Origin of the sequence: Ramlibacter aquaticus (assembly GCF_015159745.1) — a bacterium.
GTDB lineage: Bacteria > Pseudomonadota > Gammaproteobacteria > Burkholderiales > Burkholderiaceae_C > Ramlibacter > Ramlibacter aquaticus.
The window spans coordinates 52979-108088 of sequence record NZ_JADDOJ010000003.1; the positions used below are offsets into that span (position 1 = coordinate 52979).

A 55110-nucleotide genomic window follows, 5' to 3' on the forward strand; every position below is an offset into this window, starting at 1 on the left:
CGTTGCGCTGCACGTCGTAGGGCGTGCCCTCGGCGATCAGCTTGCCGTAGTCGAGCACGGTGACGCGGTCGCACAGGCCCATCACCAGCTTCACGTCGTGCTCGATCAACAGGATGGTGCGGTTGTCCTTGCGGATGCGGTCGATCAGCTCGCGCAGCATCACCTTCTCGGTGGCGTTCATGCCGGCGGCCGGCTCGTCCAGCGCGATCAGCTGCGGGTCGGTCGCCAGGGCGCGGGCGATCTCCAGGCGGCGCTGGTCGCCGTAGGACAGGGTGCGGGCCTTGTAGTCGGCGTACTTGGCGATGCCCACGTACTCGAGCAGTTCGCGGGCGCGCTCGGTGATCTGCCGCTCTTCCTCCTTGAAGCCGCCGGTGCGGAAGATCGCGCCCAGCAGCCCGGAGTGGGTGCGCACGTGGCGGCCCACCATCACGTTCTCCAGGGCGGTCATCTCGGCGAAGAGGCGGATGTTCTGGAAGGTGCGTGCGATGCCGGCGCGGGCGACCTCGTGCACCGCCGTCGGCTGGTAGGGCTTGCCGGCCAGCTCGAAGCTGCCCGAATCGGGCGTGTACAGGCCGGTGATGACGTTGAAGAAGGTGGTCTTGCCGGCGCCGTTGGGGCCGATCAGGCCGTAGACCTGGCCGCGCTCGATGGTGAGCCCGACGTCGGAGAGGGCCTGCAGGCCGCCGAATCGCTTGGAGATGCCCGCGACCTTGAGGACGATGTCTGCCATGGTGTGCGTCCTTCCTTCAGCGCGCCTGCTGCAGGGACTTGCCGTGCTCACGCGTGGGCCACAGGCCGCGCGGGCGCAGCAGCATGACGATGATCATGGCCAGGGCGATCAGCAGCTGGCGCAGGATGGCGGCGTCCAGGCGGCCGTCGGTGATGGACTGCAGGTCGAACTGGCCGGAGACCCAGCGCAGCACCTCGGGCAGGGCCGACAGCAGCACCGCGCCCAGGATCACGCCCGGCAGGTGGCCGATGCCGCCCAGCACCACCATGGCGACGATCATCACCGACTCCATCAGGCTGAAGGACTCGGGCGAGACGAAGCCCTGGAAGGCCGCGAACATCGCGCCCGACACGCCGCCGAAGGTGGCGCCCATGCCGAAGGCCAGCAGCTTCATGTTGCGGGTGTTGATGCCCATGGCCTTGGCGGCGATCTCGTCCTCGCGGATGGCCATCCAGGCGCGGCCGATGCGGGAGACCTCCAGCCGGTGGCAGATCAGCACCGAGGCCAGCACCAGCAGCAGGAACAGGAAGTAGTAGTTGGTGACCGCGTTGATGGTGAAGCCGAAGAGCTCGTGCGGCTTGCCCAGGTTGAGGTTGAACACGTGGAAGGAATCGATCTGGCCGATGCCCTTGGGGCCGTTGGTGAGGTTCACCGGCGCGTCCAGGTTGTTCATGAACACGCGGATGATCTCGCCGAAGCCCAGGGTGACGATGGCCAGGTAGTCGCCACGCAGCTTCAGCGTGGGCGCGCCCAGCAGGATGCCGAAGAGGCCGGCCAGCGCCGCCGCAGCCGGGATCACGATCCACAGCGGCAGGTGCAGCCCGTCGGGGAAGTAGGCCGCGATCCAGGGGAAGTTGTCGGTCAGGTGCGGCGAGGCCAGCAGCGCGTACATGTAGGCGCCGATGGCGAAGAAGGCCACGTAGCCCAGGTCCAGCAGGCCGGCGAAGCCCACCACGATGTTCAGGCCCAGCGCGAGCAGCACGTACAGCAGCGCGAAGTCGGCGATGCGCACCCAGAAGTTGCCGGCGTCCTGCAGCAGCAGCGGCAGCACGACGAGGGCCACGGCGCCAGCGGCGTAGGCCAGGATCTTTTTCTGCTTGTCCATGGTGGGTTCCTCAGGCGCGGTCGGCCACGCGCTCGCCCAGCAGGCCGGAGGGGCGCAGCGTGAGCATGATGATCAGCACGATGAAGGCGAAGATGTCGGCATAGTTGCTGCCCAGCACGCCACCGGTGAGCGCGCCGATGTAGCCCGAGCCGATGGACTCGATCAGCCCCAGCAGCAGGCCGCCGACCACCGCGCCGGCGAGGTTGCCGATGCCGCCGAACACCGCGGCGGTGAAGGCCTTGAGGCCGGGCAGGAAGCCCATGGTGTGCTGCACCGTGCCGTAGTTGGAGGCGTACATCACGCCGGCGATGGTGGCCAGCACCGCGCCGATGACGAAGGTGGCGGAGATGACCGTGTCGGGCTTCACGCCCATGAGCGCGGCCACGCGCGGGTTCTCGGCGGTGGCCCGCATGGCGCGTCCCAGCCGGGTGTAGTTCACCAGGTACATCAGCGTGGCCAGCGAGACCGCGGTGAAGCCCAGGATCATGATCTGCGTGGCGGTGATCACCGCGCCGCCGACCTGGTAGGGCACCGCGGGCAGCAGCGTCGGGTAAGCCTTGTAGTTCGGCTTGAAGATGATCATCGCCAGCGTCTGCAGCAGGATGGACATGCCGATCGCGGTGATCAGGGGCGCGAGCTTCGGGCTGTTGCGCAGCGGCCGGTAGGCGACCTTCTCGATGACGAAGTTCAGGGTCGCGGCGACCACGCAGGACAGCACCAGCGAGATGGCCAGCACCAGCCAGCCGGGCAGGCCGGGCATCGCCTCCTGCATCTTGGTGATGATCGCCCAGCTGGTGAGCGCGCCCACCATCAGCACCTCGCCATGGGCGAAGTTGATCAGGTTGATGATGCCGTACACCATGGTGTAGCCCAGGGCCACCAAGGCATACATGCTGCCCAGGACCAGACCGTTGATGATCTGTTGCAGCAGAATTTCCATAAGGTCTCTCGCTCCGTGTTCTTGTGGAACATCCAACTAGCAAAAAACCCGCCAGTGAGTACTTCGGCGGGTTTAGCGCCCGGGATTGTAGCCAAGCGTAGCGGGGGCTCTGCCGGGGGGGTCGCCGGGTTTACCCGCGCGCACGGGCATTCGAGCCCGGCCATTAGCCCAGCTTATGACCTGACCTGTTCGTTCAGGCGACGCAATTCGCGCAGGCGTTCGGCGATGCGGATTTCCAGGCCGCGTTCCACCGGGCGGTAGAAGCCGGGCGCGGCCATGCCCTCGGGCAGGTAGCGCTCGCCCGCGGCGAAGCCGCCCTCCTCGTCGTGCGCGTAGCGGTAGCCCTTGCCGTAGTCGAGGTCCTTCATGAGGCGGGTGGGCGCGTTGCGCAGGTGCATGGGCACGGGCCGGGTGCCGTCCTTCTTCACGAAGGCGCGGGCCTCGTTGTAGGCGGCGTACACGGCGTTCGACTTGGGCGCGATGGCCAGGTAGACCGTGCACTCGGCCAGCGCGAGTTCGCCCTCGGGCGAGCCCAGCCGCTCGTAGACCTCGCTCGCGTCCAGCGCCAGGCGCAGCGCGCGTGGGTCGGCCAGGCCGATGTCCTCGGCGGCCATGCGCACCAGGCGGCGCGCCATGTAGCGCGGGTCGGCGCCGCCGTCGAGCATGCGCACCAGCCAGTAGAGCGCGGCGTCGGGGTCCGAGCCGCGCACCGACTTGTGCAGCGCGCTGATGGTGTCGTAGAACTGCTCGCCGCCCTTGTCGTAGCGGCGCATGCGCTCGCCCAGCACCTTGAGCAGCCAGGCGTCGGTGATCGTCGCCACCTGCTCCTTCTCGGCGGCGACGCCCAGGGTCTCCAGCGTGTTGAGCAGGCGGCGCGCATCGCCGTCGGCGTAGGCCACCAGCCGCTCCAGGGCCGCCGCCTCCAGGGGCGGCACCCCGCCCACCGCCTCGGCGCGGGCGGCGATCTGGCGCAGGTCCTCTTCCGACAGCGGCTGCAGCACGTAGACCGCGGCCCGCGAGAGCAGCGCCGAGTTCACCTCGAAGGACGGGTTCTCGGTGGTCGCGCCGATGAAGGTGAAGAGGCCGGACTCCACGTGCGGCAGGAAGGCGTCCTGCTGGCTCTTGTTGAAGCGGTGCACCTCGTCGACGAAGACGATGGTGCGGCGCCCGCCGCCGGCGGCGCGCTCCAGCGGCGTGCCCAGCGCGGCCTGCGCCTGCTCCACCGCCTCGCGGATGTCCTTCACGCCGCCCAGCACCGCGCTGATGGTGATGAACTGCGCGTCGAAGGCGTCCGCCATGAGGCGGGCGATGGTGGTCTTGCCCGTGCCCGGCGGTCCCCAGAGGATGCAGCTGTGCGGTCGCCCCGACTCGAAGGCGATGCGCAGCGGCATGCCCTCGCCAAGAAGGTGCTGCTGGCCGATCACGTCGCCCAGGCTGCGCGGGCGCAGCCGCTCCGCCAGCGGGACGTGCGCGCCGCTCACTGGCGCAGCACCGCGGCGCCCTGCGGCGGCTTGAACTGGAAGCGGGCCGCGGGCACGCCGGCGTTCAGCGCCATGTGCTCGAAGCTGAGCACGGAGCGCTGGCCGAAGCTGTCGTCGATCTCCAGCTGCGCGAGCGCATCGCCCTTGAAGCCGGCGCGCAGGGCGCGCAGCTGGCCGTCGCTGGCGCGCGGGGTGGCGCGCACCCAGTCCAGCCCGTCCTTGCTGCCGTCGTCGCTGAGCTCGAAGTCGCGCTTGAGCGTGGCCAGGTCGGCGGCGGAGGCGATCAGCGCGGCGGGCGTGGAGCCCAGCACCGCGGCCTGCTTGCGGGCGGTGACCTGGTTCAGGTCGGCGTCGTAGAGCCACAGCGTCTCGCCGTCGGCCACGATGCTCTGCTCGAAGGGCTTGCGGTAGTCGAAACGGAAGCGGTTGGGGCGGGAGAACTCGAAGCTGCCGCTGGAGGTCTTGGGGCGCTGGGCCTGGCCGTTGCGCGGGGGCGGCGTCACCACCTGGGTGAACTCGGCGTGGCCGGACTTCGCGGTCTTGACGAAGGCCTCGAGGCTGGACAGGCCGTCGGCGTGCGCCGCCAGCGCGAAGGCGCCCAGAAGCAGCGCCGCCAGGCACGTGGGAATGCGTTTCATGCGGCTATTCTGGCACCGCGGGCGCGGCCGTGGCGCCGCCTCACTCGTTGCGGCTGGGCACCAGGATCTCGCGCTGCCCCTGGCCGTTCATGGCGCTCACCAGGCCGGCGTTCTCCATGTCCTCGACCAGGCGCGCGGCGCGGTTGTAGCCGATCTTCAGGTGCCGCTGGACCAGCGAGATGCTGGCCTTGCGGTTCTTCAGCACCACCTCCACGGCCTGGTCGTACATGGGGTCCTTCTCGCCGGAGGGCCCGCCCTCGCCGGCCGGGCCGCCCTCGTCGTCCACGGTGCCGCCCTCCAGCACGCCCTCGATGTAGTTGGGCTCGCCGCCCTGCTCCTTCAGGTAGGCGACCACGCGGTGCACCTCCTCGTCGGTGACGAAGGCGCCGTGCACGCGCACCGGGAAGCCCGTGCCGCTGGCCATGTAGAGCATGTCGCCCATGCCCAGCAGGGCCTCGGCGCCCATCTGGTCGAGGATGGTGCGGCTGTCGATCTTGCTGGAGACCTGGAAGGCGATGCGGGTCGGGATGTTGGCCTTGATGAGGCCGGTGATCACGTCCACGCTGGGCCGCTGCGTCGCCAGGATGAGGTGGATGCCGGCCGCACGCGCCTTCTGCGCCAGGCGGGCGATCAGCTCCTCGATCTTCTTGCCCACCACCATCATCAGGTCGGCCAGCTCGTCGATCACCACCACGATGTGGGGCAGCCGGTCCAGCGGCTCGGGCTGCTCGGGCGTGAGGCTGAAGGGGTTGTAGATGAACTCGCCCCGGACCTTGGCCTCGTCGATCTTGTGGTTGTAGCCGGCCAGGTTGCGCACGCCCAGCTTGCTCATCAGCTTGTAGCGCCGCTCCATCTCGGCCACGCACCAGTTCAGGCCGTTCGCGGCCTGGCGCATGTCGGTCACCACCGGCGCCAGCAGGTGCGGGATGCCCTCGTAGACCGACATCTCCAGCATCTTGGGGTCGATCATCAGCAGGCGCACGTCGCGCGCCTCGGCCTTGTAGAGCAGCGACAGGATCATCGCGTTGATGCCCACCGACTTGCCCGAGCCGGTGGTGCCGGCCACCAGCACGTGCGGCATCTTGGCCAGGTCGGCGACCACCGGGTTGCCGATGATGTCCTTGCCCAGGCCGATGGTCAGCATGGACTTGGCCTCGTTGTAGACCTGCGAGCCCAGGATCTCGGACAGCCGGATCGACTGCCGCTTGGCGTTGGGCAGCTCCAGCGCCATGTAGTTCTTGCCGGGGATGGTCTCGATCACGCGGATGGAGACCAGCGAGAGCGAGCGCGCCAGGTCCTTGGCGAGGTTGACGACCTGCGAGCCCTTCACGCCGGTGGCCGGCTCGATCTCGTAGCGCGTGATCACCGGGCCCGGCTGGGCCAGCACCACCCGCACCTCGACGCCGAAATCCTTCAGCTTCTTCTCGATCAGGCGGCTGGTCATCTCCAGCGTCTCGGGCGGCACGGTTTCCTGGCGCACCTGGGCGCCGTCCAGCAGGTCGACCTGCGGCAGCTTGGAATCGGGCAGCTCCTTGAAGAGCGGCTTCTGGCGCTCCTTGGCCACGCGTTCGCTGCGCGGCACCTCGGCCAGGGTGGGCTCGATCAGCACCGGCGCCGGGTGGTGCTCGGCGATCTCGATGCGTTCCTCGACCACCACCTCCTCGCGCTCGCGGGCGGCGGCCTGGCCCAGCGCGATGTCCTGCGCGGCCTCGCGCTTCTCGCGGCGGGATTCGAAGAAGGCGTCGATGCGCGCGCCCAGGCGTTCGGCGGCCTGGCCCCAGGAGAAGCGGAAGACCAGCGAGGCGCTGACCACCGCGATCGCGACGGCCAGCAGCCCGGCGCCGTTGAAGCCCAGCCAGCGCACCGAGGCCGGCCCCACCAGCCAGCCCAGCGCACCGCCGGCATGGTCGGGCAGGTGGCCCTCGAAGCGGTACAGGCGCGCCCATTCGAGCGCGCAGCTCGCGGCCAGCAGCAGCAGCAGCCCGAGCCAGAAGGCGGTGCGGCTGTTCAGGAAGCCGGGCTCTCGGGCCGGCAGGTCGGCGCGCATCCAGTGCGCCAGCGCCGTCAGCCAGGCGCGCACGCCGGCGGCCACGCACCACCAGGCCGAGTAGCCGAGCACGAAGTAGCTGGCGTCGGCCAGCCAGGCGCCCAGGCGGCCGCCCCAGTTGCGCGGCGCGAGGCCTGCGCCAGAGGTGGAGAAGGCGGCGTCCTGCTGGGAGTAGCTCAGCAGGGCCAGCATCCAGAACACCAGGGCGGCGGCGCCGAGCACCAGCGCGAATTCCTGGGCATAGCGGGCGGCGCCCTGGCGCGGCGCAGAAGCGCCCCGTGCCGGGGCCGCGTCGGAGAGGGTGTGGAGCGAATACGTCATGCGCCCGCGGAGCTTACCCCAGCGCGCACCGCGCTCCCAGCGGAAAAGCGGGCCGTCAGCCCAGGGTGGAGAGGCGGTCCTTGATCAGCATGGAGCCGTCCTCGCGGGTCTCGATGAAGCCGCGGTCCTCCAGGTCCTTCATGACCCGGCTGACCATCTCGCGCGAAGCGCCCACCATCTTGGCGATGTCCTGGCGCGAGATGCGCTCGCGGATGGCCAGCGCGCCCTCGCGGTCGGGCTGGGCGAACTCGAGCAGGGCGCGCGCCACGCGGCCGTACACGTCCATCAGGGCCAGCGATTCGATCTTTCGGTCGGCGGCGCGCAGGCGCTGCACCAGCCCCTTCATGATGGCGTAGGCCATGGAGCTGTTCTCGGGCAGGCAGCGCGCGAACTCGGCGCGGCCCAGGGCCAGCATGTCGGTCTGGATCTCGGCGCGCACCGTGGCGGAGTGGGCCTCGTTGTCGATCAGGCTCATCTCGCCGATGTAGTCGCCGGGGCTGAGCGTGGCCAGGATGACTTCGCGCCCGCGCTTGTCGGCGGTGACCACGCGCACCCGGCCGGTCAGGATGATGAACAGGGTGTTGGACTTCTCGCCCTGCTCCACCACCGTCTCGCCTCGCTTGAACCGCCGCTTGCTCACCGCGTCGGCGACGGATTCGGCCTGTGACTGCGTGAGCAGCGCGAACAGCGGAACTCGCCGGATCAGCTCAAGGTTGGAGAGCATGGACATCGTTGTTGGATTCCTTACTGCGGCAGCCCGGCCATGGCTTCTTACAATCAAGGCCATAGAACCGGGCAGGCGATGCGGCCGCCTGACCGGGTTGATACTTCACTCCCAAGCCGCCAAATGTACACCGAGCTGTGGTGTTTTCTCCACAGCCGAAAGCACCATGTCCACCGTCCAACACGCCAAAGTCCTCATCCTCGGTTCCGGCCCCGCCGGCTACACCGCCGCGGTCTACGCCGCCCGCGCCAACCTGCAGCCGCTGCTGATCACGGGCATCGCCCAGGGCGGCCAGCTCATGACCACCACCGAGGTGGACAACTGGCCGGCCGACGTGAACGGCGTGCAGGGGCCGGAGCTGATGCAGCGCTTCCTGGCGCATGCGGAACGCTTCAAGACCCAGATCGTGTTCGACCACATCGGCTCGGTCGATTTCAGCCAGCGCCCGTTCCGGCTCAAGGGCGACAGCGGCGAGTACACCTGCGACTCGCTGATCATCGCCACCGGCGCCTCGGCGCGTTACCTGGGGCTGCCCTCCGAGACGGCCTTCATGGGCAAGGGCGTGTCGGCCTGCGCGACCTGCGACGGCTTCTTCTACCGCGGCCAGACCACCTGCGTGATCGGCGGCGGCAACACCGCCGTCGAGGAGGCGCTGTACCTGTCGAACATCGCCTCCAAGGTCTACCTGGTGCACCGCCGCGACAAGTTCCGCGCCGAGCCCATCCTGATCGACAAGGTGATGGAGCGCGTCAAGGAGGGCAAGATCGAGCTCAAGCTCTTCAAGACCCTGGACGAGGTGCTGGGAGACGCCACGGGCGTGACCGGCATCCGCCTGAAGGACACCAACGACGGCAGCACCGAGGACCTGGCGCTGCAGGGCTGCTTCATCGCCATCGGCCACTCGCCCAACACCGAGATCTTCAAGGGCCAGCTGGAGATGAAGGACGGCTACATCATCACGCGCGGCGGCCTGAACGGTTTCGCCACCATGACCAGCATCCCGGGCGTCTTCGCGGCCGGCGACGTGCAGGACCATGTGTACCGGCAGGCGATCACCTCGGCGGGAACGGGGTGCATGGCGGCGCTGGATGCGCAGCGGTTCCTGGAGCAGCAGGGCTGAGGGCCCTTTTCGCCGGCGGGGATGCCCTGCCGGCGGCGCTGCCTTGCAGGCGGCTGGTGCCTCCAAGCCAGCCAGGCTATAATCGCAGGCTTGGCCCTGAAATCCAGGGCAACCATGGGTTACCGCCACCCTTCTGGCGAGGTGAGGCTCCCACGTCAGTGGCGGCCGTTTGTAGAAATCTGGAGTGCTTCCATGGCACGCGTCTGCGACGTCACGGGCAAGGGCCCGATGGTCGGGAACAACGTTTCCCACGCCAACAACAAAACCAAGCGCCGGTTCATGCCGAACCTGCAATACCGCCGTTTCTGGGTCGAGACCGAGAACCGCTGGGTCCGCCTTCGCGTGTCGAGCGCGGCCCTGCGCCTGATCGACAAGAACGGCATCGACAGCGTGCTGGCGGACCTGCGTGCCCGCGGCCAGGCCTAATCAAGGAGCACCGACATGGCTAGCAAAGGCGGACGCGAAAAGATCAAGCTGGAATCCACTGCGGGTACCGGCCACTTCTACACCACCAGCAAGAACAAGAAGACGATGCCTGAAAAGATGTCGATCATGAAGTTCGACCCCAAGGCTCGCAAGCACGTCGAGTACAAGGAAATGAAGCTGAAGTAATTCAGCCTGCTTCCCACGAACAAAGCCCCGCGTCGCGGGGCTTTTTCTTTGGCGGGGTCACGAGCGCCACCGGCAAGCGCTGGCCGCAGGCAAGAGCGCCAGCCGTCGGCGACACCGCTCGCCGACGACCATGGAGCGCCAGACAACGGCGAAACCCCTCGCCGACGCCCATGAAAAAAGCCCCGCACAGCGGGGCTTTTTCGAAGGAGCGGGACGCCTTCGTCAGGCGCGCGCGGCCCGCAGGCGCAGCGAGATCTGCTGCAGCTGGGCGATGCCGCTTTCTTCGGCGCGGCGGCACCAGCCCTGCAGGTCGGCGGCCAGTTGCTCGCGGCTGTGCGAGGTGTTCATCCACATCTGGCGCAGCTCTTCGCGCATGGTGACCATCTTGTCCAGCACCGGGTGCTGGGCACGGGCCTGCGCCAGCTGAGGCACGGCCTCGGCCGGCACGCGGTCGGCGTCACGCGGCAGCCAGCGCTTGGCGGCCTTGAGCAGGGACAGGTCGGCGGGCTTGCCCTGCACCTTCTCGATCTCGGCCTTGCAGGCACGGCGCAGTTCGCGCGCATAGCCGGCCATCACCTCGTAGCGGTTGGCGATGAGCGCCTCCAGCGTCTTCTCGTCGGCCACGGGCTGCACCTCGCCCAGGCGCAGCTTGGGCGGCACCTTGCGCACCTTGGCCCAGCCCAGGCGCTCGAACATGCGGATGTACATCCAGCCGATGTCGAACTCGTACTTCTTGACCGAGAACTTGGCCGAGGTCGGGTAGGTGTGGTGGTTGTTGTGCAGCTCTTCGCCGCCGATGATGATGCCCCAGGGCGACACGTTGGTGCTCGCGTCCGGCGCCTCGAAGTTGCGGTAGCCCCAGTAGTGGCCGATGCCGTTGATGATGCCGGCCGCGGTGATCGGGATCCACAGCATCTGCACCGCCCACACCGTGGCGCCCAGCGCGCCGAAGAGCGCCAGGTCGAGGATGAGCATCAGGCCCACGCCCTGCCACGAGTAGCGGGTGTACAGGTTGCGCTCGATCCAGTCGTTGGGCGTGCCGTGGCCGAATTTGGCCATGGTGTCCTGGTTCTTGGCCTCGGCGCGGTACAGCTCGGCGCCACGCCACAGCACGGTCTCGATGCCGCGCGTCTGCGGGCTGTGCGGATCGTCCGGCGTCTCGCACTTGGCGTGGTGCTTGCGGTGGATCGCGACCCACTCCTTGGTGACCATGCCCGTGCCCAGCCACAGCCAGAAGCGGAAGAAGTGCGAGGGAATGGGGCCCAGGTCCATCGCACGGTGCGCCTGGGTGCGGTGCAGGAAGATCGTGACGGCCGCGATGGTGATGTGGGTGGTCACCAGGGTGTAGAGCACGACCTGCCACCAGCTCAGGTGCCAGAGGCCGTTGGCCAGCCAGGTCACCGCGGCGTCCAGCACAGGCCAGTCAGGAAGCATCATCAGGAAATATCTCTCTTTTCCAATTGCAGAACGGCCGGGACGAGACTCGCCCCAGCCAAACACTGATTTTAGGGCGGGGCCCGTGAAAACCAGCTGTGTTTAAGCACAGCCCAGGCCTTTTCCCTTGATTCGCATCAATTTTTCACCCAGGCGGCGGCGAAAAACCCGTCCGTCGCGTGCCGGTGCGGCCACAGGCGCAGGTACAGCCCGCCCTCCCCGCTGCACAGCGAGGCCGCGTCCTGGACCTTGAGCTGCTCCAGGATCTCCTGCGCAGCCAGGGGCCTGAAGTCCGGGTGCGCGGCCGTGAAGGCCTGGGCGATGGCCTCGTTCTCCTCCGGCATCAGGCTGCAGGTGGCGTAGACCAGACGGCCGCCCGGCTTGGGCAGGCGGGCCGCGCTGGCCAGGATGGCGGCCTGCTTGGCCGTCATCTCGGCCACGGCCTGCGGCGACTGGCGCCACTTCAGGTCGGGGTTGCGGCGCAGGGTGCCCAGGCCCGAGCAGGGCGCGTCCACGATCACGCGGTCGATCTTGCCGGCCAGGCGCTTGATGCGCTCGTCGCGCTCGTGCGCGATGGCCGCGGGGTGCACGTTGGAGAGCTGGCTGCGGGCCAGGCGCGGCTTGAGCGCCTCCAGCCGGTGGGCCGAGGTGTCGAAGGCATAAAGCCGGCCGGTGCTGCGCATGGCCGCGCCGATCGCCAGGGTCTTGCCGCCGGCGCCGGCGCAGAAGTCCACCACCATTTCGCCGCGCTTGGCGTCCAGCAGCAGGGCCAGCAGCTGGGAGCCCTCGTCCTGCACCTCGATGGCGCCGCGGGTGAACACATCCAGCTTCGTCAGCGCCGGCTTGTCGGCCAGGCGCAGGCCCCAGGGCGAATAGGGCGTGGGCGTGGCCGCGATGCCGGCGGCGGCCAGTTCCTTGCGCACCTCCTCGCGCTTGGCGACCTGGGTGTTCACGCGCAGGTCCAGGGGCGCGGTGCGCAGCAGGCTCTCGGCCAGCGGCCAGAACTGCTCGCCCAGCTGCTCGCGCAGCGGCTGCACCAGCCACTCCGGCAGGTTGTGGCGGTGCCGCTCCAGCAGGTCCTGCGGGCGGACGGCGTCGCACTGGTCCAGCCAGGCCTTTTCGGTGTCGGACAGCGCGGCCTTGAGGAAGTCGCGCGGGCCCTCGAAGCCCAGGATGGCCAGGCGGCGCGCCCGGGGCCCGCTGCCCGACGGGGCGAAATGCTCGAACTGCAGCTTGCGGCGCAGCACGTTGTAGACCGTCTCGGCCAGGGTGGCACGTTCGCGCGGGCCCAGCGAGCGGTGCTCGCGGAAGAAGCGGGAGACCACCGCGTCGGCGGGGTGCTCGAAGCGCAGGACCTGCCCGACCAGTTCGGTGCAGGCGTCCAGCAGGGCTTTGGGATGCATGGGGTCAGCCTTCCGTGGCCAGCAGGCCGGCGATGGCCCGCGGATAGATCAGGTGTTCCTGGCTGAGCACGCGCTCGGCCAGGGTCTCGGGGGTGTCGGCGGGCAGGATGGGCACCACCGCCTGCGCCAGGATGGGCCCGTGGTCCAGGTCGGCCGTCACCCGGTGCACCGTGGCGCCGGCGAAGCGGCAGCCGGCCTCGATGGCCCGGCGGTGGGTGTCCAGGCCGGGAAAGGCCGGCAGCAGGGAGGGGTGCACGTTGACCATGCGGCCGGCGAAACGGGCCACGAAGCCGTCGCCCAGGATGCGCATGAACCCGGCCATGGCGACCAGCCAGGGCTGGTGGCGCTCGATCTCCTGCGCCAGCCGGGCGTCGAAGGCCTCACGGCTGGGCTGCTCCCGGTGGTCCACCACCACGGTGGGGATGCCCTCGGCCCGGGCCAGGGCCAGGCCGGCCGCGTCCGGCCGGTTGCTGATGACCGCCGCGACCTGCGCGCCGTACCGTTCCCGCCATCGGCCGTCACGAGCGGCACGCACGATCGCAGCCATGTTGCTGCCGCCGCCCGAAATCAGGATGACAATGTTCTTCATTCGGGCCGGATTATCCCAGCCGCGTCCTGGCCCCCTCCGGCCGGGTGCGCGGGCTGTCGCCGCCCGGACAAGCAAAAAAGCACGGTCGTACGGATAATCGCAAACTCTCTGGAGACACAACCCATGGATTTGGCTTTCACCCCCGAGGAACAGAAGTTCCGAGAAGACATTCGCGCCTGGGTGCACGAGAACCTGCCCAAGGACATCTCGCACAAGGTGCACAACTCGCTGCACCTCAGCCGCGACGACATGCAACGCTGGGCGAAGATCCTCGGCAAGAAGGGCTGGCTGGGCTACGGCTGGCCCAAGGAATTCGGCGGCCCCGGCTGGAACGCCGTGCAGAAGCACCTGTTCGAGGAAGAACTGGCGTTGGCCGGCGCCCCGCGCGTCGTGCCCTTCGGCCCCGTGATGGTGGCGCCCGTGATCATGGCCTTCGGCAATGCCGAACAGCAGAAGCGCTTCCTGCCCGGCATCGCCAGCGGCGAGGTGTGGTGGAGCCAGGGCTACAGCGAGCCGGGTTCGGGCTCCGACCTGGCCAGCCTCAAGACCCGCGCCGAGCGCAAGGGTGACAAGTACATCGTCAACGGCCAGAAGACCTGGACCACGCTGGCCCAGTACGGCGAATGGATCTTCTGCCTGGTGCGCACCAGCACCGAGGGCAAGCCGCAGACCGGCATCTCCTTCCTGCTGATCGACATGAAGTCGCCCGGCGTTACCGTGCGTCCCATCATCATGCTGGACGGCGGCCACGAGGTGAACGAGGTCTTCTTCGACAACGTCGAGGTGCCGGCCGAGAACCTGATCGGCGAGGAGAACAAGGGCTGGACCTACGCCAAGCACCTGCTCTCGCACGAGCGCACCAACATCGCCGACGTGAACCGCGCCAAGCGCGAACTCGAGCGCCTCAAGCGCATCGCCAAGGCCGAAGGCGTCTACGACGACATGCGCTTCCGCGACGAGATCGCCAAGCTGGAAGTGGACGTGGTGGCCCTGGAGATGCTGGTGCTGCGCGTGCTGTCGGCCGAGAAGTCGGGCAAGAACTCGCTGGACATCGCCGGCCTGCTCAAGATCCGCGGCAGCGAGATCCAGCAGCGCTACTCCGAGCTGATGATGCTGGCCTGCGGCCCCTACGCCGTGCCCTTCATCCGCGAGGCCATGGAAGCCGGCTGGCAGGGCGAGTACGTGGGCGCGGCCCACTGCGCGCCCCTGGCCGCCACCTATTTCAACATGCGCAAGACGACGATCTACGGCGGCTCCAACGAGGTGCAGCGGAACATCGTGGCGCAGACCGTGCTGGGCTGAGGAGACAACCATGGATTTCGAATTTTCCGACGACCAGCAGCAGCTGCGCGACGCGGTGCGCAAGTGGGTGGACCGCAGCTATGACTTCGACAAGCGCCGCGCGATCACCCGCGCGGGCGGCTTCGACCGCAACGTGTACACCGAGCTGGCGGGCCTGGGCCTGACGGGCCTGTACGTCTCCGAGGACGACGGCGGCATGGGCATGGGCCCGGTCGAAGGCATGGTGGTGATGGAGGAGCTGGGGCGCGGCATGGTGCACGAGCCCATCGCCCAGAGCCTGATTGCCGGCGGCGTGCTGAGCGGCTACGCCGGCGCCGACCTGAAGGCGGCCTGGCTGCCGCGCATCGCCGGTAACGAGGCGCTGGTCGTGCTGGCCTACGTGGAGCGCAAGGCCCGCTGGAAGCTGGACGTCTGCGAGACGCAGGCCCAGCAGGCCGGCGGCGGCTGGACCGTGTCCGGCGCCAAGAGCGTGGTGACCGCGGGTGACCAGGCCGACGCCTTCCTGGTGCCGGCCATCGCCGGCGGCAAGATGGCCCTGTTCCTGGTCGAGCGCTCCGCCGCGGGCGTGAGCGCCAACGGCTACCTCACCATCGACGGCGGCCGCGCCGCGGAAGTCAAGTTCGCCAACAGCCCGGCCACCCTGGTGACCACCGACGGCCTGGCGGCCCTGCAGCACGCCGTGGACATCGGCATCGCGGCCCTGTGCGCCGAAACGGTGGGCGTGATGGACAAGACGGTGGACCTCACCGTCGAGTACATGAACACGCGCAAGCAGTTCGGCGTCACGCTGTCCACCTTCCAGGCGCTGCGCCACCGCGTCGCCGACATGAAGATGCAGCTGGAGCTGGCCCGCTCCATGAGCTACTACGCCAGCCTCAAGCTCAACGCGCCGGCCGAAGAGCGCCGCCGCGCGATGTCGCGGGCCAAGTACCAGCTGGGCAACTCCGCGCGCTTCATCAGCCAGGCCTCGGTGCAGCTGCACGGTGGCATCGGCGTGACCGAGGAGTACATCGGCAGCCACTACTTCAAGAAGCTGACCCAGGTTGAACTGACCTTCGGCGACACCCTGCACCACCTGGGCGAAGTGTCGGCCCACATGCAGGACACGGCCGGCGTCTTTGCCTGAACAGGCGCCCCCCCTGAGCCCCACAAGCCCGGCACTGCCGGGCTTTTTTCTTGCCCATTCGGCGCCCTTGACATGCAAGTATTTACTTGCATAATGAACCCGCACCCCAGACTGCTTCCCGCTTTGCCATGGCTTCCCGGATCCCTGACACCGACCTGCTCTTCAAGGCCCTGGCCGACCCGGGCCGGCGCAAGCTGCTCGACCTGCTGCATGCCCACGACGGTCAGAGCCTGGGGCAGCTCGCCGGCCACCTGGACATGAGCCGGCAGGGCGTGACGCAGCACCTGGAGGTGCTGGTGGCCGCCAACCTGGTGGCCACCGTGTGGCGCGGCCGTGAAAAGCTGCATTTCCTCAACCCGGTGCCCCTGCAGCAGATCTACGACCGGTGGATCGCGAAGTTCGAGCAACCCCGCCTGCAGGCGCTTCGCAACCTCAAGCAAGGACTGGAGAACAGCGATGGCTAGATCGACCTTCCTCTACGTGAGCTACATCCGCACCACGCCGGACAAGCTCTGGACCGCCCTGACCGACGCGGAATTCATGAAGCGGTACTGGTTCGGCATGCACTGCGAAAGCCAGTGGCGGCCCGGTTCGTCCTGGCAACTGCTGTCGCAGAGCGGCGAGGTCTGGGACGCGGGCGAGATCGTCGAGGCCGACCGGCCGCGCCGGCTGGTGATCCGCTGGTCGCACGTGAAACGGCCAGAGCTCAAGGCCGAGGGGCCTTCGCTGTGCGTGATGGAGATCGAGGCCCTGGGCGAGGCCTGCAAGCTGACCATCACCCACTCCATCGAGCGCGAGGGCTCCATGCTGGTGGAGGCGGTGTCGGGCGGCTGGCCCAAGATCGTGTCCAACCTGAAGTCGCTGCTGGAGACCGGCCAGGTGGCCTTCGAGAGCGCGCCGGCGCAGGCGCAGGCCGCGGCGCAGTGAGCGCAGGCGCCTGCGGCTGTGCCGGGGCGCACCGCGGGGGCGGCTGGGCCCAGGCCGCCGCTACCCGTGCAGCCGGCTGTTCTTCGGCAGGTGCGCCATCAGGAACTCCATCTGGTCCGCCAGGATGCGGCGGTTGCGCAGGATGAAGTCCTCCCAGAGGCTGGGTACGTAGGGCGTGTACAGCAGCGGCATGCGGGCCTGCTCGGGCGTGCGGCTGCTCTTGCGGTGGTTGCAGGCGCGGCAGGCGGTGACCACGTTCATCCAGTGGTCCTTGCCGTTCTGCGCGAAGGGGATGATGTGCTCGCGCGTCAGCTCTTCCTCGTGGAACTCGTCGCCGCAGTAGGCGCAGACGTTGCGGTCGCGGGCGAAGAGCTTGCCGTTGGTCAGGCCGGGCTTGAGGTCGAAGGGGTTGATGTTGGGCACGCCCTTGGTGCCGATGATGCTGGACACCGCGATCTGCGACTGCTCGCCGGTGACCGCGTTGTGCCCGCCACGGAAGAGGGCGACCTGCGCGCCGGCTTCCCAGCGCACTTCACCGGCGGCGTAGTGCAGCACCGCCTGCTCGAGCGAGATCCAGGATTGGGGGAGACCCTGGGCCGACAGCTTCAACACCTTCAAGACACGACTCCTTCCATTCCGAAAGAAACACGTACGGTGCTGCGCGGCGCGACGGCCGCGCTCTGCAGCACAATATACCTTGTTTCAGTGTCCGCACCATGGCAGACACCGCCTTGCCGGTGCGCCGGCGTGGCCGCACGTTTGCTATCAAAACCATAACGCCCGCCGCCCAGGCCATGCAGATCTTCCGAGGCTTCCACCATCCCGGCATCGCACCCGCCAGCGCGGTGACCATCGGAAACTTCGACGGCGTGCACCGGGGCCACCAGGCCATGCTGGCCTTGCTGAACAGCGAGGCCAGGCACCGCGGCGTGCCCAGCTGCGTGCTGACCTTCGAGCCGCACCCGCGCGACTACTTCGCCGGCGTGACCAGGAAGCCCGAACTGGCCCCGGCCCGCATCGCCACCCTGCGCGACAAGCTGACCGAGCTGTCACGCTGCGCGGTCGACCAGTGCGTGGTTCTTCCGTTCGATGCCCGGCTGTCTTCGCAGGTTCCCGAAGACTTCATCCAGCAGGTGCTGGTGCGCGGCCTGGGCGCGCGCTACGTGCTGGTGGGCGACGACTTCCGCTTCGGCGCCCGGCGCGCCGGTGACTACGCCATGCTGGACGCCTCGGGCGCGCGGCTGGGCTTCGACGTCGCCCGCATGAACAGCTACGAGGTGCACGGCCTGCGGGTCTCCAGCTCAGCGGTGCGCGAGGCCCTGGCACGCGGCGACATGGAAGGCGTGGGCGCCCTGCTGGGGCGTCCCTACAGCATCAGCGGCCACGTGGTGCACGGCCGCAAGCTGGGCCGCGAGCTGGGCTTTCGCACCATCAACCTGCGCTTCTCCCACTGGAAACCGGCGGCCAGCGGCATCTTCGCGGTGCTGGTGCACGGCCTGGCCGACGCGCCGCTGCAAGGCGTGGCCAACCTGGGCATACGGCCCTCGCTGGATCCGGGCGACGTCAACGGCGGGCGGGTGCTGCTGGAGACCCACTGCCTGGATTGGCCCGCCGGCCTGGGCGCCGAGGGGGGCTACGGTAAAATCATCCGCGTGGACCTTCTGCACAAGCTGCACGACGAACTGAAGTACGCGAGCCTGGACGCCCTCACCGCCGGCATCCGGCGCGACTGCGACGACGCACGCGCCTTCTTCGCGTCCACCCGTCGCCAGACCACGCGCGACCGAATTTAGACGCGGCCTTCCCGCGCCCCGGGTGCGCCCGGGGGCCAGGCGCCACGCCTGTTCCCGTGGCCGTGCCGGGCACGACCCGGCTCCCCCTTGCCGCATCCGAGGTTTCCATGACCGACAAGACCGATTACCGCGCGACCCTGAACCTGCCCGACACCCCCTTCCCCATGCGCGGCGACCTGCCCAAGCGCGAGCCGGGCTGGGTGAAGGCGTGGGAGGAGCAGGGCCTGTACAAGAAGCTGCGCGCGGCCCGCTGCAACCACGAGAAGTTCGTGCTGCACGACGGCCCGCCCTATGCGAACGGCCAGATCCACATGGGCCACGCGGTCAACAAGATCCTCAAGGACATGATCGTGAAGTCGCGCCAGCTCAAGGGCATGGACGCGGCCTACATCCCGGGCTGGGACTGCCATGGCCTGCCGATCGAGAACGCGATCGAGAAGAAGTACGGCCGCAACCTGCCGCGCGACGAGATGCAGGCCAAGAGCCGCGCCTTCGCCACCGAGCAGATCGCGCTGCAGATGGGCGACTTCAAGCGCCTGGGCGTGCTGGGCGACTGGGACCATCCCTACCGCACCATGGACTTCGTCAACGAGGCCGAGGAGATCCGCGCCTTCAAGCGCGTGATCGAGCGCGGCTTCGTCTACCGCGGCCTCAAGCCCGTGTACTGGTGCTTCGACTGCGGCTCCTCGCTGGCCGAGTTCGAGATCGAGTACGCCGACAAGAAATCGCAGACCCTGGACGTGGGCTTCCTGGCCCACGAACCGGCCAAGGTGCTGTCGGCCTTCGGCCTGCCGGCCGACCACGGCGCCGACATCTTCGCCGTGATCTGGACCACCACCGCCTGGACGCTGCCCGCCAACCAGGCGCTCAACCTCAACCCCGAGATCACGTTCGCGCTGGTGGAGACGCCGCGCGGCCGCCTGATCGTGGCCGAGTCGCTGGTGGGCAAGGTGCTGGAGCGCTACAAGCTGCAGGGCCAGGTGCTGGCCACCACCCCCGGCAAGGCGCTGGGCGGCCTGGCGTTCCGCCATCCGCTCTACCACGTGGACGAGGGCTACAAGCGCCTGTCGCCCGTCTACCTGGCGGAGTACGCCACGGCCGAGGACGGCACCGGCATCGTGCACTCCTCGCCCGCCTACGGCGTGGAAGACTTCAACAGCTGCGTGGCCCACGGCCTGGCCTACGACGACATCCTGAACCCGGTGCAGGGCAACGGCAGCTACGCGCCTGAGCTGCCCCTGTTCGGCGGCATGAACATCTGGAAGGCCTGCCCGGTCATCATCGAGACCATGGACAAGGCCGGCCGCCTGTTCGCCACCGAGACCATCACCCACAGCTACCCGCACTGCTGGCGCCACAAGACGCCGGTGATCTACCGCGCGGCCGCGCAGTGGTTCATCCGCATGGACGAGGGCGAAGGCGTGTTCACCAAGGACAAGGCGCCGCAGACCCTGCGCCAGCTGGCGCTGGCCGCGATCGAGGAGACGCAGTTCTATCCCGAGAACGGCAAGGCCCGCCTGCGCGACATGATCGGCGGCCGCCCCGACTGGTGCATCAGCCGCCAGCGCAGCTGGGGCGTGCCCCTGCCCTTCTTCCTGCACAAGGATTCGGGCGAGCTGCACCCCAGGACCATGGAGATCCTGGACATCGCCGCCGACATGGTCGAGGCCGGCGGCATCGAGGCCTGGAGCAAGGCGAGCACGGAAGAGGTGTTCGCGAAGGCCGGCTGCGCCGGCGACGCGCCGCACTACACCAAGAGCAGCGACATCCTGGAGGTGTGGTTCGACTCCGGCACCACCCACACCACGGTGCTCAGGCACTCGCACGAGGGCGCCGCGCACGAGAGCGGCCCTGAGGCCGACCTGTACCTGGAAGGCCACGACCAGCACCGCGGCTGGTTCCACTCCTCGCTGCTCACGGCCTGCGCCATGTACGGCCGGGCGCCCTACCGCGGCCTGCTGACCCACGGCTTCACCGTGGACTCGCAGGGCCGCAAGATGAGCAAGTCCATGGGCAACGGCGTGGACCCCCAGGAGACCAGCAAGAAGCTGGGCGCGGAGATCATCCGCCTGTGGGTGGCCGCCTCCGACTACTCGGGCGACATCGCCGGCGACGACAAGATCCTGGCCCGCGTGGTGGACGCCTACCGCCGCATCCGCAACACCCTGCGCTTCCTGCTGGCCAACACCAGCGACTTCGACCCGGCCAAGGACGCGGTCTCGGCCGAGGAGATGCTGGAGATCGACCGCTGGGCCCTGTCGCGCGCCGCGCAGTTCCAGCAGGAGGTGCTGGCGCACTACGAGGTGTACGAGTTCCACCCCGTCGTGGCCAAGCTGCAGGTGTTCTGCTCGGAAGACCTGGGCGCCTTCTACCTGGACGTGCTCAAGGACAGGCTCTACACCACGCAGCCCAAGTCGCTGGCGCGGCGCAGCGCGCAGACCGCGCTGTGGAACATCACCCACGCCATGCTGCGCTGGATGGCCCCCTTCCTCAGCTTCACCGCCGAGGAGGCCTGGAAGCTCTACGGCAGCAGCGAGTCCATCTTCCTGGAGGAGTTCTGGCGCTTCGGCGACGTCGACGACGCCCTGCTGCAGAAGTGGGCGCAGGTGCGCGCCGCGCGCGAGATGGTCAACAAGGAGATCGAGTCGCTGCGCGAGGCGGGCCAGGTGGGCTCCTCGCTGCAGGCCAATGTCGCGCTGCACGTGCCCATGGCCAGCCATGGCGAACTGCTGGCCGCGCTGGCCAGCCTGGGCGATGACCTGAAGTTCGTGCTCATCACCTCGGCCGCGGCCGTGGCGCCCGGCGACGACTTCAGCATCCGCGTCGCGCCCTCCACGGCCACCAAGTGCGAGCGCTGCTGGCACTGGCGCGACGACGTGGGCGCCGACCCGGCGCACCCGACGATCTGCGGCCGCTGCGTGAGCAACCTGTTCGGCGCCGGTGAAGACCGGGTGTTCGCCTGATGGCCCGCGGCAAAGCGGGCGGGCGCGGCGGCTGGATGCCCTGGCTGCTGCTGGCGCTGGTGGTGTTCCTCGCCGACCAGTTCACCAAGGTGCTCATCCTGGGCTTCTACAAGTACGGTGACAGCACCTACGTGGCGCCCTTCCTCAACATCGTGCGGGCGCACAACACGGGCGCGGCCTTCTCCTTCCTGGCCGCCGCCTCGGGCTGGCAGCGCTGGGTGTTCACCGCGATCGGGCTCGCGGCGGCGGTGGTGATCGTGCTGCTGCTGCGCTCGCACGCCGGGCAGAGGCTGTTCTCGTTCTCGCTGGCCTGCATCATGGGCGGCGCCATCGGCAACGTGCTGGACCGCCTGGTGCACGGCTACGTGGTGGACTTCATCCAGGTGCACTGGCACGGCTGGTACTTCCCGTCCTTCAACGTCGCCGACAGCGGCATCACCATCGGTGCCATCGGCCTCATCCTGGACGAGTTCCTGCGCGTGCGGCGCACGCGCTGAGGCGCGCCGCGGGCGCGGCCCGCGCCTCAGTGGTCCTGCACGGCCACGCAGTAGTCCACCAGCGCATCGATCTCGGTGGACTTGTCGAAAAAGGCGTCCGCGCCCAGCTGGTGGCAGCGGGTGCGCATGTCGCGGGTCGCGTGGTTGCTGAGCACCACCATGCGCTGCCCGGGCCGGCGCTTGCGGCAGGCCGCGAGGATGCCCAGACCGTTGCCCTCGCGCAGGAACAGGTCGACGATGGCCAGGTCCCACTGGCCATCGTGGCTGGACAGCCACTGCCGTCCTTCCCGCTCGGTGTCGGCCATGCCCACCGGTTCCACGCTCGCCAGTTCCTGCAACGTCTCGATCAGGTTCTCGCGGATGGTGGGACTGTCCTCGACGATATACGCCCGCACGCTCATGTTGACCTCCAGGCAGCCACTCTAGGCGGCCATGGAAGGGCAGCGTGCCGTCCTCGGGGCACGGCGCCTGTAGGAAGGGGCTGGCCCAGCCGTGCCGCCGCGTCCCGGCGAACGGGTCAAACGCCGGCGGCCGCGAGCACGCAGGCGGCCTCCACCGTGAACGCGCCGGCGTCCAGCATGCGCTCCAGCTCATCCGGCGGCAAACAGCGGAAATCCTGCACTTCGCCGTCCATGTTGCGCGGAACGACACCGTCCGGCAGCACGCAGCCGTACCACTCGACCCACTCGACCACGTAGCCGGCCGCGCCCGCGCCGGTCGGGCGGCGCATGAGGAAGCGGCCGCCGTGGTGCAGCGCATGCAGCTGGGTCAGCTGCAGGCCGGCCTCCTCCCAGGTCTCGCGCGCCAGGGCCTGGGCCACGCTGTCGCTGGCCGGCACCATGCCGCCCATCAGCGTGTCCCACAGGCCCGGGTCGTTGGGCTTGGTCAGCGAGCGCTGCTGCACCCAGTGGCGGCCGTCGGGCGCGCGGGCCATCAGGTGCACCGCCAGGGTGGGGATGCCCAGCGGCCGCACCACGCCGCGCTCCACGCTGCCCACGATCTCGCCGGCCTCGCCGGCCACCGCGAGCTGCTCGTCGCGCCAGGCGTGCGACAGGCCGGCCTCGCGCAGCGCGTGCGCCAGCAGGTGCAGGCTGGCGCTGCAGTCGCCGCCCAGCACCCAGCCGTCGCGGCCGGGCCGCAGCACCTCGGGGGCCAGGCCCAGGGGCTCCAGCAGGCCGGGCTCGACCGAGCCGATGCGATGCTGGGCCCACCACAGCGGCACGCGGGGCCGCGCGGGCGGCTGGTCGGCCGCCGCACGCACGCGCGCGCGCCAGTCGCTCACAGGGTGAGGATGGTGCAGCCGGTGGTCTTGCGCGCTTCCAGGTCGCGGTGCGCCTGCTGCACGTCTTCCAGCTTGTAGCGCTGGTCGATGCGGATCTTCACCTTGCCGCTGGTGACCGCGGCGAACAGGTCATCGGCCATCTCCTGGTTCACCTCGCGCGTGGCGATGTGGGTGAACAGGGTCTGGCGGGTGACGTAGATGGAACCCTTGGGGCCCAGGATGCCGGGCGAGAACGGCGGCACCGGCCCGGAGGCGTTGCCGAAGCTGGCCATGAGGCCGAAGGGGGCCAGGCAGTCCAGCGACTTGTCCCAGGTGTCCTTGCCGACGGAGTCGTACACCACCTTGACGCCGCGGCCCCCGGTGATCTCCTTCACGCGGGGCAGGAAGTCTTCCTTCGAGTAGTTGATGACGTGCGCGGCGCCGTGCTCCTTGGCGAGCTGGCACTTGGCGTCCGAGCCGGCCGTGCCGATGAGCTGCAGGCCCAGGGCCTTGGCCCACTGGCAGGCGATCAGGCCGACGCCGCCGGCGGCGGCATGGAAGAGCACGAAGTCGCCTTCCTTCAGGCCGCCCTGCGGCAGCGTGCGCTTGAGCAGGTACTGGGCCGTCAGGCCCTTGAGCATCATGGCCGCGCCGGTGTCGAAGTCGATCGCGTCGGGCAGCTTGACCACGTTGCGCGCGGGCATCACGCGCTCGTCGCTGTACGAGCCGGGGGGGTTGCTGGCATAGGCCGCGCGGTCGCCCGCCTTCAGGTGCGTCACGCCCTCGCCCACCGCCTCGACGATGCCGCTGGCTTCCATGCCCAGCTTGGCCGGCAACTGCATGGGGTACAGGCCGGTGCGCTGGTACACGTCGATGAAGTTCAGGCCGACGGCCTTGTGGCGGATGCGGATCTCGCCGGGGCCGGGCGCGCCGACGGTGACGTCCACCACCTGCAGCTGTTCGGGCCCGCCGTGTTGGGTGATCTGGACGGCTCGGGTCATGTGTCTCTTCCTTGGGTTCTTGTTGCATCCCGGATTCGGGCGGCCACATGGTGCCACGAAACCGCCCGCGCCGCCCGGCGCCGGGACAGGCGCGCCGGACCGGCGCGCACCGCGGGCGCTCGGGTAGAGTGCGGGCTGCCCATGACCCAGCGCCTCACGCCCCGCATCGCCTTCCTGCTGACGCTGCCGCCGCTGCTGTGGGCCGGGAACGCGGTGACCGGCCGGCTGGTGAACGGCCTGGTGCCGCCGGCCACGCTGAACTTCATGCGCTGGGCGCTGGCCTTCCTCATCCTGCTGCCGCTGGCGGGCTGGGTGCTGCGGCCCGGCTCGGGGCTGTGGACGAAGTGGCGGCGCTTCTCCGTGCTGGGGCTGCTGGGCGTGGGCTGCTACAACGCGCTGCAGTACCTGGCGCTCAAGACCTCCACGCCCCTGAACGTGACCCTGGTGGCCGCCAGCATGCCGATCTGGATGCTGGTGGTGGGCGCCCTCTTCTTCGGCCAGCCGGTGCAGGCGCGGCAGTGGGCCGGCGGCCTGCTGTCCATCGTGGGCGTGCTCACGGTGCTCAGCCGCGGCGACCTGGACACCCTGCTGCACGTGCGGCTGGTGCCGGGCGATTTCTACGTGCTGCTGGCCACCGCCGCCTGGGCCTTCTACAGCTGGCTGCTGGTGCGGCCGGGCGATCCGCCGGCGATCCGCGCCGACTGGGCCGCCTTCCTCATGGCACAGATCGCCTACGGCCTGGCCTGGTCGGGGCTGTTCGCGGCCGCCGAATGGCAGTTCAGCGACGCGCAGATCCACTGGGGCTGGCCGCTGGTGGCGGCGCTGGCGTACGTGGCCGTGGGGCCGGCGGTGCTGGCCTACCGCTGCTGGGGCCTGGGCGTTCAGGCCATGGGGCCCAGCGTGGCCGGCTTCTTCGCCAACCTGACGCCGCTGTTCACGGCCGTGATGTCGGCCACCCTGCTGGGCGAGGTGCCGCACCTGTACCACGTGCTGGCCTTCGCGCTGATCGTGGGCGGCATCGTGCTCTCGTCGCGACGCCGCGCCTGAGGCGGGGGCGCGGGAGCAAAAAAAGCGGCCCCTTGGCGCCGTCGGGTCCGGGCCACGCGCCGTACGGCGCGCGCAGCATGGCGCCTCAGGACCCCGGCCGCCACAGCGCCATGGTGTGCGCCAGCGTCTTGAGGTCCTCGTCGCCCAGCGGGTACACCACGTCGGCCATCTGCGCGACCCCGCCGCCGGTGCGCGCACCGGCCTTGTAGTCGCGCAGCGCCTTGAGCAGGTACTCCTCGCGCTGGCCGGCGAGGCGGCCCGCTGCCTGCCCGCCGGAGAAGTCGTCCTTGTGGCAGGCCGCGCAGCGGTTCGCGCGGACCAGCTTCAGCCCGGCCTGGTAGACGGCGTCGCCGTCCACCGCGGCCGAGGACAGCGGCGCGGGCGGCTTCTTGGCGAAGAAGCCGGCCGCCACGCGGATGTCGTCGTCCTTGAGCGCGCCGGCGATGGGTTCCATCACTGGGTTGTGGCGCACGCCGTTGCGGAAGAACACCAGCTGCCACTGCAGGAAGCCCTCGGGCTGGCCGGCCAGCGAAGGCACGCCGGGCATCTGGGAGATGCCCTCCGCGCCGTGGCAGGCCACGCAGGCCTGCACCGCCGCGGGCACCGCCTGCTGCGCGGCCGCGGGCAGCGCCCCGCCGGCCAGGGCCGTCGTGGCCAGGGCCAGTGCCAGCGCGCGAAGGGACTGCCGCACCGTCACTTGCCGTAGCTGATGCGGTAGACCGCGCCGGCCCAGTCGTCGGACACGAGCATGGAGCCGTCCTTGGCCAGCACGACGTCGGCGGGGCGGCCGGTGTAGGACTGGTCGCCGTTGATCCAGCCGGTGGCGAACTCCTCCTGCTTGACCTTCTTGCCCTCCGGATCGGTGATCACGCGCATGATGCGGCCGCCCTGGTACTTGTGGCGGTTCCAGGAGCCGTGCTCGGCGATCAGGATGTTGTTCTTGTACTCGGCCGGGAACTGGCTGCCGGTGTAGAACTTCATGCCCAGCGGCGCCACGTGCGCGCCCAGCTTGGCGACCGGCGGCACGAACTCCGAGCACTTGTGGCCCATGGCGTACTTCGGGTCGGGGATGTCGCCCTGGTGGCAGTACGGGTAGCCGTAGTGCGAGCCGATGCGCGCGACGCGGTTGAGCTTGTCGTTGGGCAGGTCGTCGCTGATCCAGTCGCGCGCGTTCTCGGTGAACCAGTACTGGCCGCTGCGCGGGTCGATGTCCCCACCCACGCTGTTGCGCACGCCCAGGGCCACGATCTCGGCGGTGCCGTCGGCCGGATTGACGCGGCGCACCTGCGACAGGCTGGTGGGCGGCAGGCACTCGTTGCACGGCGGGCCGAAGGGCACGTAGAGCCAGCCGTCCTTGTCGAAGGTCAGGTACTTCCAGCCGTGCGGGATGTACTTGGGCATGTCGTCGTAGACGACCTTGGGCTCGGGCATCTTGTCGAGGTTGGCCTCGGCGTTCTCGTACTTGAGGATGCGGTCGATGTCGGCGACGTAGAGCGCGCCGTCGCGGAAGGCGATGCCGGTGGGCATCTTCATGCCCTTGAGGATGGTCTTGACCTCCTTCTTGCCGCCGTTGTCCACGATGGCGTAGACGCTGGCCGCGGCGAAGGAGCCGACGAACAGGGTGCCCTTGTCGCCCCAGGCCATCTGGCGCGCGCTGGGCACGCCCTGCGCGTAGACCTCGATCTTGAAGCCCTTGGGCAGCTTCACCGCCTGCAGGTTCTTCTGCAGCTCTTCCATCGACGCGGGCAGGGCCGGGCCTGCGGGCGGCGCGAGGCCCTTCTGGGCCTGGGTCTCGTCACCCAGGAACCAGTCGGGTGGCGGGTTCTCCCAGAACTTCTTGTTCGTGGAGTCGTATTGCTTCAACTGCGCATGCGCAGCCACCGAACCGAGCGCGAGGGCGGTGGCCGCCAGCGCCAGGGCGATGGACCTGAGCTTCTTCATGGGGTGTCTCCTCATGGTGGGTGCCTGTGGCACGACATCGCCCGCCAGGCCGTGGCACCGGCGGGTCGAGGCCCATCTTGTCATGCCCAAGCCCGCGGCGCGACCCCTGCGGGCTCAGTAGGTTCCCGGATAGGCCCCGCCATCGATGAGCACGTTCTGCCCGGTGATGTAGCCCGCGTGCTGGCTGCACAGGAAGGCGCAGGTGGCGCCGAATTCGGGCGGCTGGCCGAAGCGCTGCGCCGGGATCGCCTTGCGGCGGCTGTCGGCGATGGTCTCCAGGGGCTGGCCGGTGCGCTTCACCGCGCCGGCCAGCGTAGCCTTGAGGCGGTCGGTGTCGAAGGCGCCGGGCAGCAGGTTGTTGATGGTCACGTTGGCGGCCGCGAGCTTCTGCATGCGGGCCACGCCGGCGACGAAGCCGGTCAGGCCGCTGCGCGCGCCGTTCGACAGGCCCAGGATGTCGATGGGCGCCTTCACCGAGCTGGAGGTGATATTCACGATGCGGCCGAAGCCGCGCGCCGCCATCCCATCGACCGTCGCCTTGATGAGCTCGATCGGCGTGAGCATGTTCGCGTCCACCGCCTGGATCCAGGTGTCACGATCCCAGTCGCGGAAGTCGCCGGGCGGCGGGCCGCCCGCGTTGGTGACCACGATGTCCCAGTCGCGGCGCAGCGCGAAGATCTGCGCCCGCCCCTCGGGCGTGGTGATGTCGCAGGCAACCGAGAGCACCTCGGCCGCGGCGGGCCGCTGCGGGTCCGCCTTCAGCGCCGCCACGGCCTGCGCCAGCGCCTCGGCGCCGCGCGCCACCAGCACCACGTTCACGCCCTCGCGCGACAGCGCCTGTGCGCAACCGAAGCCCAGCCCCTTGCTGGCGCCGCCCACCAGCGCCCACTTGCCCGTGATACCCAGATCCATGGTGTCCTGCCGTCCTTGAAAGAGTTGATTGCAACGCAGGGGCACGCGTTTGCCGCAGTGCCCGAAGCCAAATTCTCGCAGCCTTGCGGGGCCGGCCCCGTCGCGCACCCGCAGCCCTTGAGCTCGAACGCGTCTGCCCTCGCCTCAGGCCGGCCGGGGTGCGCGCGTGAACACGGTGATGCCGGCGATCACCAGCACCGTGCCGGCCGCGATCCAGGCCGTGAAGGGCTCGCCCAGCACCACCACGCCCATGAGGATGGTCGCCAGCGGGCCCACCATGCCGGTCTGGGCGGTGGCGGCGGCCCCCATGCGCTCAATGGCCATCATCACCAGCAGCACCGGCACGGCCGTGCACAGCGTGGCGTTGAGCACCGACAGCCAGACGATGGCCGGCGCCACGGCCAGCGCGCTGGACACAGGCCGCAGCAGCACGAACTGCGCGATGCAGCACAGGCAGGCCACGCTGGTCGCCAGGCCCACCAGGCGCAGCGAGCCCAGGCGCTGCACCATCTCGCCCGAGTACACCAGGTAGATCGCATAGCTGATGGTGCTGAGGAAGACCAGCAGCGCGCCCAGCGCCGCGTCGTGGCCGCCGAAGCCGACCTCGTGGCCGAAGACCAGCATCACCCCGGCATAGCTCAGGGCCATGCCCGCCAGCTGGCGGCGGCTGAAGCGCTTGCCGTGCAGCAGCCAGCCCAGCAGCATCACCAGCGTGGGGTTGAGGTACAGGATGAGCCGCTCCAGCGAGGCGGTGATGTACTGCAGGCCGGCGAAATCCAGGAAGCTCGCCAGGTAGTAGCCCGAGACGCCCAGGCCGACCACGCCCAGCCAGTCGCGCCCGGCCAGGCGCGGGCGGCCCCGGCTGGCCCACCAGGCCATGCCGGCGAACAGCGGCAGCGCGAACAGCATGCGCAGCATGATCAGCGAGACGGCGTCCACGCCGCCCACGCGGTAGGCCAGCTTGACGATGATGGCCTTGCCAGAAAAGGCGATGGCGCCCGCGAGCGCCATCAGGAGACCGGGAAGGGAAGCACGGGCATTCTGGGACATCGGCATGGATTGTCGCCGCCCCCGCGCCCGGCCTGCTCAGTCCTCCACGAAAGCCTCCTGGCGGCGCGCCTTGATGGTGGGCAGGGCCACCATGAGCACCAGGATGCCGGCCGCCACCAGCAGCCCGGCCGAGATCGGCCGCGTCACCAGCACGGTCCAGTCGCCGCGCGAGAGCAGCAGCGCGCGGCGCAGGTTCTCTTCCATCATGGGGCCCAGGATGAAGCCCAGCAGCAGGGGCGCGGGCTCGCAGCCCAGTTGGCTGAACACATAGCCGACGACGCCGAACAGCGCCACCATCCAGACGTCGAAGGTGTTGTTGTTGGTGGCGTAGACACCGATGGCGCAGAACAGCACGATGGCCGGGAACAGGTAGCGGTAGGGCACGCGCAGCAGCCGCACCCACAGGCCGATCAGCGGCAGGTTCAGCACGAGCAGCATCAGGTTGCCCAGCCACATGGAGACGACCAGGCCCCAGAACAGCTCGGGGTTGCTGGCCATCACCTGCGGGCCGGGCTGGATGTTGTGCAGGGTCATCGCGCCAACCATCAGTGCCATCACCGCGTTCGGCGGGATGCCCAGGGTCAGCAGCGGGATGAAGGAGGTCTGCGCCCCCGCGTTGTTGGCCGACTCGGGGGCCGCAACGCCGCGGATGTTGCCGCGCCCGAAGGGCAGTTCGCCCGGGCGGCCGCGCACCCGCTTCTCCAGCGCGTAGGAGGCGAAGGAGGCGAGCAGCGCGCCGCCGCCCGGCAGCACGCCCAGCAGGGCGCCCAGCGCCGTGCCGCGCAGGATTGCGGGCACCATGGTGCGCACGTCCTGCCGCGTGGGCCACAGCGTGGACAGGCCCGCGCCCAGCACCTCGCGCTCGGCCGCGGGCCGGGCCAGGTTGCTGATGATCTCGCCATAGCCGAACACGCCCATGGCCACCACCACGAAGCCGATGCCGTCGGTGAGCTCGGGGATGTCGAAGGAATAGCGGGCCACGCCGGAATTCACGTCCGTGCCGACCAGCCCCAGCAGCAGGCCCAGCACGATCATGGCGATGGCCTTGACCAGCGAGCCCGAGGCCAGCACCACCGCGCCGATCAGGCCCAGGATCATCAGCGAGAAGTACTCGGCCGGGCCGAAGCGGAAGGCCAGCGCCGTCAGCGGCGCGGCGAAGGCCGCCAGCATCAGCGTGCCCACGCAGCCGGCGAAGAAGGAGCCGATGCCCGCCGCCGCCAGCGCGGGCCCGGCGCGGCCCTGGCGCGCCATCTGGTGGCCGTCGATGCAGGTCACCACCGAGGACGACTCGCCCGGCAGGTTGACCAGGATCGCGGTGGTGGAGCCGCCGTACTGCGCGCCGTAGTAGATGCCCGAGAGCATGATGAGCGCGGACACCGGCGGCAGCGCGTAGGTGGCCGGCAGCAGCATGGCGATGGTGGCCACCGGGCCGATGCCGGGCAGCACGCCGATCAGCGTCCCCAGCAGGCAGCCCATGAAGCCGTACAGCAGGTTCGGCGGCGTGGCCGCGGTGGCGAAGCCCAGCGCGAGGTTGTGGAACAGGTCCATGCCGCCGCCCTCAACCCGTCAGGAAGGCCGGCCAGACCTGCAGCTGCAGCTTGAGCACGCCGACGAAGCCGGCCCAGCTGCCGAAGGCCAGCACCGTGGCCAGCAGCAGCACCGGCTTCCAGTGGAAGTTGCCCTTCTGCGCCAGGCTGGCGATGAAGGTGAGCACGTAGATCGCGACGATGAGGCCCATCGCCGGCAGGCCGAACGCTGGCAGGCCACCCACCAGCACGCCGAAAAGCAGGTTGGCCCCGATCACGAAGAGCAGCGGCCGCCAGGCCCAGCGCCCCACCGGTTCGCCGTTCTCGGTCTCGACCACCAGCGAGCCGAACAGGATGAAGGCGCCCAGCGCCGCCAGCAGCAGGCCCAGCACCAGCGGGAAGTAACCCGGGCCCATGTGCGCCCCCTCGCCCAGGGCATAGCGCGTGGCCCCGAAGGCGAAGGCCAGCCCGGCGATGAGGAACATGAGTCCTGAGAAGAAGTCCTGCTCGCTCTTGATCTTCATGCCTTGCGAACCTCGAAATGCAGACGAAGGGGATGGCACGGCCGGCGGGCGCCGGCGCGGGCCACGGCGCTCATTCGAGCGGTGGCGTGGTGCTGAGCACTTCCTCCAGCGTGGTCAGCCCCTCGGCCACGCGCAGCGCGCCGGCGAGCCGCAGCGGCCGCATGCCGTCGGCGACGGCCTGGCGCCTCAGCGTGGCCATGGACGGATCGTGGGCCACCTTCTCCTTGAAGGCCTCGCTCACGCACAGCAGCTCGTACAGGCCCATGCGGCCCCGGAAACCCGTCATGCGGCACTCCACGCAGCCCACCGGCTGGAAGGGCTTGTAGCCGCCGCTCACCTTCCACGGCTTGACCACCTCGTCCAGGTCCTCGCGGCGCGGCGCTGGCACGGCCACGCGGCAGTTGGCGCAGAGCGTGCGCACCAGGCGCTGCGCCAGCACGCCCAGCAAGGTGGCGTTGAGCAGGTAGGGCGGGATGCCCAGCTCCATCAGGCGCGTGACGGCCGAGGGCGCGTCGTTGGTGTGCAGGGTGGAGAAGACCAGGTGGCCGGTGAGCGCGGCCTGCACCGCCATCTCGGCGGTGGCCAGGTCGCGGATCTCGCCGACCATGATGATGTCCGGGTCCTGCCGCATCAGGGCGCGCAGGCCCTCGGTGAAGCCGAAGTCCAGCTGGGCCTGCACCTGGGTCTGGTTGAAGGCCGGCTCGATCATCTCGATCGGGTCTTCCACGGTGCTGACGTTCACCTCTTCCGTGGCCAGGCGCTTGAGCGTGGCGTACAGGGTGGTGGTCTTGCCCGAGCCGGTGGGGCCGGTGACCAGCACGATGCCATGCGGCCGCGCGACCAGCTGCTCCCAGCGCTCGGCGTCATGGGCGGAGAAGCCCAGCGCGTCCAGGTTCTTCACCGTGGCGTCGGGGTCGAAGATGCGCATCACCATCTTCTCGCCGAAGGCCGTGGGCAGGGTCGACAGCCGCATCTCGACCTCGTCGCCGCGCGCGTTGCGCGTCTTGATGCGGCCGTCCTGCGGGCGGCGCTTCTCGACCACGTCCATGCGGCCCAGCAGCTTGATGCGGGCGATCATGGCGTTGAGCACGCCCTGGGGCATCTGGTAGACCGGGTGCAGCACGCCGTCGATGCGGAAGCGGATCACGCCCTGCTCGCGCCGCGGCTCCAGGTGGATGTCGCTGGCCCGCTGGTCGAAGGCGTAGGTCCAGAGCCAGTCCACCACCTGCACCACGCCCTGGTCGTTGGCGTCCAGCTGGCGGTTGCTGCGGCCCAGCTCCACCAGCTGCTCGAAGCTCGCGGGGCCGGTGCCGCCGCCGGACTTCTGCGCCGCGCGCACCGACTTGGCCAGGGCGAAGAATTCGGCGGTGTAGCGCTGGATGTCCTGCGGGCTGGCCAGCACCCGGCGCACCCCGCGGCGCGCCTGACGCTGGACCTCGTCCACCCAGTCGGTGAGGAAGGGCTCGGAGGTGGCCACCACCACTTCGGTGGGCGTCACCTGCACCGGCAGCACGCGATGCCGTTCGGCATAGGCCGCGCTCATGGTGTCCGCCACCTTGCCCACGTCCACCTTGAGCGGGTCGATGCGCAGGTAGTCCAGCCCGGTCCGGGTGGCCAGCCACTGCGTGATGGCCTCGATGTCCAGCGCCTTGCCGTCGGCCGCGCGCTGCATGGCGACCGCGGCCAGCCGCACCAGGGGGTGCTGCGCGCTCTCGGCCTGCGAGCAGCGGCCGATGGTGCGCTGGGCCTCGGCCTGCGAGATCACGCCGTCCTGCGCCAGCCACTCGACCAGGCGGCGCCAGTCCAGGGGGCCCTGCGCCGCGGCCTTGCGGGAACTCGGCGGGGTGGCGGGGAGCGTCATGCGGGAAGTGTCATCGGACGGGCTTGAAGACCCGCAGCCACTTTCGCGCCGGCAGGCCCCATCGAGTTTCAATGATCTCCGCCTGCCGGGCAAGCTCGCCGCGCACCGGGTGGCGCGCCTCGCGCAGGGCCAGCACGATGGTGTTGCCCTCGCGCGTCGGCCGGAAGGCCCAGACGCAGTCCTCGCCGAAGGCCGCCACGATGCGCGCCAGGCTGCGCTCGTAACTGGCATCGCGGCCGAAGAGGTTCACCGTCATGCAGCCGTCGGCCGTGAGCAGGCGCCGGCAGTCGGCGTAGAAGGCCTGGCTGTCCAGCACCGGGGCCGCGGCCTGGTGGTCGTACAGGTCCACCTGCAGGGCGTCGACCTCGCCGCGCCAATGTTCGTGGGCCACCACCTCGCCCGCGTCGCCCAGGACCACCGACAACCGCTCGTCGTCCTCGGGCAGGCGGAACCAGAGGCGGCAGGCCGCCACCACCTGGGGATTGAGCTCGATGGCGGTGGTGCGCATGCGCAGCTTTCGCCAGCAGAACTTGGTCAGCGATGCGGCGCCCAGGCCGAGCTGCATCGCGTGCCGCTCGGCCACCGTGTCGGCGTCCACGAACAGCAGCCAGGCCATCATGCGCTGCACGTACTCCAGGTGCAGGTCGAAGGGCTTGGTGCGACGCATGGAGCCCTGCACCCATTCGGTGCCCAGGTGCAGGTAGCGCGCGTCGCCGTAGTCGGAGAAGTTCACCTCCGGCAGCTCGGCCGGGCGGGTCTTGGCGGCCTTCATGCGGCCACGCCCGCGAGCAGGGGTGCCAGGCGCGGCAGGGCCTCGGCGGCGTTGGCGCGGCTGGCGGCCGCCAGCTCGGCCGTGTCCATGCCGCGCAGGCCGGCCAGCACCGCCGCGATGCGCGGCAGCTCGGCCGGCTCGTTGCGGCCCTGGGGCTGGCCGCCCTCGCGTTCGCCCGCCGTGCGGTAGAGCCAGTGCGGCGGGATGTCGGGCGAATCCGTCTCCAGCACCAGGGCGGACAGCGGCAGCTCGGCCGCCAGTCGGCGCACCTGCAGCGCGCGCTCGAAGGTGAGCGTGCCGCCGAAGCCGAGCTTGAAGCCCAGCCGCACGAACTCGCGCGCCTGGTGCAGGCTGCCGTTGAAGGCATGGGCGATGCCGCGCACCGGAATGCGCCGCAGCTGGCGCAGCAGCCGGTCGGCCGAACGCCGCACGTGCACGATCACGGGCAGGCCGTGGCGACTCGCCAGGCCCAGCTGCTCGGCATAGAAATGCTCCTGGCGCGCGGCGTCCAGGTGCGGCACGAAGTAGTCCAGCCCGATCTCGCCCACGGCCACCAGCCGCGGGTCGTCGCGGGCCTGGGCCAGCGCCCGGTCGAGCTGGTCCAGGTCGGCGTCCCGGGCCTGCGGCGTGAACAAGGGGTGGATGCCCAGCGCATAGCTGTCCCCGTGGCGGTGGGCCAGCTCGCGCACGGCCTGGAAGTTGCCGCAGTCCACGGCCGGCAGGATGCAGTGCGCCACCCCGGCGGCGCGCGCCCGTTCGCGCACGGCGTCCCGGTCGGCGTCGAATTCGGGCGCGTCCAGGTGGCAATGTGTATCAATCCATGCGGCCATGTCGCGATCATGCCCGAAGGCCCGCGGGCACCGTGCAGCCGCCGGCAAACCGTGATACCGTGCGATTTCACTCTTGCAGGTGAGAGCGCATGCGCAGGACGGCCCTCTACAGTTCGAGCCGCACGGAACGCCCCGCGGGCGGCGCCCGCTCCATGGACGGGTCGCCAGCGCCTGCCGGCCCGGCACAGGCCGCCGCAACCGCAGCGGCTCCCGCCGAGCCCGCTGACATCCCCGCCCCCGCCGCGCCCAGCCGTCGCCAGCGGGTCGCGAACACCCTGGCCAGCCCGCGCCTGCTGTGGCTGGCCATCCTGCTGCTGGCGGGCCTGCTGGCCTTCAGCTGGGTGCAGTCGCAGCGCAACGGCATCCACCGCATCACCCAGAAGGACATCAACGCCGCCGTCATGAAGACGCTGGAGACGCAGGTGATGCCCTCCGAGTACGCCCGTGCGTACGAGAAGATCCAGCCCTCCGTGGTGCGCGTGGTCAGCTACGTGAAGCGCAGCCGGGTGGCCGAGGCGCACCGCGAGGCCGCCGGCCCGCACGGCCGGCCGCACGTGCCCAAGCCGCTGGGCCCGGCCACCGACGCCACCGCCGACGGCGGGCCCGACGAGGAGGTCGAGTCCGGCGTGGGCACCGGCGTGGTGATCGTCGACAAGGGCGTGATCCTCACCAACCTGCACGTGGTCTCGGGGGCCGACCATGTCAAGGTCACCTTCGCCGACGGCCTGGAGGCCGACGCCGCGATCACAGGCGTGCAGCCCGAGAACGACCTCGCCGTGCTGCAGGCGCACAAGCTGCCGGACGACCTGATCCCCGCCACCCTGCGCTCCACCGCCGACCTCGCGCCCGGCGACAAGGTGCTGGCGGTGGGCTTTCCCTTCGGCATCGGCCCCTCCGCCTCGGGCGGCGTGGTGTCCGGCCTCAAGCGCGCCTTCCGCTCGCCCGAGGGCAAGCAGGAGATGACCAACCTCATCCAGTTCGACGCCGCCGCCAACCCCGGCAACTCCGGCGGCCCGCTGGTGACCATGGACGGCGAGGTGGTGGGCATCGTCACCGCCATCCTCAACCCGACCAGCGCACGCACCTTCATCGGCATCGGCTTCGCCGTGCCCATCGAGAACGCCGCCCAGGCCGCCGGCCTGCCCCCGTTCTGAACCCCGAGGACCGCCACACCCATGACAGCCACCCGCCAGGACGCAGACACCGCCCAGCTGATGGAGCAGATCCTCTACGAGGTCAAGCGCGTGGTGGTCGGCCAGGACCGCTTCCTGGAGCGCGTGATGGTCGCGCTGCTGGCCCAGGGGCACCTGCTGGTGGAGGGCGTGCCGGGGCTGGCCAAGACGCTGACCGTGAAGACCCTGGCCAACACCATGCGCGGGCAGTTCAAGCGCATCCAGTTCACGCCCGACCTGGTGCCCGCCGACCTGGTGGGCACGCGCATGTACAACCAGAAGAGCGGCGACTTCAGCACCTCGCTGGGCCCGGTGTTCACCAACCTGCTGCTGGCCGACGAGATCAACCGCGCGCCCGCCAAGGTGCAGAGCGCGCTGTTGGAGGTCATGCAGGAGCGGCAGGTCACCATCGCCGGCGAGACGCACAAGGTGCCGCGGCCCTTCGTCGTCATGGCGACCCAGAACCCGATCGAGACCGAGGGCACCTACCCGCTGCCCGAGGCCCAGGTCGACCGCTTCATGATGAAGGTGCTGGTCGACTACCCGACCGACGAGGAGGAGTACGTGATCGTCGAGCGGGTCACCGGCCCGGCGGTCGAGGTGTCCGCGGTGGCCAGCACCGAGCAGCTCGCGGCCCTGCAGCAGGAATGCCGGCGCGTCTATGTCGATCCCTCGCTGGTGCAGTACGCGGTCAAGCTGGTGTCGGCCACGCGCTGGCCCGACCGGCACGGCCTGAAGGAACTCGTGCCCTTCATCACCTTCGGTGCCAGCCCGCGCGGCACCATCAGCCTGGTCGAGGGCGCGCGGGCGCTGGCCATGCTGCGCGGCCGCACCTATGCCCTGCCCGAGGACATGACCGACCTGGTCGCCGACGTGCTGCGCCACCGGCTGGTGCTCTCCTACGAGGCGCTCTCGCAGGGCCTGTCGGCCGACGCCATCGTGGGCAAGGTGATGGCGCGCATCCCCGCCCCTGCCAAACCGCTGGAACATGAAAAGCTGGCTGCGTAAGCTGCGCGGTCCCGCGCCCGCCGAGCCGGCGCCCCAGGCCGCCGCGCCCGTGGCCGGCCAGGCCGAGCAGGTGCTCAGGCGCCTGGAGTGGACCGTGATCCGCCGCCTGGACGGCCTGCTGCAGGGCGACTACCGCACCCTGATGCGCGGCGCCGGGCTGGACCTGGCCGACCTGCGCGAGTACCAGCACCACGACGACGTGCGCCACATCGACTGGAACGTGACCGCCCGGCTGCAGCAGCCGCACGTGCGCGTCTTCACCGAGGACCGCGAGATGGCGGCCTGGTTCCTGGTCGACCTCAGCCCCTCGGTGGACTTCGGCTCGGGCGAGCAGCGCAAGCGCAACGTGTCGGCCGAGTTCGTGGCCGTGCTGGCGCGCATGCTGACGCGGCACGGCAACCGCGTGGGCGCGGTGCTCTACGGCAGCGGCGTGGATCGCTTCATCCCCAGCCGCGCCGGCCGCCGCCACGTGCTGCACATCCTGGACGCGATCCAGCAGCGCCCGGCGACGCAGGCCCAGGGCCCCACCCGCCTGCACGACCTGCTGCAGGCGGCCGCCGCCCTGGTGCGGCGCCGCTCCACGATCTTCGTCGTCTCCGATTTCATCAGCGAACCGGGCTGGGAGCGCGCGCTGGCCCAGCTGGCGCAACGCCACGAGGTGGTCGCGGTGCGCGTGCTGGACCCCATGGAGCTGGACATCCCCGACCTGGGCCTGCTGACGCTGCGCGACGCCGAGACGGGCGAGCAGCTGCTGGTGGACACGCACGACGCGGGCTTCCGACGCCGCTTCGCCCGGGTGGCCGCACAGCGCGAGGCCGAGCTGCGTGCCGCGCTGGCGCAGGCCGGCGTGGACGCGCTGGAGCTGTCCACCGGAGGCGACCTTGCCGAGGCCGTGCTGCGCTTCGCCGAGATGCGCAGGCGCCGCTCGCGCCTGTCCTCCGGCGCCGGGTTCCCGGCCCACCTGCAGGCGGCCGCATGAACTTCCTCTGGCCCCAGAACCTGTGGTTCCTCGCCGCGCTGCCGCTGCTGGTGGTTCTCTACCTCTGGCTGCTGGGCCGCAAGCGCAAGCTGGCGGTGCGCTACGCCTCGCTGGCCATCGTGCGCGAGGCCCTGGGCAGCGGGCCGGGCTGGCGCCGCCACGTGCCGCCGGTGCTGTTCCTGCTGGCCATCGCCACGCTGTGCGTGGCGGCGGCGCGGCCCATGGCGGTGGTGCTGCTGCCCTCCAACCAGCAGACCATCATCCTGGCCATGGACGTCTCCGGCTCCATGCGCGCCACCGACGTGCTGCCCAGCCGGCTGGAAGCGGCGCAGAACGCGGCCAAGGCCTTCCTCAAGCAGCTGCCGCGCCATGTGAAGGTCGGCATCGTCGCCTTCGCCGGCTCGGCCCAGGTGGCGCAGCTGCCCACCACCAACCGCGAGGACCTGGTCACCGCCATCGACCGCTTCCAGCTGCAGCGCGCCACGGCCACGGGCAACGCGATCGTCATCTCGCTGGCCACGCTGTTCCCGGACGCGGGCATCGACCTGGCTTCCCTGCAGTCGGGCCGCGACCGCCAGCGCGGCACCGCCATCGACGCCGAGCGCAAGGAGAAGAAGGACTTCACGCCGGTGGCGCCGGGCTCCTTCTCCTCGGCCGCGATCATCATGCTCACCGACGGCCAGCGCACCACCGGCGTGGACCCGCTGGACGCCGCCAAGGTGGCGGCCGACCGCGGGGTGAAGGTCTACACCGTGGGCATAGGCACGGTGGACGGCGAGACCATCGGCTTCGAGGGCTGGTCCATGCGCGTGCGGCTGGACGAGGAGACGCTCAAGGCCATCGCCAACAAGACCGGCGCCGAGTACTTCTACGCCGGCACCGCGGAAGACCTGCACAAGGTCTACGAGTCGCTCAGCTCCAAGCTCACGCTGGAGAAGAAGGAGACCGAGATCTCGGCCCTGTTCGCGATGGCGGCGGCGGTGCTGGCCCTGCTCTCGGCCGGGCTCTCGCTGTTCTGGTTCAACCGCATCCTCTGAAGGCCCAGCGGCGCAGCCGCTGCCCGGGCCGGTCAGTGCGTCTGCAGAACGCCCGCCACCAGCCGCAGCTGGCGGCCACAGCGCGCGGCCAGCGAATCGTCGTGCGTGACCATGATGAAGGCGGTGCCCACGTCCTGCGCCAGCCGCAGCATCATGGCGAAAACCTCGTCGGCGGTGCCGCGGTCCAGGTTGCCGGTGGGCTCGTCGGCCATCACGCAGGCCGGCCGCGTGACCAGTGCGCGCGCGATCGCCACCCGCTGGCGCTCGCCGCCGGAGAGCTCGGCCGGCCGGTGGTGCAGGCGGTGGCCCAGGCCCACGGCCTCCAGGGTGGCACGTGCCTGCGCCGCGCAATCGGCCGGCGGCAGGCGGCGTATGCGCAGCGGCATGCCCACGTTGTCCAGCGCGCTGAACTCCGGCAGCAGGTGGTGGAACTGGTAGACGAAGCCCAGGTGGCGGTTGCGCAGCTGGCCCTGGGCGGCCGCGTCCAGGCGCGAGAAGGCCTCGCCCACCAGCTCGACCTCGCCGCTGCTGGGCGTGTCCAGGCCGCCCAGCAGGTGCAGCAGGGTGCTCTTGCCCGAGCCCGAGGCGCCCACGATGGCGACGGTCTCGCCCGCGCGCACCTCCATGTCCACCCCGCGCAGCACCTGCACGTCCAGGCCGCCCTCGGCGAAGCGCTTGGACAGGCCCTGCGCGCGCAGCACGAACTCACTCATAGCGCAGCGCCTCCGCCGGGTTGACGCGGCTGGCGCGCCAGCTCGGGTAGAGCGTGGCCAGGAAGGCCAGCACCAGCGAGATGACCGCGATGGGCACGATGTCGCCGCGCTGCGGGTCGCTGGGCATGCGGCTGATGAGGTAGATGTCCTTGGGCAGGAAGCTGGCGTGGAAGAGGTGTTCCAGCGCCGGCACGATGACGTCGATGTTGAAGGCCACCAGCAGGCCCAGGCCCAGGCCGGCCAGGGTGCCGATCACGCCCACCGCCGCGCCCTGCACCACGAAGATGCCCATGATGCTGGACGGGCTCGCGCCCAGGGTGCGCAGGATCGCGATGTCGGCGCGCTTGTCGGTCACGGTCATCACCAGCGTGCTCACCAGGTTGAAGGCCGCCACCGCGACGATCAGCGTGAGGATGATGAACATCATGCGTTTCTCGACCTGCACGGCGGCGAACCAGGTGCGGTTCTGGCGCGTCCAGTCGCTCACGACCACGTCCGGCCCCATCTGCTGCGCCAGCTCCGCCGCCACCTGGGGCGCCTGGTTCAGGTCACGCAGCTTCAGGCGCAGCCCGCTGGGGCCTTCCAGGCGGAAGATCTTCGCCGCGTCCTCCACGTTGATCATCACCAGGCTGCTGTCGAATTCGTAGTGGCCGGAATCGAAGGTGCCGATCACGGTGAGCTGCTTCAGGCGCGGCAGCACGCCGGCCGGCGTGACCTGGCCGCCCGGCGCCACCAGGGTGAGCGGGTCGCCCTCGCGCACCCCCAGCTGGCGCGCCAGCTCGACCCCGACGATGACGCCGAAGCTGCCCGGCACCAGGCGCGCGAGCGCGGGCTTGATGGTGGCGGCCACGTCGGTCACCTCGGGTTCCAGCGCGGGGTCGATGCCGCGCACCAGGGCGCCGCGCATGTCCTCGCCGCGCGCCACCAGGGCCTGCGCGGCAATGAAGGGCGCCGCGCCCACCACCTGCGGATGGCGGCGCACCTGGGCGATGGCACCGGCCAGGTCGGGCAGCGCGCCGCCACCGGCGGCGAACACCTCCACGTGCGCGACCACGCCCAGCATGCGGTCGCGCACCTCCTTCTGGAAGCCGTTCATCACCGACAGCACGATGATGAGCGCGGCCACCCCCAGCGCGATGCCCAGCATGGAGACACCGGAGATGAAGGAGATGAAGCCGTTGCGGCGGGTGGCCCGTCCGGCGCGCGTATAGCGCCAGCCGAGTGCGAGTTCGTACGGGATGCGCAACGTCATGAATGGTCGGGGTCCAGCCCCGGATTGTGGCATCCCGGACAATAAGCCCATGTCGGACACTGTCCAGTTGCTCGTACCGCTCGCCACCGCCAACGGCGAGGCCTGTGCCCGGGCCCGCGCCGGGCTCAGCCTCCCCCACCTCGAAAAGCTGCTCGCGCGGCTGTCGCCCGGCCCGCTGGAGGCCGGTGCCGCGACCGACCTGTGCCTGCCCCACGAGCGGGTGCTGGCGCGCGCCTGCGGCCTGCCGGCCGAGGACGGCCACATCCCCTTCGCCGCCTGGCAGGCGCGCCAGGCCGGGGAGAACCCCGGCGACGCCGCCTGGGCCTGGCTCACGCCCTGCCACTGGCAGGTCGCGCAGGACCACATCGCCATGGGCCATCCCCGGGCGATGGCGCTCACGCCCGCCGAATCGCAGGCCCTGCTGGCCGCCATGCAGCCCTACTTCGCCGAGGACGGGCTGCAGGTGCGCTACGAGGCGCCCACGCAGTGGCTGGCCGAGGGCGAGGTGTTCCGCGGCCTGGCCAGCGCCTCGCTGGACCGCGTCATCGGCAACCGGGTGGACGCCTGGCTGCCGCGCGCGGCCGAGGCACGCACCCTGCGCCGGCTGCAGCAGGAGATGCAGATGCTGCTCTACACGCACCCGGTGAACGAGGAGCGCAGCGCGGGCGGGCAACTGCCGGTGAATTCGTTCTGGGTCAGCGGCGCGGGCGCCCTGCCCCCGGGCTGTGCGCCCCAGGCACCGGCGGGCCTGCGCATCGTGCACACCTTGCGCGACGCCGCCATGCTGGGGGACTGGGAGGCCTGGGCCGCCGCCTGGCGCCAGCTGGACGCGGGCGAGTGCGCCGCGCTGCTCAAGTCGCTGGACGCCGGGCAGCCCGTCACGCTGACGCTGTGCGGGGAGCGCCATGCGCGAAGCTGGCAGGGCGACGGCCGCGGCCTGCTGGGGCGGCTGGCCGCCGCGTGGGGCCGCGGCCGGGTGCAGTCCGCGCTGCAGGCGCTGTGAGGTTCGGGCCTGGCTGACCGCCGCGGGCTCAGCCCGCCAGGGTCACGCCCACCCGCGAGGCCAGGCGCGCCGCGATCTCCTTGAGCGGCAGCACCTCGTTGGCGGCGCCGGCGTTGATCGCCTCGCGCGGCATGCCGAAGACCACGCAGCTGGCCTCGTCCTGCACCAGGTTCCAGGCGCCGGCGTCGCGCAGCACGCGCATGGCCGTGGCGCCGTCGGCCCCCATGCCCGTGAGCATGATGCCCACGGCCTTGGCCCCGGCGTGCTGGGCCACCGAGCGGAACAGCACGTCCACCGAGGGCTTGTGGCGGTTGACGGGCTCGCCGTCGGCGACGCGCGTCACCCAGCCGCCGCCCGCGTGGCGGGCCACCGAGAGGTGGCGTCCACCCGGCGCGATGTAGGCATGGCCCTGCAGCACGGGTTCGCCGTCCACGGCTTCCTTCACGTGCAGTCGCGAGAGGCTGTCGAGACGGGCCGCGAAGCTCGCGGTGAAGCCCGGCGGCATGTGCTGGGTGATGACGATGCCCGGCATGGTCGTCGGCAGCGCCGTGAGGATCTCGCGGATGGCCTCGGTGCCGCCCGTGGAGGCGCCTATGGCCACCAGCTTGTCGGTGGACACCCGGGAGCCGGGCGCCGGCTTGCGCACACCGGCCGGCGCCGCCGGCGGCGGTGCATGCAGGTGGCGGCCGACGCGGGCCCGCGCGGCCACGCGCAGCTTGCCCACGATGTCGCGGGCCATGTCGTCCAGGCCGGCCTTCAGGTTGAAGCTGGGCTTGGGCACGAAGTCCACGGCGCCCAGCTCCAGCGCCCGCAGCGTCACGTCCGCGCCGCGCTGGGTCAGCGTGGAGACCATGACCACCGGCGTGGGCCGCAGCCGCATCAGGCGCTCCAGGAACTCCAGCCCGTCCATGCGCGGCATCTCCACGTCCAGCGTGACCACGTCGGGGTCCAGCTCGCGGATGCGCTCGCGCGCTTCGAACGGGTCGCCCGCGGTGCCCACCACCTGCATGTCCCCGCTGCGGTTGATCAGGTCGGTGAGCACGCTGCGCACCAGGGCGGAATCGTCCACCACCACCACTCGAATCGTCATCAGAACAACTCCACGTCGCCGCTGCGCTCCTGCTTGAGGCGGGCCCGGTAGCGCGCCTCCTGCGCCTCGAATTCACCATGGTGCGTGGCCGGCAGGCGGCGGCACATGACCTTGCCGCTCTTCGGGAACATGCACACCTTGCGCGGGTAGATCTCCAGCACGTCGCTGCCCAGCACCGGGATGTTCTCGGCCGCGAGGAAGCTGCGCACGAACGTCACGTTCTTCTCGCCGATCAGGGTGCCGGCCAGGCTCTTCATCACGCTGCCGCCGCCGAAGATCTTGGCCTGCAGGCCGCTGCGCCGCGCACCGCGCCGCATCAGCTCGTTGATCAGCAGCTCCATCGCGAAGGCGCCGAAACGCCCGCCCGCGGAGGCGTCGCCGCTGTCGGGCAGCATGAAGTGGTTCATGCCGCCCAGGCCGCTGTGCGGGTCGTGCAGGCAGGCCGCGACGCAGGAGCCCAGCGTGGTGCTGACGGCCACGTCCTCGTCGTAGACGAAGAACTCGCCGGGCAGCACCTTCACCGCCGCACGCTCGAAGGCGGGCTCGTAGAAGTAGAAGGAGGCCTCGTGCTCGCGCCGCGGCCGCGCGCGCAGCGCGGCGAGCGCCCGCGCCTGCTCGGCGGGCATGGTCGCGTGCAGCAGGGCGCTCATGGGCCGACCCGTCGGTAGGCGGTCTTGCCGCTCAGCTGGAACAGGTCGCGGTGCTCGGAGAAATTCTCCGAATGGCCGACGTACAGCACGCTGCCGGGCCGCATGGCCGCGTGCAGGCGCTGCAGCACCTGGCGCTGCGTGGGCCGGTCGAAGTAGATCATCACGTTGCGGCAGAAGACCACGTCGTAGGGCTCCAGCTGCCAGTTGCCGCCCAGCAGGTTGAAGGGCTTGAAGTTCACCATGCGGCGCACTTCGGGCCGCACCCGCACCTTGCCCTCGTTGGGCCCCGAGCCGCGCAGGAAGAAGCGGCGCAGCCGCGCCTCGCCCAGGGGCGTGGCGTTCTCCATGGTGTAGGTGGCCTCGCGCGCGGCCTGCAGCACGCGCGTGTCGATGTCGCTGGCGTCTATGGTCACGCTGGCGTTGGCGCCCAGCGCTTCCTGCACCGTGATCGCGATGCTCCAGGGCTCCTCGCCGGTGGAGGCCGCGCAGGACCAGATGCGGCGCACGCCGCCCTTCTTCAGCTCGGCCGCGAGCAGGTCGAAGTGGTGCGACTCGCGGAAGAAGGCCGTGAGGTTGGTGGTCAGGCAGTTGATGAACTCCTGCCATTCAGGGTCGCTCTCGCGCTGCAGCCGGTCCAGGTATTCCTTGAAGCTGCCCAGCCCGACCTCGCGCAGGCGGCGCGACAGCCGGCCATAGACCATGTTCTGCTTGCCGGGGTGCAGGTCGATGCCGGCCTTGGCCCGGATCATCGCGCGCACGCGCTGGAAATCGTCGGCGCCGAAGGCGATGTCGCGGTCGCCCGGCAGGCCGGCCACCACGCCCTGGGGAAGTGCGGCGCCCATCAGACGGTCTCCTCGAGCACGCGGAAGAGCTTGACCGCGTCGCGCAGGCCCTCGGCCTGGGAGGCCAGCTGGCTGGCGGACGCCGAGGTGCGCTGCACCATGGCCGCGTTCTGCTGGGTGGCGGCGTCCAGCTGGGCCACGGCGGCGTTGACCTCGCCGATGCCGGTGGACTGCTCGCTGCTGGCGTGCGAGATGCCTTCCACCAGGCTGCCCACCTCGCGGGCGGCCTGCAGCACCTCGTCCAGTGTCTTGCCGGCGTGGCCGGCGGTGCCCACGCCCTCGCCCACGGCGCGGCGCGTCTCCTCGACCAGGTCGCGGATCTGGCGCGCGGCGTCGGCGCTGCGCTGGGCGAGCCCGCGCACCTCCTGCGCCACCACCGCGAAGCCCCGGCCCTGCTCACCCGCACGGGCCGCTTCCACGGCGGCGTTCAGCGCCAGCAGGTTGGTCTGGAAGGCGATGCCGTCCACCACGCTGTTGATGGAGGCGATGCGGCCGGCGGCGCCTTCGATGCCGCGCATCCCGGCCACCACCTGCCCCACCACGGCGCTGCCGCGCTCGGCGACCTCGCCCGCACGCACCGATTGCTGGGTCGCGCTGGTGGCGCTGTCGGCGTTGCGGCGCACGGTGGCGGCGATCTGGTCGATGGCGGCTGCGGTCTGCTCCAGGCTGGCGGCCTGGGCTTCGGTGCGCACCGAGAGGTCGGCGCTGGCGCGCCCCATCTCGGCGGCCGCCTCGGTGATGTCCGTGGCCGCGGTGCGCACATCGCCCACCATGGCCTGCAGGTTGACGTTCAGCTGCGCCAGCGCGCCCTCGAGTTCGCCGATGCCGTCGCGCCGGCCGCTCACCGCCATCTTGCGCAGTTCGCCGGCCGCCATGCGGTTGGCCATCTGCGTGCAGGCCGCCAGCGGCCGCGTGATCCTGCGGGTCAGCCAGGCCGCGAGGCCGGCCACCGCGCCGGCCTGCGCCGCCAGGCCCAGGCCCATGGCCAGCGGCCCGCGGCCTTCGGTCAGCACGGCCACGCCGGCGCTGGCCACCGCCAGGGCGGCCAGGGCCAGCGTCATGCAGGCGCCCAGGCCGGGCCGCGACAGCGCGGCGAGCCGGCCGCGCCAGCCGGCACGCACCACGTGGCCGCCGCGCAGGGCCAGCCGGACCCGGGCCGCGCGCTGGTCCTCGCGCATGCGGGCATACAGCGCCTCGGCGGCCTCCACCTCGGCCCGCGAGGGGATGGAGCGCACCGACATGTAGCCCACCGGCCGGCCCGCCTCCAGCATGGGCGTGACGTTGGCACGCACCCAGTAGTGGTCGCCGTCCTTGCGCCGGTTCTTGATCAGGCCGGACCAGGGCCGGCCGGCCTTCAGCGTGGCCCACAGGTCGCGGAAGGCCTCCGGCGGCATGTCGGGGTGGCGGATCAGGTTGTGCGGCTGGCCCAGCAGCTCCTCGCTCTCGAAGCCGCTCGCGCGCACGAAAGCCGGGTTGCAGTAGCGGATGTGGCTGTCCAGCGAGGTGGCCGAGACCAGGATGTCCTGGGGGTCGGGCCGGTGCTCGCGGCCGGTGACGGGGAGGTTGGTGCGCATGGAAGGGACCGGGATGTGGGGGTAAGGCCTCAGGCCATGCCGGGCGCCAACCGGAAGGAGCCCACCAGGCGACCCAGGGACTGGGCCTGTTCGCGCAGGCTCTCGGCGGCGGCCGAAGCCTGCTCCACCAGGGCCGCGTTCTGCTGGGTGATGTCGTCGAGCTGGGCGACGGCGCGCGTGACCTCGCCGATGCCGGTGGCCTGGCTGGCCGTGGCGCCGGTGACGCCGGCGATGGCCTGGCTCACGTCCTGCACGCTGTGCTGGATCGCGGCCATGGTGCCGCCCGCGTCCTTGACCAGGCGCGCGCCGGTCTCGGCCTTGCGCACGCTCTCCTCGATCAGGCCGCGGATCTCGCGCGCCGCGTCGGCGCAGCGGCCGGCCAGGCTGCGCACTTCCTGCGCCACCACGGCGAAGCCGCGGCCCTCCTCGCCGGCCCGCGCGGCCTCGACCGCGGCGTTGAGGGCGAGGATGTTGGTCTGGAAGGCGATCGAATCGATCACGCCCGTGATCTCGGAGATGCGGCCCGAGCCGGCATTGATCTCGGCCATGGTGCCCACCACCTGGGACACGATGTCGCCGCCCTGGCGCGCCACCTCGGCGGCGGTAGCGGCGAGTTCGTTGGCGCGGCTGGCCGAGCCGGCCGATTCGCGGATCGCGTCCGACAGCTGGGCCATGGTCGCGGCGGTCTGCTGCAGGTTGCTGGCGGCGCGCTCGGTGCGGGCCGACAGGTCCTGGTTGCCGGAGGCGATCTGGCTGGTCGCGCTGCCCACGCCCTCGGTGCCGCTGCGGATGCCGCCCACCATCTGGCGCAGGCTGTCCTGCATGCCGGCCACCGCCTGCTGCAGCTGCCCGACTTCATCGCTGCGCGTCACGGCCACGGGCTGCGACAGGTCGCCCCCGGCGATGCGGCGCACCGCCTCCTGCACCTCGCGCAGCGGCAGGGCCAGGCCGTTGGCCACGCCGGTCGCCAGCACGGCGCCCAGCAGCAGCGCCGCCAGGGTGAGGCTGGGCAGCAGCCATTGCGCGCGCTGAACGGCGGCCAGCCGCTCGGCGTCCAGGGCCTGCACCTGCGCATCCACGCCGGCGGCGAGCTTGTCCAGTTCGCCCAGGTAGGCGTCCGCCAGTGGCGACAGGCGCGTGTCCACCTCGGCCTGCGCGGCGGCCACGTCCCGGGGGTCGGCCATGCGCTTGAGCAGCGCGGCACGCACGGACAGGTATTCCTTGCGCCGCTCGGCCATGCCGGCCAGCACGTCCTTGTGCTGCGGCAGGTCCAGGGCCACGTCCAGCCGCTTCTGCAAGCCGGTGATGGACGCGGAGGTCTTCTTGATTTCAGCGTCCAGCCACGGGGCGATGGACGGCGGGCTGCCGGCCTTCGCCAGGGTGACGGCGCGGACCACGTTGAGCCGGGTCGCGGCCGCCCAGGCGGCCACGTCGGCACGCGTGGCGTGCAGCGCGGCCTGGCGGGCGTCGATCGCCTGCAGGCTGCGCATCTCCAGGATCGCGATCGCCGCGACCGCGAGCAGCATCAGCAGGACAGCACCGAATGCCGCGGCCAGCCGGGCGCGCAGGCGCAACGATGCCGCCATCTCACTGCACCTCGGGAACCGTACCGAGTGCGGAGCCCAGCAGGGTCTCCATGTCCACCAGCATCAGCATGCGCTCGCCCACGCTGCCGATGCCGGTGATGAATTCGGAGCCCTCGTCGCCGGACAGCTCCGGCGGCGGCTTGATGGCCGAGGCCTCCAGGTCCAGCACGTCGGAGACCGAATCCACCACCACGCCGACCACGCGCTGGCGCACCGCCAGCACGATGACCACGGTGAAGCGGTCGTATTCGGCGGTGGCCGCGCCCAGGCGCAGCCGCAGGTCGACGATGGGCACGATCACGCCGCGCAGGTTGACCACGCCCTTGACGAAGGACGGGGCGCCGGGGATGCGGGTGGGCGCCTCGTAGGAGCGGATCTCCTGCACGCGCTGGATGTCCACGCCGTATTCCTCGTTGCCGAGCCGGTAGGTCAGGTATTCGCCGGCGCGGGCGGCGGCGTTCACGGCGGCCGCCGCGCTGCGGCTGGCGTCCTGGCGGGCGATGATCGCCCCTTCTTTGGTCATGTCCATGGTTGGCTCCTCAATCAGGCGGGGATCGGTTCTGCGGCGTGGGTCCCGGCGGGCTCCAGGCCTCTCTCGTCTCTTCGGCCGCCGGCGGCCGGACTTGAACTTTTGTCGTGCGCGCGGCGCACCAGGGCGCCCACGTCCAGGATCAGGGCGACGCTGCCGTCGCCCATGATGGTGGCGCCGGAGACCCCCTGCACCTTGCGGTAGTTGGTCTCCAGGTTCTTGACCACCACCTGCTGCTGGCCCACCAGGCGCTCGACCTCCAGGGCCACCTGGCGGCCCTCGGCCTGCACCAGCACCAGCATGGGCGCGGCGGCGCCGGCGACGGCTTCCACCGGGCCGTAGCCCATGGCCTCGGCCAGGCTGAGCACGGGGAGGTGGTCCTCGCGGACCTTGACCACCCGGTGCCGGTTGGCCATGGTGCGGATCGCCCCGGGCTGGGGCTGGAAGGACTCGACCACGCTGGACAGTGGCAGCAGGTACAGGTCGTCCTCGATGCCCACGGACATGCCGTCCATGATGGCCAGCGTCAGCGGCAGGCGCACCCGCACGCAGGTGCCGCGGCCCAGCTCGGAATCGAGCTCCACGGTGCCGCCCAGGCCCAGGATGTTGCGCCGGACCACGTCCATGCCCACGCCGCGGCCGGAGATGTCGGTCACGGCCTCGGCGGTGGAGAAGCCGGGGGCGAAGATCAGCTGGTAGACCTCGCCGTCGGTCATGTTGTCGGGCAGTGCCATGCCGTTGCGGCGGGCCTTGTCCAGGATGCGCTCGCGGTCCAGGCCGCGGCCGTCGTCGCGCACCTCGATCACGATGCAGCCGCCCTCGTGGCAGGCGCTCAGGGTGAGCGTGCCCTGCGGCGGCTTGCCCATCTCGATGCGTTCGGCGGGCAGCTCGATGCCGTGGTCCACCGAGTTGCGCACCAGGTGGGTCAGCGGGTCGGTGATCTTCTCGATCAGGCCCTTGTCCATCTCGGTGGCCTCGCCCACCGTCTTGAGCTCCAGCTGCTTGCCCAGCCGCGCGGCCAGGTCGCGCAGCATGCGCGGGAAGCGGTTGAACACGTCCGACATGGGGATCATGCGGATCGACATCACGGATTCCTGCAGGTCGCGCGTGGTGCGCTCCAGGTCGGACAGGCCAGCCATCAGGTGCTCGCGCGACTGGGCGTCCAGGCGGCTGGCCTTCTGCGCCAGCATGGCCTGGGTGATGACCAGTTCGCCCATGAGGTTGATCAGCTGGTCCACCTTCTCCAGCGAGACGCGCAGGGTCTCGCTGGGCGTGGTGCGCGGTGTCGCGCCCCCGCCGGCGGCCTGGGCCGCAACCGGGGCGCTGGCCGGGGCCGCGGCCGGTGCCTGCACGGCGCGCACCTCGGCGGCCGCCACCTCCAGCATGGCAGGCGCGGGCCCGGCTTCCTGCGCTGCGTCTTCCGGCTCACCCTCCCAGGGCGCCAGCGCGATGCTCTCGCGCGGCACGTGGAAGCTGCACAGGTCCAGGATGTCGGCGTCGCTGGAGCTGGTGCGCAGGTGAAAGCGCGCGAATTTCTCGGGCGCGCCGTCCACGCGCTCCAGCGTGCCGCCGCCGGCCACCTCGCCGAACAGCTCCAGGATGTCGTCGGCCAGCGAGGGGTCGGCCAGCGGCCCCACCGTCATGGCCAGCTCGCGCTCGCCGGGCGGCGGGGCCGCCGCGGCCTTCTTCTTCTGCGTGCGCGGCCGGGCCGCCTTCTTGGGCTGGGCGGCTGCGGGGGCGTGGCTGGCGGCGCCGCCGGGCGCCTGGGTGTGCGCGGCCAGGGCCTGCAGCACCTCGCCCGCGTCCGGCGGCACGCCGCCGTGCTGGTGGCAGTGCAGCAGCGCGCGCAGCAGGTCGCCCGACTTCAGCAGCGTGTCCACCATGTCGGTGGTGGCCGGCTGCTCGTGGCGGCGCAGCTGGTCCAGCAGCGTCTCCATCGCGTGGGTGAGCTCGGCCACGTTGGCGAAGCCGAAGGTGGCGGCGCCGCCCTTGACGGAGTGCGCGCAGCGGAAGATCGCGTGCAGCGTCTCCTCGGCCGGCGCCTGCACGTCCAGGCCGAGCAGAAGGCGCTCGAAGTTCTCCAGGTTCTCGGCCGCTTCCTCGAAGAAGACGCCGTAGAACTGGGTCAGGTCGAAATCGGAAGTGCCGTCAGACATGGCCAGGCTCCTGTTCCTGCGGGGCGACCTTGCGGATGGTGGCGATCAGCCGGGCCGGGTCGAAGGGCTTGGCGAGCCAGCCCGTGGCCCCGGCCTCGCGGCCCGCCTGCTTGGTGCGGTCGTCCGAGTCGGTGGTGAGAATGAGGATGGGCAGGCGGCGGAACTTCTCCTGCCCACGCAGGGAGCGGGTCAGCTCCACCCCGTCCATGCGGGGCATGTTGTGGTCGGTGAGGACCACGTCGACCGGGCGCCCCTGCAGCTTCTCGAGCGCGTCGAGGCCGTCCACGGCTTCGACCACGTCGTAGCCGGCCTGCCGCAAGGTGCTGGCAAGCATGGCCCGCATGGAGGCGGAATCGTCAACGGCGAGTACGGATGTCATGGATCGGTCTCCGGAAGTCAGTGCCGGCCGCACGGACCGCGGCCATGCGGAGGATTCTGGGAAGACCCGGGCTTGGACGATGCGGCGGAAAGCGGGCGCAAAGCCCGTCTTTTCGCGCGCTGCAGCCGGCCCCCGGCCGGTATCGTCCCGGCATCAAGGAGTTGTCGCACGTGCGCCTGCTGGTCATCGAGGATTCGGAACTCGACTACGAAATGCTGCTGGTCACGCTGGCGTCGCAGGGCGTGGCGGTGACGGCCGAGCGCGTGGAAAGCGCGGCCCAGCTGCGCGAGGCCCTGCAGCGCGGCTGGGACCTGGTGATCTCGGACCACCGGCTGCCCGGCTTCACCAGCCACCAGGCCCTGCGCATCGTGCGCGAGCTGCCCAGCCCGCCCCCCTTCATCATCGTCTCGGGCGTGATCGGCGAGGACATGGCGGTGCGCGCCATGCAGCGCGGCGCGGACGACTACCTCATCAAGGGCCGCCTGGCCCGCCTGGGCACCGCGGTGCGCAACGCCGTGGAGGCCTCGCGCGCCCGGCGCGAGCGCGCCGAGACCCAGGCCCGGCTGGCCCAGTCGCAGGAGCAGCTGCGCAATCTCTCGCACCGCCTGCAGGCGGCCATCGACGAGGAGCGCTCGGCCATCGCGCGCGAGATCCACGACGACATCGGCGGCACGCTGACGGCGGTGCGCTTCGACCTGGAGAGCCTGGGCCGGCACGTGGACGCGGCCGCGCTGCCCCGGCTGCAGCGCGCCCAGCAGTCCCTGGCCCAGGCGCACGAGACCACCCAGCGCCTGATGCACAACCTGCGCCCGCCCATCCTGGACGCGGGCCTGCCGGCCGCCATCGAATCGCTGGTACGCCAGTTCCGCGAGCGCACCGGCGTGGCCACCGAGTTCGAGCACAACGCGCCGCGCGGCGAGCTGGAGGCGCCCATCGCGCTGGCGCTGTACCGCGCCTGCCAGGAGGCGCTGACCAACATCGCCAAGCATGCGCAGGCGCGCAGCGTGGCCATCGGCCTGCACCACGGCCAGGCGGCCGTGTCGCTGGAGGTGACGGACGACGGCCGCGGCCTGGACCCGGCGGCCCTGCGCAAGCCGGAATCGCTGGGCCTGCGCGGCCTTGCCGAGCGCGCCTTCGCCGTCGGCGGCGCGCTGGACATCTCCAGCCACGAGGGCCGCACCACGCTCATGGTCTGGCTGCCCACGCACCGCCGCGCCCTGCGCGTGCCCCGGCCGCAGGAGGCCGCATGAACCGCCTCTTCCTGGTCGACGACCACGCCCTGATACGCCGCGGCATGCGCGACGCGCTGGTGGACGAGGGCTTCGAGATCGCCGGCGAGGCCGCCGGCTGGGACACGCTGCAGCCGGCGCTGGACCGCACGCCCTTCGACGTTCTGCTGCTGGACATCAACCTGGACGGCCGCTCCGGCTTCGACATCCTGGACCTGGTGCGCGGGCGGCCCCAGCCGCCGCGCGCGCTCATGGTCTCCATGTACCCCGAAGACCCGTACGCCGTGCAGGCGCTGCGCGCCGGGGCCTGGGGCTACGTCTCCAAGTCCAGCGAGACACCGGTGCTGGTGGACGCCATACGCACGGTGGCGCTGGGCCGCCGCTGGGTCTCCGGCGCCACCGCCTCGGCCCTGGCCGAGGGCGTCTCGCGCGGGGACGCCGCCGCGCAGCCGCACGAGCGGCTCTCGCCGCGCGAACTGCTGCTGCTGCGGCTGGTCGCCTCGGGCATCACGCTGACCGAACTGGCCGCGCGCATGGACCTGCCGCCCAAGACCGTGAGCGTGTACCGGGCGCGGCTGCTGGAGAAGATGAAGATGTCCAGCAACCACGAGTTGGCGCATTACGCGCAGCAGCACGGGCTGGTGTCCTGACCGCCGGCGCCGGCGCGGCGCCCGCCCCGCGCTCAGGGATAGGCCGTCGCCAGCGCGGCCATGGTCTCCGCCGCGAAGCGCTGCACCTCCGGCCAGCGCGCCCGGGCCTGGGCGGCGTCCGCCGCGACCAGCGCGCCCTCGATGCCGCGGGCGGCGCCGGCGAGGGCGGCGTCCTGCATCATGGCCGCGGAGCCCGCGATCTTGTGGGCCAGCGCCTGCGCCGCGGGCGTGGGCGGCTCGGCCTGCAAGGCCTGGCCCAGCGCCGCCAGCTGCGAGGCCAGCGTCTCGCGGTACAGGCCCACCATCTTCTGCTGGGCGGCCAGCGGGATCATGCCCAGCAGGCGCAGCATGGCGTCGGTGGAGTCGCTCATGCGGCCAGCACCTTGCCGATCAGGCCGCACAGCTCCTCGATGCCGCGCGGCTTGTCGAACACGTCGGCGACGCCGGCGCGGCGCGCGCCCTCGCGCAGTTCGTCCGTGATGTAGCCGGACGCGAGGATCACCGGCAGGCCGGGGCGCAGCGCGCGGATCGCATGGGCCAGCTCCAGCCCCGAGCCGCCCGGCATGTTGTGGTCGGTGACCACCAGGTCCACCTCGCCCAGGTTCTGGCGCAGCCAGTCCAGCGCGTCGCGCGGCGATTCGAAGCCCGTGAAGCGGTAGCCCAGCGACTCCAGCGTGGCGCGCATCATGAAGACCATCGCCGGGTAGTCGTCCAGGTAGAGCACGTGGCGGCCGCCGCCCTGGGCGGGCGGCTGCACGGCACTGGGCACGGCCTCGGGTTCACCGGCCTCCGGCGCCGCGGTCACCGGCAGCCAGATGTCGAAGGTGGTGCCCTGCCCGCGTTCGCTGTGCACCGCGATGCGCCCGCCGTGCGACTGCACGATGCCGTGCACCACCGGCAGGCCCAGGCCGGTGCCCTCGCCCTTGGCCTTGGTGGTGAAGAAGGGCTCGAAGATGCGCGACTGGGTGGCCGCGTCCATGCCGCAGCCGTCGTCGCTCACCGACAGGCGCACCTCGCGCCCGGCGGCTTCCACGGTGATGCGGATATGGCCCGGCTCGGAACCCAGCGCCTGCCAGGCGTTGGTGCCCAGGTTCATCAGCACCTGCGTGATCTGGGTCGGGTCGGCGCGCACGTGCACGCGCTCGGCGGGCATGCTGGATTCGATCGCGATGCCCGAGGGCAGCGTGGCGCGCAGCAGCTGCACGCCCTCCTCCACCAGCGGCTGCAGCGCCTGGGTGCTGAACACGGCCGGCTGCTTGCGGCTGAAGGCCATGATGCGCTGCACCAGGTCGCGCGCGCGCAGGCCGGCCTTCTCGATCTCGGTCAGGAAGGGCGCGCCGGGCGTCAGGCCGCAGCTGGCCTTGGCCAGCGCCGCGTTGCCGATGATGGCGGCGACGATGTTGTTGAAGTCGTGCGCGATGCCGCCGGCCATGGTGCCCAGGGCCTCCATCTTCTGCGACTGGCGCAGCTGCAGCTCCAGGGCCTGGCGCGCCTCCTCCGCCGCCAGGCGGGGCGCGAGGTCGCGCAGCATCAGGCAGTGGTAGGTGCGGCCGCCGTGCTCGACGCGCGAGATCGAGACTTCGGCCGGGAAGGCTTCGCCGTTCCAGCGCTGGGCCTGCACCGCCAGCGAGCGCACCAGGCTGGGCGCCGCCGGGGCGCTGGGGCGGCGCACCGTGCGGATGAACTGCAGCGCCTGTGGCGCGAAGCGTTCCAGCGAGGCCCCCAGCGCGTCGGCGCGCGGGCAGCCGAACATCTGGCCGGCGGCGCCGTTGAACAGCACCACGCAGCCGGCCTCGTCCACGCTGAGGATGGCCTCGCTGGCCGCGTCGATCACCGCCGCCAGCTGCATCTCGCTCTCGTTCAGCGCGCGCTCGGCTTCCTTCTGGGCACTGATGTCGCGGGCGATGCCGCGCCAGCCGGCGAAGCGCCCGCGCGCGCGCCGGGGCGTGCCGGTCCACTGCAGCCACACGCGGCGGCCGTGGGCATCCTCGTGGCAGGTCTGGAAACCGCTGAAGGCCTGCTGGCCTTCCATGCAGGCACGCTGCGCCGCGGCGTCCCCCGCCTGCGGCAGCTCCCAGGGCGCGAGGCCCAGCCAGTGCGCGAGGCCGCAGCCCGGGCCGCCGTCCGTGCGCGCGAGCCGCGTCAGGCGGTGGCCGGCGTCGGCCTCCCAGGCCCAGTCGGCCGTGAGCGCGAGCAGGGGACCGGCCCAGCCGCCTGCACGGCCGGTGTCGTCCTGTCCCAGCCTGGCGAGCGCACTCCCCATGGCATCAGGCCGCGATCAGGCCCTTGCGCAAGGCATAGCGGGTGAGTGCGGAAAGATTGTTCACACCCAGCCGCGCCATGATGCGGGCCCGGTGCACGTCCACCGTCTTGGAACTGAGGCCGAGCTGGTAGGCGATCTGCTTGGAGGCCAGGCCGCGCGCCAGCAGGCGAAGGATCTCCACCTGGCGCCCGGTCAGTTCCTCCTCGGCGCTGGGTTCGGCCGGCGCCAGCAGGGCCTGGGCGATGGCCGGGCTGAAGTAGTTGCCCTTGGTGACCACGCTGCGGATCGCATGCGCGAGCTCGAAGGGCTGGGCGTCCTTGCGCAGGTAGCCGCAGGCGCCGCTGTGCACCGCACGCTTCACCGCCTCGGCGGTGTCGTGCATGGACAGGGCGATGATCTTCACGTGGGGGTGCCGGGCATGGATCTCGGCGATGGCGGCGTAGCCGTCCACCCCGGGCATGCTGAGGTCGCTGATGACCACGTCGGGCAACAGGCCCTCCACCAGCTTCAGCAGGGCCCCG

The 55110-nt window shown here is 70.8% G+C and carries 54 protein-coding genes (2 of these 54 only partly in view); 18 read left to right on the plus strand and 36 right to left on the minus strand.

The annotated features are described in order from the left end of the window. The 7 genes from IM725_RS01465 to IM725_RS01495 form a co-directional block, all read right to left on the minus strand. Nucleotides 1–730 carry the 5' portion of an ABC transporter ATP-binding protein gene (locus IM725_RS01465; RefSeq protein ID WP_193778789.1) on the minus strand. It extends 74 nt beyond the left edge of the window, so 730 of the gene's 804 nt are visible here — the first part of the coding sequence; it begins with the start codon at nt 728–730; the stop codon falls past the left edge of the window. A gap of 16 nt (nt 731–746) precedes the next feature. Further along, nucleotides 747–1835: an ABC transporter permease subunit gene (locus tag IM725_RS01470; protein WP_193778790.1), complete on the minus strand. Its 1089-nt coding sequence runs from the start codon at nt 1833–1835 to the stop codon at nt 747–749. Nucleotides 1836–1845: 10 nt separating this feature from the next. Further along, a complete protein-coding gene (locus IM725_RS01475) occupies nt 1846–2775 on the minus strand; it encodes a branched-chain amino acid ABC transporter permease (RefSeq protein WP_193778791.1) in 930 nt (309 codons plus the stop codon). Nucleotides 2776–2948: 173 nt separating this feature from the next. Next, nucleotides 2949–4256 carry a replication-associated recombination protein A gene (locus tag IM725_RS01480; RefSeq protein WP_193778792.1) on the minus strand — a complete coding sequence of 436 codons (1308 nt, stop codon included), beginning with the start codon at nt 4254–4256 and terminating at the stop codon, nt 2949–2951. Beyond that, nucleotides 4253–4894, minus strand: coding sequence for an outer membrane lipoprotein chaperone LolA (gene lolA, locus IM725_RS01485; RefSeq protein WP_193778793.1), 642 nt, complete (start codon nt 4892–4894; stop codon nt 4253–4255). The genes IM725_RS01480 and lolA overlap by 4 nt, the downstream gene beginning before the upstream one ends. 40 nt (nt 4895–4934) lie before the next feature. Further along, nucleotides 4935–7262, minus strand: coding sequence for a DNA translocase FtsK (locus tag IM725_RS01490; RefSeq protein WP_193778794.1), 2328 nt, complete (start codon nt 7260–7262; stop codon nt 4935–4937). Between the two features lie 55 nt (nt 7263–7317). Beyond that, a complete protein-coding gene (locus IM725_RS01495) occupies nt 7318–7992 on the minus strand; it encodes a Crp/Fnr family transcriptional regulator (RefSeq protein WP_193778795.1) in 675 nt (224 codons plus the stop codon). Nucleotides 7993–8152: 160 nt separating this feature from the next. Between IM725_RS01495 and trxB the strand changes: the two genes are divergently transcribed. The 3 genes from trxB (at nt 8153) to rpmG (ending at nt 9718) form a co-directional block, all read left to right on the plus strand. After that, nucleotides 8153–9106 (plus strand): thioredoxin-disulfide reductase, encoded by a 954-nt coding sequence (trxB, locus tag IM725_RS01500; RefSeq protein ID WP_193778796.1) that lies wholly within the window; start codon nt 8153–8155, stop codon nt 9104–9106. Between the two features lie 192 nt (nt 9107–9298). Beyond that, nucleotides 9299–9532, plus strand: coding sequence for a 50S ribosomal protein L28 (rpmB, locus tag IM725_RS01505; RefSeq protein WP_193778838.1), 234 nt, complete (start codon nt 9299–9301; stop codon nt 9530–9532). A gap of 15 nt (nt 9533–9547) precedes the next feature. Further along, a complete protein-coding gene (gene rpmG / locus IM725_RS01510) occupies nt 9548–9718 on the plus strand; it encodes a 50S ribosomal protein L33 (RefSeq protein ID WP_193778797.1) in 171 nt (56 codons plus the stop codon). A gap of 222 nt (nt 9719–9940) precedes the next feature. On the opposite strand, the gene IM725_RS01515 is transcribed toward rpmG, so the two are convergent. The 3 genes from IM725_RS01515 to purN all read right to left on the minus strand — a co-directional run bounded on the left by IM725_RS01515 (nt 9941) and on the right by purN (nt 13144). Then, complete coding sequence (locus tag IM725_RS01515) at nt 9941–11155, minus strand: DesA family fatty acid desaturase (protein ID WP_193778798.1); 1215 nt, start codon at nt 11153–11155, stop codon at nt 9941–9943. 134 nt (nt 11156–11289) lie between these two features. Continuing rightward, nucleotides 11290–12555 carry an RsmB/NOP family class I SAM-dependent RNA methyltransferase gene (locus IM725_RS01520; protein WP_193778799.1) on the minus strand — a complete coding sequence of 422 codons (1266 nt, stop codon included), beginning with the start codon at nt 12553–12555 and terminating at the stop codon, nt 11290–11292. Nucleotides 12556–12559: 4 nt separating this feature from the next. Continuing rightward, nucleotides 12560–13144, minus strand: coding sequence for a phosphoribosylglycinamide formyltransferase (gene purN / locus IM725_RS01525; RefSeq protein WP_193778800.1), 585 nt, complete (start codon nt 13142–13144; stop codon nt 12560–12562). A gap of 123 nt (nt 13145–13267) precedes the next feature. Here purN and IM725_RS01530 point away from each other — a divergent pair, with 123 nt between their 5' ends. The 4 genes from IM725_RS01530 to IM725_RS01545 all read left to right on the plus strand — a co-directional run bounded on the left by IM725_RS01530 (nt 13268) and on the right by IM725_RS01545 (nt 16499). After that, the gene (locus IM725_RS01530; RefSeq protein WP_193778801.1) at nt 13268–14446 is read left to right on the plus strand and encodes an acyl-CoA dehydrogenase family protein; all 1179 of its coding nucleotides are present in this window, start codon (nt 13268–13270) and stop codon (nt 14444–14446) included. 10 nt (nt 14447–14456) lie between these two features. Next, entirely contained in the window at nt 14457–15572 is a 1116-nt protein-coding gene (locus IM725_RS01535) for an acyl-CoA dehydrogenase family protein (RefSeq protein WP_193778802.1), read from the plus strand. A 128-nt stretch (nt 15573–15700) separates the two neighbouring features. Then, nucleotides 15701–16036: an ArsR/SmtB family transcription factor gene (locus IM725_RS01540; protein WP_193778803.1), complete on the plus strand. Its 336-nt coding sequence runs from the start codon at nt 15701–15703 to the stop codon at nt 16034–16036. After that, on the plus strand, nt 16029–16499 hold the full coding sequence (locus IM725_RS01545) for an SRPBCC family protein (RefSeq protein ID WP_193778804.1): 471 nt from the start codon (nt 16029–16031) through the stop codon (nt 16497–16499). Before IM725_RS01540 ends, IM725_RS01545 begins: the two co-directional genes overlap by 8 nt. Before the next feature lie 60 nt (nt 16500–16559). Here the strand turns inward: IM725_RS01545 and IM725_RS01550 are convergent, their stop codons facing one another. Next, a complete protein-coding gene (locus tag IM725_RS01550) occupies nt 16560–17117 on the minus strand; it encodes an HNH endonuclease (RefSeq protein ID WP_193778805.1) in 558 nt (185 codons plus the stop codon). 176 nt (nt 17118–17293) lie between these two features. Between IM725_RS01550 and IM725_RS01555 the strand changes: the two genes are divergently transcribed. The 3 genes from IM725_RS01555 to lspA all read left to right on the plus strand — a co-directional run bounded on the left by IM725_RS01555 (nt 17294) and on the right by lspA (nt 21752). Beyond that, nucleotides 17294–18292 (plus strand): bifunctional riboflavin kinase/FAD synthetase, encoded by a 999-nt coding sequence (locus IM725_RS01555; RefSeq protein WP_193778806.1) that lies wholly within the window; start codon nt 17294–17296, stop codon nt 18290–18292. A gap of 107 nt (nt 18293–18399) precedes the next feature. After that, nucleotides 18400–21255 (plus strand): isoleucine--tRNA ligase, encoded by a 2856-nt coding sequence (gene ileS / locus IM725_RS01560; RefSeq protein ID WP_193778807.1) that lies wholly within the window; start codon nt 18400–18402, stop codon nt 21253–21255. Continuing rightward, nucleotides 21255–21752: a signal peptidase II gene (lspA, locus tag IM725_RS01565; RefSeq protein ID WP_193778808.1), complete on the plus strand. Its 498-nt coding sequence runs from the start codon at nt 21255–21257 to the stop codon at nt 21750–21752. The genes ileS and lspA overlap by 1 nt, the downstream gene beginning before the upstream one ends. Before the next feature lie 26 nt (nt 21753–21778). Here lspA and IM725_RS01570 read toward each other — a convergent pair whose 3' ends face one another. The 3 genes from IM725_RS01570 to IM725_RS01580 form a co-directional block, all read right to left on the minus strand. After that, nucleotides 21779–22153: a response regulator gene (locus IM725_RS01570; RefSeq protein WP_193778809.1), complete on the minus strand. Its 375-nt coding sequence runs from the start codon at nt 22151–22153 to the stop codon at nt 21779–21781. A 116-nt stretch (nt 22154–22269) separates the two neighbouring features. Next, complete coding sequence (locus tag IM725_RS01575) at nt 22270–23034, minus strand: NUDIX hydrolase (RefSeq protein WP_287066859.1); 765 nt, start codon at nt 23032–23034, stop codon at nt 22270–22272. Then, nucleotides 23031–24014, minus strand: a complete 984-nt coding sequence (locus tag IM725_RS01580; RefSeq protein WP_193778810.1) for a quinone oxidoreductase family protein — start codon at nt 24012–24014, stop codon at nt 23031–23033. The genes IM725_RS01575 and IM725_RS01580 overlap by 4 nt, the downstream gene beginning before the upstream one ends. Nucleotides 24015–24155: 141 nt before the next feature. Here IM725_RS01580 and IM725_RS01585 point away from each other — a divergent pair, with 141 nt between their 5' ends. Next, the gene (locus IM725_RS01585) at nt 24156–25061 is read left to right on the plus strand and encodes a DMT family transporter (protein ID WP_193778811.1); all 906 of its coding nucleotides are present in this window, start codon (nt 24156–24158) and stop codon (nt 25059–25061) included. An 85-nt stretch (nt 25062–25146) separates the two neighbouring features. Here IM725_RS01585 and IM725_RS01590 read toward each other — a convergent pair whose 3' ends face one another. From IM725_RS01590 to IM725_RS01630, 9 genes are all read right to left on the minus strand, one after another. Next, on the minus strand, nt 25147–25752 hold the full coding sequence (locus IM725_RS01590) for a c-type cytochrome (RefSeq protein WP_193778812.1): 606 nt from the start codon (nt 25750–25752) through the stop codon (nt 25147–25149). A 2-nt stretch (nt 25753–25754) separates the two neighbouring features. Beyond that, a complete protein-coding gene (locus tag IM725_RS01595) occupies nt 25755–27002 on the minus strand; it encodes a PQQ-dependent sugar dehydrogenase (RefSeq protein ID WP_193778813.1) in 1248 nt (415 codons plus the stop codon). Nucleotides 27003–27116: 114 nt separating this feature from the next. Continuing rightward, entirely contained in the window at nt 27117–27914 is a 798-nt protein-coding gene (locus IM725_RS01600) for an SDR family oxidoreductase (protein WP_193778814.1), read from the minus strand. A gap of 144 nt (nt 27915–28058) precedes the next feature. Next, the gene (locus IM725_RS01605; RefSeq protein ID WP_227753491.1) at nt 28059–28964 is read right to left on the minus strand and encodes a DMT family transporter; all 906 of its coding nucleotides are present in this window, start codon (nt 28962–28964) and stop codon (nt 28059–28061) included. A 36-nt stretch (nt 28965–29000) separates the two neighbouring features. Beyond that, a complete protein-coding gene (locus IM725_RS01610; protein WP_193778816.1) occupies nt 29001–30512 on the minus strand; it encodes a tripartite tricarboxylate transporter permease in 1512 nt (503 codons plus the stop codon). 10 nt (nt 30513–30522) lie between these two features. Continuing rightward, the gene (locus IM725_RS01615) at nt 30523–31014 is read right to left on the minus strand and encodes a tripartite tricarboxylate transporter TctB family protein (protein WP_193778817.1); all 492 of its coding nucleotides are present in this window, start codon (nt 31012–31014) and stop codon (nt 30523–30525) included. Between the two features lie 70 nt (nt 31015–31084). Further along, nucleotides 31085–32875, minus strand: a complete 1791-nt coding sequence (locus IM725_RS01620; protein ID WP_193778818.1) for a GspE/PulE family protein — start codon at nt 32873–32875, stop codon at nt 31085–31087. A 10-nt stretch (nt 32876–32885) separates the two neighbouring features. Continuing rightward, nucleotides 32886–33647, minus strand: coding sequence for a class I SAM-dependent methyltransferase (locus IM725_RS01625; protein ID WP_193778819.1), 762 nt, complete (start codon nt 33645–33647; stop codon nt 32886–32888). Next, the gene (locus IM725_RS01630) at nt 33644–34477 is read right to left on the minus strand and encodes a TatD family hydrolase (RefSeq protein ID WP_193778820.1); all 834 of its coding nucleotides are present in this window, start codon (nt 34475–34477) and stop codon (nt 33644–33646) included. Before IM725_RS01630 ends, IM725_RS01625 begins: the two co-directional genes overlap by 4 nt. Nucleotides 34478–34566: 89 nt before the next feature. On the opposite strand from IM725_RS01630, the gene IM725_RS01635 reads away from it, so the two are divergent. From IM725_RS01635 to IM725_RS01650, 4 genes are read left to right on the plus strand one after another with little or no spacing between them, the layout of a single operon-like run. Then, nucleotides 34567–35631 carry a S1C family serine protease gene (locus tag IM725_RS01635; protein ID WP_193778821.1) on the plus strand — a complete coding sequence of 355 codons (1065 nt, stop codon included), beginning with the start codon at nt 34567–34569 and terminating at the stop codon, nt 35629–35631. A gap of 21 nt (nt 35632–35652) precedes the next feature. After that, nucleotides 35653–36657: an AAA family ATPase gene (locus tag IM725_RS01640; RefSeq protein ID WP_193778822.1), complete on the plus strand. Its 1005-nt coding sequence runs from the start codon at nt 35653–35655 to the stop codon at nt 36655–36657. Next, complete coding sequence (locus IM725_RS01645) at nt 36638–37636, plus strand: DUF58 domain-containing protein (RefSeq protein WP_193778823.1); 999 nt, start codon at nt 36638–36640, stop codon at nt 37634–37636. Before IM725_RS01640 ends, IM725_RS01645 begins: the two co-directional genes overlap by 20 nt. Further along, nucleotides 37633–38673, plus strand: coding sequence for a VWA domain-containing protein (locus IM725_RS01650; protein WP_193778824.1), 1041 nt, complete (start codon nt 37633–37635; stop codon nt 38671–38673). Before IM725_RS01645 ends, IM725_RS01650 begins: the two co-directional genes overlap by 4 nt. 32 nt (nt 38674–38705) lie before the next feature. Here the strand turns inward: IM725_RS01650 and IM725_RS01655 are convergent, their stop codons facing one another. Both IM725_RS01655 and IM725_RS01660 read right to left on the minus strand, forming a co-directional pair. Beyond that, a complete protein-coding gene (locus IM725_RS01655; protein WP_193778825.1) occupies nt 38706–39386 on the minus strand; it encodes an ABC transporter ATP-binding protein in 681 nt (226 codons plus the stop codon). After that, entirely contained in the window at nt 39379–40632 is a 1254-nt protein-coding gene (locus IM725_RS01660; protein ID WP_193778840.1) for a lipoprotein-releasing ABC transporter permease subunit, read from the minus strand. The genes IM725_RS01655 and IM725_RS01660 overlap by 8 nt, the downstream gene beginning before the upstream one ends. Before the next feature lie 55 nt (nt 40633–40687). Here IM725_RS01660 and IM725_RS01665 point away from each other — a divergent pair, with 55 nt between their 5' ends. Then, the gene (locus IM725_RS01665; protein WP_193778826.1) at nt 40688–41641 is read left to right on the plus strand and encodes a phosphoglycerate mutase; all 954 of its coding nucleotides are present in this window, start codon (nt 40688–40690) and stop codon (nt 41639–41641) included. 28 nt (nt 41642–41669) lie between these two features. Here the strand turns inward: IM725_RS01665 and IM725_RS01670 are convergent, their stop codons facing one another. From IM725_RS01670 to IM725_RS01700, 8 genes are read right to left on the minus strand one after another with little or no spacing between them, the layout of a single operon-like run. Beyond that, on the minus strand, nt 41670–42731 hold the full coding sequence (locus tag IM725_RS01670; RefSeq protein ID WP_287066849.1) for a protein-glutamate methylesterase/protein-glutamine glutaminase: 1062 nt from the start codon (nt 42729–42731) through the stop codon (nt 41670–41672). Beyond that, entirely contained in the window at nt 42731–43381 is a 651-nt protein-coding gene (gene cheD / locus IM725_RS20270) for a chemoreceptor glutamine deamidase CheD (RefSeq protein WP_227753492.1), read from the minus strand. The genes IM725_RS01670 and cheD overlap by 1 nt, the downstream gene beginning before the upstream one ends. Continuing rightward, nucleotides 43378–44223 (minus strand): CheR family methyltransferase, encoded by an 846-nt coding sequence (locus IM725_RS20275; protein WP_227753493.1) that lies wholly within the window; start codon nt 44221–44223, stop codon nt 43378–43380. The genes cheD and IM725_RS20275 overlap by 4 nt, the downstream gene beginning before the upstream one ends. Next, nucleotides 44223–45797, minus strand: coding sequence for a methyl-accepting chemotaxis protein (locus IM725_RS20585; protein WP_193778827.1), 1575 nt, complete (start codon nt 45795–45797; stop codon nt 44223–44225). The genes IM725_RS20275 and IM725_RS20585 overlap by 1 nt, the downstream gene beginning before the upstream one ends. A 29-nt stretch (nt 45798–45826) precedes the next feature. Beyond that, a complete protein-coding gene (locus tag IM725_RS01685; RefSeq protein WP_193778828.1) occupies nt 45827–47383 on the minus strand; it encodes a methyl-accepting chemotaxis protein in 1557 nt (518 codons plus the stop codon). A gap of 1 nt (nt 47384) precedes the next feature. Next, on the minus strand, nt 47385–47912 hold the full coding sequence (locus IM725_RS01690) for a chemotaxis protein CheW (RefSeq protein WP_193778829.1): 528 nt from the start codon (nt 47910–47912) through the stop codon (nt 47385–47387). Nucleotides 47913–47926: 14 nt separating this feature from the next. After that, nucleotides 47927–50068, minus strand: a complete 2142-nt coding sequence (locus IM725_RS01695) for a chemotaxis protein CheA (protein ID WP_193778830.1) — start codon at nt 50066–50068, stop codon at nt 47927–47929. Beyond that, on the minus strand, nt 50061–50447 hold the full coding sequence (locus IM725_RS01700) for a response regulator (RefSeq protein WP_193778831.1): 387 nt from the start codon (nt 50445–50447) through the stop codon (nt 50061–50063). The genes IM725_RS01695 and IM725_RS01700 overlap by 8 nt, the downstream gene beginning before the upstream one ends. A gap of 170 nt (nt 50448–50617) precedes the next feature. Here IM725_RS01700 and IM725_RS01705 point away from each other — a divergent pair, with 170 nt between their 5' ends. Further along, on the plus strand, nt 50618–51697 hold the full coding sequence (locus IM725_RS01705; protein ID WP_193778832.1) for a hybrid sensor histidine kinase/response regulator: 1080 nt from the start codon (nt 50618–50620) through the stop codon (nt 51695–51697). Then, entirely contained in the window at nt 51694–52326 is a 633-nt protein-coding gene (locus IM725_RS01710) for a response regulator (RefSeq protein ID WP_193778833.1), read from the plus strand. Before IM725_RS01705 ends, IM725_RS01710 begins: the two co-directional genes overlap by 4 nt. Nucleotides 52327–52358: 32 nt before the next feature. On the opposite strand, the gene IM725_RS01715 is transcribed toward IM725_RS01710, so the two are convergent. The 3 genes in view from IM725_RS01715 to IM725_RS01725 are tightly spaced (at most 4 nt apart) and all read right to left on the minus strand, a layout consistent with a single transcriptional unit that may run on beyond the window. Further along, on the minus strand, nt 52359–52697 hold the full coding sequence (locus IM725_RS01715) for an Hpt domain-containing protein (protein WP_193778834.1): 339 nt from the start codon (nt 52695–52697) through the stop codon (nt 52359–52361). Then, nucleotides 52694–54589, minus strand: a complete 1896-nt coding sequence (locus IM725_RS01720) for a hybrid sensor histidine kinase/response regulator (RefSeq protein ID WP_193778835.1) — start codon at nt 54587–54589, stop codon at nt 52694–52696. Before IM725_RS01720 ends, IM725_RS01715 begins: the two co-directional genes overlap by 4 nt. Nucleotides 54590–54593: 4 nt before the next feature. Next, nucleotides 54594–55110, minus strand: partial view of a response regulator gene (locus IM725_RS01725; protein ID WP_227753494.1) — the 3' portion only. 155 nt of this gene lie beyond the right edge of the window; the window shows 517 of its 672 coding nt (coding positions 156–672); its start codon lies off the right edge, out of view — the gene reads right to left on this strand; its stop codon occupies nt 54594–54596.

Coding starts and splice junctions, on each gene's coding strand:
- IM725_RS01470 (WP_193778790.1), bottom strand. CDS start 1,835: ATGGACAAGCAGAAAAAGATCCTGGCCTACGCCGCTGGCGCCGTGGCC.
- IM725_RS01475 (WP_193778791.1), bottom strand. CDS start 2,775: ATGGAAATTCTGCTGCAACAGATCATCAACGGTCTGGTCCTGGGCAGC.
- lolA (WP_193778793.1), bottom strand. CDS start 4,894: ATGAAACGCATTCCCACGTGCCTGGCGGCGCTGCTTCTGGGCGCCTTC.
- IM725_RS01490 (WP_193778794.1), bottom strand. CDS start 7,262: ATGACGTATTCGCTCCACACCCTCTCCGACGCGGCCCCGGCACGGGGC.
- IM725_RS01495 (WP_193778795.1), bottom strand. CDS start 7,992: ATGTCCATGCTCTCCAACCTTGAGCTGATCCGGCGAGTTCCGCTGTTC.
- trxB (WP_193778796.1), top strand. CDS start 8,153: ATGTCCACCGTCCAACACGCCAAAGTCCTCATCCTCGGTTCCGGCCCC.
- rpmB (WP_193778838.1), top strand. CDS start 9,299: ATGGCACGCGTCTGCGACGTCACGGGCAAGGGCCCGATGGTCGGGAAC.
- rpmG (WP_193778797.1), top strand. CDS start 9,548: ATGGCTAGCAAAGGCGGACGCGAAAAGATCAAGCTGGAATCCACTGCG.
- IM725_RS01515 (WP_193778798.1), bottom strand. CDS start 11,155: ATGATGCTTCCTGACTGGCCTGTGCTGGACGCCGCGGTGACCTGGCTG.
- IM725_RS01520 (WP_193778799.1), bottom strand. CDS start 12,555: ATGCATCCCAAAGCCCTGCTGGACGCCTGCACCGAACTGGTCGGGCAG.
- purN (WP_193778800.1), bottom strand. CDS start 13,144: ATGAAGAACATTGTCATCCTGATTTCGGGCGGCGGCAGCAACATGGCT.
- IM725_RS01530 (WP_193778801.1), top strand. CDS start 13,268: ATGGATTTGGCTTTCACCCCCGAGGAACAGAAGTTCCGAGAAGACATT.
- IM725_RS01535 (WP_193778802.1), top strand. CDS start 14,457: ATGGATTTCGAATTTTCCGACGACCAGCAGCAGCTGCGCGACGCGGTG.
- IM725_RS01540 (WP_193778803.1), top strand. CDS start 15,701: ATGGCTTCCCGGATCCCTGACACCGACCTGCTCTTCAAGGCCCTGGCC.
- IM725_RS01545 (WP_193778804.1), top strand. CDS start 16,029: ATGGCTAGATCGACCTTCCTCTACGTGAGCTACATCCGCACCACGCCG.
- IM725_RS01555 (WP_193778806.1), top strand. CDS start 17,294: ATGCAGATCTTCCGAGGCTTCCACCATCCCGGCATCGCACCCGCCAGC.
- ileS (WP_193778807.1), top strand. CDS start 18,400: ATGACCGACAAGACCGATTACCGCGCGACCCTGAACCTGCCCGACACC.
- lspA (WP_193778808.1), top strand. CDS start 21,255: ATGGCCCGCGGCAAAGCGGGCGGGCGCGGCGGCTGGATGCCCTGGCTG.
- IM725_RS01570 (WP_193778809.1), bottom strand. CDS start 22,153: ATGAGCGTGCGGGCGTATATCGTCGAGGACAGTCCCACCATCCGCGAG.
- IM725_RS01580 (WP_193778810.1), bottom strand. CDS start 24,014: ATGACCCGAGCCGTCCAGATCACCCAACACGGCGGGCCCGAACAGCTG.
- IM725_RS01585 (WP_193778811.1), top strand. CDS start 24,156: ATGACCCAGCGCCTCACGCCCCGCATCGCCTTCCTGCTGACGCTGCCG.
- IM725_RS01595 (WP_193778813.1), bottom strand. CDS start 27,002: ATGAAGAAGCTCAGGTCCATCGCCCTGGCGCTGGCGGCCACCGCCCTC.
- IM725_RS01600 (WP_193778814.1), bottom strand. CDS start 27,914: ATGGATCTGGGTATCACGGGCAAGTGGGCGCTGGTGGGCGGCGCCAGC.
- IM725_RS01605 (WP_227753491.1), bottom strand. CDS start 28,964: ATGTCCCAGAATGCCCGTGCTTCCCTTCCCGGTCTCCTGATGGCGCTC.
- IM725_RS01610 (WP_193778816.1), bottom strand. CDS start 30,512: ATGGACCTGTTCCACAACCTCGCGCTGGGCTTCGCCACCGCGGCCACG.
- IM725_RS01615 (WP_193778817.1), bottom strand. CDS start 31,014: ATGAAGATCAAGAGCGAGCAGGACTTCTTCTCAGGACTCATGTTCCTC.
- IM725_RS01620 (WP_193778818.1), bottom strand. CDS start 32,875: ATGACGCTCCCCGCCACCCCGCCGAGTTCCCGCAAGGCCGCGGCGCAG.
- IM725_RS01625 (WP_193778819.1), bottom strand. CDS start 33,647: ATGAAGGCCGCCAAGACCCGCCCGGCCGAGCTGCCGGAGGTGAACTTC.
- IM725_RS01630 (WP_193778820.1), bottom strand. CDS start 34,477: ATGGCCGCATGGATTGATACACATTGCCACCTGGACGCGCCCGAATTC.
- IM725_RS01635 (WP_193778821.1), top strand. CDS start 34,567: ATGCGCAGGACGGCCCTCTACAGTTCGAGCCGCACGGAACGCCCCGCG.
- IM725_RS01640 (WP_193778822.1), top strand. CDS start 35,653: ATGACAGCCACCCGCCAGGACGCAGACACCGCCCAGCTGATGGAGCAG.
- IM725_RS01645 (WP_193778823.1), top strand. CDS start 36,638: ATGAAAAGCTGGCTGCGTAAGCTGCGCGGTCCCGCGCCCGCCGAGCCG.
- IM725_RS01650 (WP_193778824.1), top strand. CDS start 37,633: ATGAACTTCCTCTGGCCCCAGAACCTGTGGTTCCTCGCCGCGCTGCCG.
- IM725_RS01655 (WP_193778825.1), bottom strand. CDS start 39,386: ATGAGTGAGTTCGTGCTGCGCGCGCAGGGCCTGTCCAAGCGCTTCGCC.
- IM725_RS01665 (WP_193778826.1), top strand. CDS start 40,688: ATGTCGGACACTGTCCAGTTGCTCGTACCGCTCGCCACCGCCAACGGC.
- IM725_RS01670 (WP_287066849.1), bottom strand. CDS start 42,731: ATGACGATTCGAGTGGTGGTGGTGGACGATTCCGCCCTGGTGCGCAGC.
- cheD (WP_227753492.1), bottom strand. CDS start 43,381: ATGAGCGCCCTGCTGCACGCGACCATGCCCGCCGAGCAGGCGCGGGCG.
- IM725_RS20275 (WP_227753493.1), bottom strand. CDS start 44,223: ATGGGCGCCGCACTTCCCCAGGGCGTGGTGGCCGGCCTGCCGGGCGAC.
- IM725_RS20585 (WP_193778827.1), bottom strand. CDS start 45,797: ATGCGCACCAACCTCCCCGTCACCGGCCGCGAGCACCGGCCCGACCCC.
- IM725_RS01685 (WP_193778828.1), bottom strand. CDS start 47,383: ATGGCGGCATCGTTGCGCCTGCGCGCCCGGCTGGCCGCGGCATTCGGT.
- IM725_RS01690 (WP_193778829.1), bottom strand. CDS start 47,912: ATGGACATGACCAAAGAAGGGGCGATCATCGCCCGCCAGGACGCCAGC.
- IM725_RS01695 (WP_193778830.1), bottom strand. CDS start 50,068: ATGTCTGACGGCACTTCCGATTTCGACCTGACCCAGTTCTACGGCGTC.
- IM725_RS01700 (WP_193778831.1), bottom strand. CDS start 50,447: ATGACATCCGTACTCGCCGTTGACGATTCCGCCTCCATGCGGGCCATG.
- IM725_RS01710 (WP_193778833.1), top strand. CDS start 51,694: ATGAACCGCCTCTTCCTGGTCGACGACCACGCCCTGATACGCCGCGGC.
- IM725_RS01715 (WP_193778834.1), bottom strand. CDS start 52,697: ATGAGCGACTCCACCGACGCCATGCTGCGCCTGCTGGGCATGATCCCG.
- IM725_RS01720 (WP_193778835.1), bottom strand. CDS start 54,589: ATGGGGAGTGCGCTCGCCAGGCTGGGACAGGACGACACCGGCCGTGCA.